This is a genomic window from Ruegeria sp. SCSIO 43209, assembly GCF_019904295.1.
GTDB lineage: Bacteria > Pseudomonadota > Alphaproteobacteria > Rhodobacterales > Rhodobacteraceae > Ruegeria.
Map to the genome: position 1 here is coordinate 168,116 of NZ_CP065359.1, position 55,743 is coordinate 223,858.

Genomic DNA, 55,743 nt, shown 5'->3' on the forward strand with positions numbered 1-55,743 from the left:
GGAATTCGTTAAGGATATCACTGCCCTTGAGGCTCTGTATGGCACGCCCGGAGCAGCCTCGATCCGCAAAGTGGCGCGGCGGCTAACACCGCTCTACCGCAAATGGATTATGGCCTCACGCTTGTGTATCCTCAGCACCGTCGGCTCCGAAGGTGTCGATGGCAGCCCGCGTGGAGATGAAGGGCCAGTTGTGTTGGAACTGGACCAAGGCACCCTGGCACTGCCGGATTGGCGGGGAAACAACCGCTTGGATTCCCTGCGAAATATCGTACTCGATCCACGCGTCTCATTGTTGTTCATGGCGCCCGGTTCGAACAATGTGGTTCGGGTAAATGGGAACGCTCAACTGACTGCTGATGAAGCCCTGCGCGCCCGGTTCGAAAAACACGGAAAACGCCCCGCAACCGTAATCGTAATCGAGATATCCGAGATTTACACACAATGCGCGCGCGCCCTGATCCGGGCCAGAACCTGGAGTGGCCACGATGAAAGCGAGGGCCTGCCGACGGCTGGCGAGATATTGTCGGAAATGACGTCAGGAGAGGAAGGCGGCGCGCAATATGATCAGGAATGGGGTGCCCGCGCCGCTAGAACCATGTGGTAGGCAAGGATGGCTCTGATTCAGCCGATCACCTCACCGATCAGCATCTGCGGTTTGACATTGGTGAAGTTTGGCAGATCGGCCAGGACAGGGCCTGCCTTTGACATAGCGTCGTTCATGGCGTCCTGATCTTCAAACATGATCGTTGCGATCGCGTAATGACCTGCTGGCGCTTCAGGGCCTCCCGCAATGCCTTTGGTTACGACCGTACGTTCGATATGTGACCCCATGTGCTCGCCGACAAGCGGAAGATGTGTGTCGACATAATAGTCGAAATCGAAATGTGTTTCTGTACCTATGGGATAGATCACCTGTAAACTGACGCTCATCTGACTTCCTTTCCAAAAGCAATGGAGTCAGTAAACCGCGTCTGATCACCTGCCGCAAATGGTTTTGAGCGACACGGGGTGCCGCTCAAGGAGACTAGGTAGAGGACCTGCTCAGGTTTGGTCAGCTATGAATTGGCCCGTCACCACAGGCGAGCGCCGCCTCGCGCACTGCTTCGGAATAGGTCGGGTGAGCGTGACAGGTCAGGGCCAGATCTTCGGCTGATGCGCCGAATTCCATGGCGACGCAAACCTCGTGGATCAGGTCTCCGGCCGCGGGGCCGATGATATGCGCGCCCAGAATGCGATCGGTTTCTTTGTCTGCCAGAATCTTGACGAACCCGTCGGCTGCGAAATTCGCCTTGGCCCGGCCATTGCCCATGAACATGAACTTGCCGACCTTGTAGGCGCGGCCCTGTTCTTTGAGTGTCGCTTCGGTCTCACCCACATTGGCCACCTCGGGCCAAGTGTAGATGACCCCAGGAATAACACCATAGTTCACATGACCATGCTTGCCTGCAACCTGCTCGGCTGCGGCCATGCCCTCGTCTTCAGCCTTGTGGGCCAGCATCGGGCCTTCGGTCACGTCGCCGATGGCGTAGATGCCCGGCACGTTGGTCTGCCAATCACTGCCGACCTTGATCTGGCCGCGCGGGGTCATCTCGACGCCCAAAGCGTCCAGCCCCAGCCCATCCGAATATGGCTTGCGCCCGGTGGCCACCAGCACAGTATCGGCATCGATGACATGCTCGCTGTCATCCTTGAGCAGCTTGTACGTTACCTTGGCTTTGGTCTTGGTGGCTTCGGTCTTTTGCACCGCAGCGCCCATGACGAACTTCAAACCCTGTTTCTTCAGGATACGCTGGAAAGTCTTCTGAACCTCGGGGTCCATACCCGGCGTGATTTCCTTGAGGAATTCGATCACCGTCACCTCTGCGCCCAAACGGCTGTAGACCGAGCCCAATTCAAGCCCGATCACACCGGCACCGATCACAATCATTTTCTTGGGAACTTTGCCCAGAGACAACGCGCCAGTCGAAGTCACCACGACCTTTTCGTCAACCTCGACGCCAGGCAGTGCCGATGGCTCAGAGCCCGAAGCGATAATGATGTTCTTGGTCTCATGGACCTCATCACCAACCTTGACCCTGCCCGCAGCAGGGATTGAGCCCCAGCCTTTCAGCCAATCGATCTTGTTCTTCTTGAACAGAAACTCGATGCCCTTGGTGTTGCCATCGATGACCTCGTCCTTGTAGGCCTGCATCTGCTTCCAATCGACCGAAGGTGACTTCCCCTTCAGACCCATCTTTGCAAAGTTGTGTTCGGCTTCGTGCAACTGATGGCTGGCATGCAACAATGCTTTCGAGGGGATGCAGCCCACGTTCAGGCAAGTCCCACCCAGCGTCTCGCGCCCCTCGACAACTGCGGTTTTAAGGCCCAGTTGGGCGCAACGGATGGCGCAGACATAGCCGCCGGGTCCGGCGCCGATTACGATGACGTCATAATTTGCCATTACATTCTCCTAAATCGACCGGGTGATCCGGCAGCGTTCCGATCCGGTATGGCGGGTCGGGTACCTATATTTCAAACGGGTTCCAGCAGCTTGATTGATATATGCGCAATGCCGCCGCGTTCATGGTGCATCGCCAGTTCTTCGGACCCAAAAAAGGCTTTGGCCTTATCCAGATTCATAACCTCGAACATCGCTATCGCATGATCCCGCTGATCTGGATCGCGCCAGACATGCAGGTCGCGGATACCCGCGGCCTTGCGCATCGGTTGATCCTCGCGGAACACCTTCAGCCAGGCATCGAAATCGGCCACATCGGCTTGCCACAGTACATGAGTCGCCATCTTACAGATCCATCAGCAGACGGCGCGGGTCTTCCAGCGCCTCTTTTACGCGGACAAGGAATGTCACAGCACCCTTGCCGTCCACAATACGGTGATCATAGGACAGCGCCAGATACATCATCGGGCGGATTTTGATCTCACCATTGATGACCATGGGACGATCCTGGATCTTGTGCATGCCCAGAATGCCCGATTGCGGCGGGTTCAGGATCGGTGAAGACATCAGCGAGCCGTAGACGCCTCCGTTCGAGATCGTGAAAGTGCCGCCCTGCATTTCCGCCATCGAGAGTTTACCGTCACGGGCGCGCTTGCCTTTTTCGGCGATGGCTTTCTCGATCGCTGCGAAAGACATCGAGTCCGCATCCCGGATGACTGGAACCACCAGCCCTTGCGGCGTACCTGCGGCCACACCCATATGCACGAAGTTCTTGTAGACGATGTCATTGCCGTCGATCTCGGCATTCACTTCGGGCACTTCTTTCAGCGCATGACAGCAGGCCTTGGTGAAAAAGGACATAAAGCCCAGACGTACGCCATGCTTCTTCTCGAACTGGTCCTTGTACTGGTTGCGCAAAGCCATCACCTCAGTCATGTCCACCTCGTTATAGGTGGTCAGGATCGCGGCGGTGTTCTGCGCGTCTTTCAGGCGCTTGGCGATGGTTTGGCGCAGACGGGTCATGCGCACGCGCTCTTCGCGGCTCGCATCCTCGGCAGCCACAGGCGCGCGCGGAGCTTGGGCAGCGGGGGCGGGCACAGCCGCCGCAGGCGCTGGGGCCGTAGCTGCTGCAACTGCCTTTGCCACGTCTTCTTTCATGATACGACCATCGCGTCCGGTGCCAGTGACCTGATCCGCAGACAGACCAGCTTCGGCCATCGCTTTCTCAGCCGATGGAGCGTTGGACACGTCTTTACCTGTGCTGGCTGCAGCCGGAGCGGCGACGGCCGCCACCGGAGCCGCTGCCGCACCTGCGGCTGCGCCCGAGATCACCGCCAATTTGGCAGAAGCATCGACCGTGCTGCCTTCAGGCGCAACGATTTCAGCCAGAACGCCTGCCGCCGGGGCAGGGACCTCGACCGAGACCTTGTCGGTTTCCAGTTCGCACAGCATTTCATCCTGTGCAACGCTGTCGCCGACCTGTTTGAACCATGTCGAGACTGTAGCCTCGGTGACGGATTCACCCAATGTCGGCACCATCACATCTACACTGCCGCCTGATGCTGCGGGTGCCGCTGCCGCCGGGGCCGGGGCCGGGGCCGCCGCTGCCGGAGCAGGCGCAGCCCCTTCGCCCGCCGCTATCGTGGCAAGCAGGGCATCGACGCCCACGGTCTCACCTTCGGCTGCAACGATCTCACCCATCACGCCAGCAGCGGGTGAGGGCACCTCAACCGTAACCTTGTCAGTCTCCAACTCGCACAGCATCTCATCTACGGCGACTGCATCGCCGGGTTTTTTGAACCAAGTCGCAACGGTGGCTTCGGTGACAGACTCGCCCAGCGTGGGAACACGAACTTCAATCGTCATCGTTTACTTTCCTTCAATGCTCAGCGCTTCGTTCACCAGCGCTTCTTGTTGGGCTTTGTGTTGGCTGGCCAGACCCGTCGCGGGCGAGGCCGAAGTTGCGCGACCGGCATAGACCGGACGGGTGTGTTTTGCGCCAATGCGGGTCAGAACCCATTCGATATTGGGCTCAATAAAGGTCCAAGCACCCTGGTTCTTGGGTTCTTCCTGACACCAGACCATCTCGGCCCCCTTGAAGCGCTCAAGCTCGTTGATCAGCGAATGCGCGGGGAAAGGATAGTATTGCTCGATCCGCATTAAGTAGATGTCGTCGATGCCGCGCGCATCGCGTTCCTCAAGCAGATCAAAATAGACCTTGCCCGAGCACATGACGACCCGCTTGATCTTGTCATCTGCCACCAGTTTAGTGTCCGAGTTGCCCTGTTGAGCATCATCCCACAGCACCCTATGGAAGCTCGAGCCTGTGGTGAATTCCTCGGCCTTGCTGACCGCCAGCTTATGGCGCAGCAGCGACTTCGGCGTCACCAGGATAAGCGGCTTGCGGAAGGTCCGGTGCAATTGACGGCGCAGGATGTGGAAATAGTTCGCAGGCGTTGTGCAGTTCGCCACGATCCAGTTGTCCTGACCGCACATTTGGAGAAACCGCTCAAGCCGTGCGGATGAGTGCTCTGGGCCTTGCCCTTCGAACCCATGCGGCAGCAGCGTGACCAGACCAGACATCCGCAGCCACTTCGATTCACCCGAACTAATGAACTGATCGAACATGATCTGCGCCCCGTTGGCGAAATCGCCAAACTGTGCCTCCCAGAGAACAAGCGCGTTGGGCTCGGCCAGTGAATAGCCATACTCGAACCCAAGCACCGCGTATTCGGACAGCATCGAGTCAATCACGTCATAATGTGATTGGCCCTTGCGGATATTGTTCAGCGGGTAATACCGTTCCTCGGTTTCCTGATGGACAAATCCAGAATGGCGTTGGCTGAATGTGCCACGCGTCGCGTCCTGTCCGGCCAAACGTACAGGGTAGCCTTCGGTCAGCAGAGAGCCAAACGCCAGAGCCTCGCCCGTTGCCCAGTCAAAGCCGGTTCCGTTTTCGAACATCTGTTTCTTGTGGTCCAGCAACCGGCCCACGGTTTTGTGCATCGCAAAACCTTCGGGGGCGCTGGTCAGAGCGGTGCCGATCTCGGCCAGCGTCTCTGGTGTAATTGCGGTTTCACCGCGCATGTATTCGTCTTTGTGCTTGTCCAGATGCGACCAGCGCCCATCCAGCCAGTCGGCTTTGTTTGGCTTGTAGTCTTTCCCGGCATCGAACTCTTCATTCAGATGTGCCTGAAAGGCCGCCTTCATGTCTTCAATCTCGCCTTCGGGGATAAGCCCGTCCCTGACAAGGCGCTCGGTATACAACGACAACGTGGTCTTATGCGTCTTGATCTTCTTGTACATGATCGGGTTGGTGAACATGGGCTCGTCGCCCTCGTTATGACCAAACCGGCGATAGCAGAAAATATCCAGCACCACGTCCTTGTGGAACTTCTGGCGGAACTCGGTCGCCACCTTGGCGGCATGCACCACCGCCTCGGGGTCGTCGCCATTCACGTGGAAGATGGGAGCTTCAACCATCAGCGCGATATCCGTGGGATAAGGGCTGGAACGGCTGAAATGTGGCGCGGTGGTAAAGCCGATCTGGTTGTTCACCACGATATGCATGGTGCCGCCGGTCTTGTGCCCCTTCAGGCCCGACAGGCCAAAGCCTTCGGCGACAACGCCCTGACCGGCAAAGGCCGCATCACCGTGCAAGAGGATGCCCATCACCTTGGTGCGGTCTTCGTCGTTCAACTGGTCCTGCTTGGCGCGGACCTTACCCAGAACCACCGGGTTCACCGCCTCAAGGTGCGAGGGGTTTGCGGTCAGCGACAGGTGAACGCTATTGCCATCGAACTCTCGGTCGCTTGACGCGCCGAGGTGATATTTCACGTCGCCTGATCCATCCACGTCTTCGGGCTTGAAGCTGCCGCCCTGAAACTCGTTGAAGATCGCGCGATAGGGCTTGCCCATCACATTGGCCAGAATGTTCAGACGACCCCGGTGTGGCATACCGATGACGATATCGCTGAGGCCCAAGGCGCCGCCGCGCTTGATGATTTGTTCCATCGCGGGGATCAGTGCCTCGCCACCATCCAGACCAAACCGCTTGGTGCCCATGTATTTCACATGCAGGAATTTCTCGAAACCCTCGGCCTCGACCATCTTGTTCAGGATCGCCTTGCGGCCTTCCTTGGTGAAGGCGATTTCCTTACCGAACCCCTCGATGCGTTCCTTCAGCCACGCGGCCTCTTCCGGGTTCGAGATATGCATGTATTGGAGCGCGAAGGTGCCGCAATAGGTCCTCTTCACGATCTCGACGATTTGGCGCATGCTGGCCATCTGCAGGCCCAGCACGTTGTCAATAAAGATCGGTCGATCCATGTCAGCATCGGTGAACCCGTAAGTCTTCGGGTCCAGCTCGGGATGCGTACTGGCGGCGCGCATGCCCAGCGGGTCCAGATCAGCTGCCAGATGTCCCCGGATACGATAGGCCCTGATCAGCATCAGCGCCCGCAGGCTGTCCAGCACCGCGCGCTTGATCTGGTCATCACTGACCTCAACACCCTTGGCCGCCGCCTTATCCTTGATTTTGTTGCCCGCTGCTTTGGCGTCGATCTCGGCCCACTCGCCAGTCAACGCACCCGTCAGATCATCGGCAGGCATCGGAGGCCAATCGCTGCGCGCCCACGAAGGGCCCTCGGCCTCGCGCTGCACATCCGGCGCGTCATCGCCCATGGCCTTGAAGAACTCGACCCAGGCTGCGTCGACCGCACCGGGGTTCTTGGTGTACTGGGCATAAAGCTGCTCCAGATATTCGGCATTATGCCCCTGCATGAAGCTTGAGGCATGAAAGGCGGTGTTGGGCGAGTGTTCGGTCATTGGGCTACCTCATATGGGTTGGGACCGTATTGGTTGGTGCCTGGTTCGCTGGGGCGGGTCAGCCACCACAGAACCAGGAGGGGCGACACAAACAGGACAAGAAGTGTCGGAATGACAATAAGAAGAGTTGCGCGGGTGAACAGGATATCCAACGTGCCGCCATGGAACTGGCTGGCAAGGCCGATGCCAAAGATCAGGACGGCAAGCGCACCAAGTATCAGCAGGATCGGCAGCAGAGCATAAAGCCCGCTGCGCCCGGTATCATGCATCCGCCGCCATGCAACGGCCAGATGCGGGAAGAAGACAATCAGGCTGACGATGCTTTGGACCGGGCCTGTTGAGGTGGCCGTGACGGATTTGGATGTTTCGGTTTCAGTCACTGCGACCTGAGTGAAGAACTGCCAGTCGATGATCCCGGCGATGATGCTCCAGATCACGATGAACAGGAAAAAAAACCAGTATTCGGGCCGCGAGGCACGGCCCGAAAAGGTGAAAAACTTGGAGAAACAGGTTTTAATGGCTTCGCCGAAAGTCATGTTTACCGCTCCTCCCAAAGCAGTCAAATTCTGGTCAACCGATGGCTTCCAGCACAGCCTCACCCAGCTGCGCCGGGCTTTCGGCCACGACGATACCAGCCGAGCGCATGGCTTCGATCTTGTCCTCGGCGCCGCCTTTGCCGCCGGCGACGATGGCGCCCGCGTGGCCCATGCGGCGGCCAGGAGGGGCCGTGCGGCCCGCGATGAACCCTGCCGTGGGCTTCTTGCGGCCTTTCTTGGCCTCATCCGCCAGGAACTGTGCAGCTTCTTCCTCGGCCGAGCCACCGATTTCACCGATCATGATGATCGACTCGGTTTCGTCATCCGCCAGGAACCATTCCAGCACGTCGATATGCTCGGTCCCTTTGATCGGGTCGCCGCCGATGCCCACGCAGGTGGACTGGCCCAGACCCACATCGGTGGTCTGTTTGACGGCCTCATAAGTCAGGGTACCCGAACGAGACACAACACCGACCGAGCCGCGCTTGTGGATGTGGCCGGGCATGATGCCGATCTTGCAGGCGTCGGGCGTGATGACACCGGGGCAGTTCGGGCCGATCAGGCGCGAGTTCGACCCTTCCAGCGCACGCTTCACCTTCATCATGTCCAGAACGGGGATGCCTTCAGTGATGCAGACGATCACTTCCATCTCGGCATCAATCGCCTCGAGGATCGAATCCGCTGCAAACGGCGGCGGCACGTAGATCACGCTGGCATTGGCTTCGGTCACATGCTTGGCCTCGTGGACCGAGTTGAACACGGGCAGGTCAAGATGTGTCATCCCGCCTTTGCCGGGGGTCACGCCGCCGACCATCTTGGTGCCATAGGCGATGGCCTGTTCGCTGTGGAATGTGCCCTGCGAGCCGGTAAAGCCCTGACAGATCACTTTGGTATTTTCGTCGATGAGGACTGCCATCTGGCGTTCTCCTTTATACGGCAGGCTTCTGCCCGCCAAAATCTTGGGAAAGGCGGGCTGAAGCCCACCCTACGGGATGACACTCAGCCTTTGACGGCCTTCACGATTTTCTCGGCACCGTCTTTCAGATTGTCCGCTGCGATCACATCGAGGCCCGAGGTGTTGATGATCTCTTTGCCCTTCTCGACATTCGTGCCTTCCAGACGCACGACCAGCGGGACCTGCAGGCCCACCTCTTTCACCGCGGCAACGACGCCCTCGGCAATCACATCACAGCGCATGATGCCGCCGAAGATGTTGACCAGAATGCCTTTGACGTTGGGGTCCGAGGTGATGATCTTGAACGCCTCGGTTACTTTCTCTTTGGTCGCGCCACCGCCCACATCCAGGAAGTTGGCAGGCTCGGCACCGTAAAGCTTGATGATGTCCATCGTGGCCATCGCAAGACCGGCACCGTTGACCATGCAGCCGATCTCACCGTCCAGCGCGATGTAGTTCAGGTCGTATTTGGACGCTTCCAGTTCCTTGGGGTCTTCCTCGGTCGTGTCGCGCAACTCGGCAATATCCGGGTGGCGGTATACCGCGTTACCATCAAAGCCGACTTTTGCGTCCAGTACTTTCAGGTCGCCCTTGTCCGAGACGATCAGCGGGTTGATCTCCAGCATCTCCATGTCCTTCTCGACGAAGGCATTGTAGAGCTGGTTCATCAGCTTGACGCATTGTTTGACCTGCGCGCCTTCCAGTCCCAACGAGAACGCGATGCGGCGGCCGTGATAGGGCTGATAACCAGTGGCGGGATCAACCGAGAAGGACAGGATTTTCTCAGGCGTCGCAGCGGCCACCTCTTCGATGTCCATGCCGCCTTCGGTCGAGCATACGAATGAGATACGGCTGGTCTGGCGGTCCACCAGCAGGGCCAGGTAAAGTTCACGTTCGATGCCCGAACCGGCTTCGATGTAGATGCGGTTCACCTGCTTGCCTGCAGGGCCGGTCTGATGGGTGACCAGCGTGCGGCCCAGCATCTTTTTGGCTTCTTCGGCGGCTTCTTCCACCGATTTGGTCAGACGGACACCGCCTTTTTCACCGGCGTCGGCCTCTTTAAAGGAACCCTTGCCGCGACCACCCGCGTGGATTTGCGCCTTGACGACCCAAAGCGGCCCGTCCAATTCACCGGCTGCGGTTTTGGCTTCCTCGGCGCGCAGAACTGCGCGACCATCGGAGACCGGAGCGCCATAGCTGCGAAGAAGCGCTTTGGCTTGATATTCGTGAATGTTCATCGAAATTGTCCCGTCTGACTACGATTACACCGTTATAGGGGTGTCTAAGCGCCAAAATTAAAGAGTTTTTTGACCGGTCACGGGAAATTGTCGAAGATTTTCAGTATTTGTGATCACAGTTTTTTGGGGTGTGATCACAAAAATTGCGGGGCGTGGAAATTGATTCGATGATCCGGGATCATGCCCACAAAACACATTCATAGATGAGTTTTGCGACGTTTGCGCGAACATCTTTTAGCCAGCTTGGCACCGTGTAAAAGAAAACCGGCCCTTGAAGAGGGCCGGTTCATTGGTTCTAGGGTTCGTGACTTAGGCCAGCGAGCTGTCGATGCCCTTGCATGCTTCGATCAGGCCCTTAACGGCATTGACCGAATTGTCGAAACCGGCCTGTTCTTCTTCGTTCAGCTTGATGTCGACGACGCGCTCGATGCCACCTGCACCGATTACGGTAGGCACGCCGACATACATGCCGTCGACACCCAGTTCGCCGTTGCAATAGGCAGCACAGGGCAGAACGCGTTTCTGGTCTTTCAGGTAGGCTTCGGCCATTTCGATCGCCGAAGTCGCCGGTGCATAGAAAGCCGAGCCGGTCTTCAGCAGGCCAACGATTTCTGCGCCGCCGTCACGGGTGCGCTGAACGATGGCGTCCAGTTTTTCCTGCGTGGTCCAGCCCATCTCTACCAGATCGGGCAGCGGGATACCGGCAACGGTCGAGTAGCGCACCGAAGGCACCATCGTGTCGCCATGGCCGCCCAGAACAAAGGCGGTGACGTCGCGCATGGACACATTGAACTCTACCGACAAGAAGTGTGCGAAACGGCCCGAGTCCAGAACGCCCGCCATGCCGCAGACCTTGTTGTGCGGCAGGCCCGAGAATTCACGCAGCGCCCAAACCATCGCGTCCAGCGGGTTGGTGATGCAGATGACGAACGCATCCGGAGCGTTTGCGGCGATGCCTTCACCGACCGATTTCATGACCTTCAGGTTGATGCCCAGCAGGTCGTCGCGGCTCATGCCCGGCTTGCGCGGCACGCCAGCGGTGACGATGCAGACGTCGGCACCGGCGATGTCCTCATAGGACTGGGTGCCCTTCAGTTTGGCGTCGAAGCCTTCCGAGGGGCCGGATTCGGCGATGTCCAGCGCCTTTCCTTCCGGGGTGCCTTCGGCGATGTCGAACAGCACGACGTCACCAAGTTCTTTCATTGCAGCGAGGTGGGCGAGCGTGCCGCCGATCTGACCTGCGCCGATCAGCGCGATCTTAGGTCTGGCCATTTGGAATATCTCCGGTCGGTTTTGAAATCGCGGTTGTGCTAGTCGCAAAAGCGGCGTCACGCAAGCCTTCTGCGGCGCGGCATGCCACCGCATACCGTTTGCACCCACCCCGCCGATTGCGCTAAACCGCCTGTGAATCATGCATATTTCCGGGGTGCCTGATGTTCGAGATGAACCTGATGTTTTTTGCAGTGGCGATCCCGGCGGTGATCTTCGCGGGCATCTCGAAAGGTGGGTTCGGCTCGGGAGTGGCGTTTGCATCTTCGTCGATTCTGGCTCTGATACTGACGCCAGGACAGGCGCTAGCGCTAATGCTGCCGATACTGATGGTGATCGATCTGGCGACGTTAAAGCCGTATTGGAAACGCTGGAGCTGGCCGGATTCGCGCCTTCTGATGTTGGGCGCAGTACCAGGTATCGCGCTGGGCGCGTGGCTATATCGTGCGACGGATGACGATCTGCTACGTCTGTTGATTGGCGGAATATCGGTCGGTTTCGTGATCTGGCACGTTGCCCAGACCAGAGGCTGGGTGCGGGGCTTTGCCAACCGGTTGCCTCCATCGGCGGGCCTGTTTGCCGGGCTGATCGCTGGATTCACCAGCTTTGTCAGCCATGCGGGCGGCCCACCCGCCGCCGTGTACCTGCTGTCACAACGCCTGACGAAAACCGAATTTCAAGCCTCGACCGTGCTGGTCTTCTGGGTAATCAACGCCGTCAAATTCGTGCCCTTCGCCTATCTGGGCCTCTTCACTTGGCACACAGCCTTGGCAGACCTGTTGCTGACCCCGTTTGCGATCCTCGGGGCCTGGCTGGGCGTCAGGGCGCATTTCATGCTCTCCGAACGATTGTTTTTCAACATTGCCTACGTCTTGCTGACCCTGACGGGAAGCAAACTTATTTGGGATGCGCTGGTTTAGGCGTTGGGCGGCAATGCTTCGGCCAGTGTTTCATAAGACTGGCCTGAGGCGATCAGGCAGGTCACACCTTCCGGCAAGGTCACAACAATGGTCCAGCTGCCGGTTTGGTCCGAGGCAAAAACCTCCATCACCGCTCCCCGACGCGCAATACCGATGCCTCGTCGGGTTTCGCCATATGACTTTGTCAATCGCTTGATCACGTCTTCGCGTGGCGCACAATTCTGTGCGCTGACTTGTTGCGCTGCCAGTACCATGATGCCCAAGCCAATCGTCATTTTCAGCATAATCGTTTTCATTGGTCACCCCTTTCAAGCTCTTCCTCAAAGCAGCGTGCCGTAGGCAAAAGGACATCGCGTTAAGGCAACGCACGTTGCGCAGCGCAGGAAATGCTGCGCTGCGGCGATTTTGTTCTTGAACTTTCCGTCAAAAAATGCCCCATTCCGCGCAACATTATTTCAATGGGAGAGTCCAGTGGACCCGCGCCAACGCCCCTATCGCTCGGTACTATACATCCCCGGCTCGCGTGAACGCGCGCTTGATAAGGCCCGCACATTGCCGGTGGACGCCATCATCTTTGATCTTGAAGACGCGGTTGCGGCTGATGAGAAAGAGAACGCGCGCGAGACCCTCAAGGCGGCTTTGGCCGCCGGAGGCTATGGCGCTCGGGTCAAGATCGTGCGGATCAACGGGCTTGATACCGAATGGGGGCGCGCGGATGCCGAAGCCGTGCGCGAGATGGATGCAGATGCCGTTCTGTTGCCAAAGGTGAGTTCTGCTGCGGATGTGGATGCGCTGACCTCAATCACCGGAGACCTGCCGATCTGGGCGATGATGGAGACGCCGCGCGGGATGCTGAACGCAGCTGAAATTGCCGCACATCCGCTGATGGCAGGCTTTGTCATGGGGACCAACGATCTTGCGAAAGAGCTGCAGACGCGCTTCCGCCCCGACCGTTTGCCGATGATGACCTCGCTTGGCCTGTGCCTGTTGGCGGCCAAGGCAGAGGGGCTGATCATCGTCGATGGCGTCTACAATGCCTTCAAGGACACCGACGGTCTGGCCGCCGAGTGTGCCCAGGGCCGCGACATGGGCTTTGATGGCAAAACCCTGATCCACCCGGCCCAGGTCGACATCGCAAACTCCGCCTTTGCCCCTTCCGAGGATGAGATTGATCTGGCTCGCCGTCAGATTGCCGCTTTCGAGGAAACCGAGTCGCAGGGGCAGGGGGTCGCCGTTGTCGATGGCAAGATTGTTGAAAACCTACACGTTGTAACTGCCCGCGAAACTCTGGCAAAAGCAGAGGCGATAGTAGCTTTGCAAGCGGGGTAAGCCAGTATGGGCTTTGTTCTTCTGATCCTTGGTGTGGCACTTTGGTGGGCCGCACATCTTTTTAAGCGCGCGATGCCGGAACCACGTGCCGCCATGGGCGACGCGGGCAAGGGCGTCGTGGCGCTCGCCTTGGTGGCCTCGGTATTGTTGATGATCTTCGGTTATCGCATGACCGATTTCATATATGTCTGGGCGCCGCCAACCTTTCTGATTCACGTCAACAACCTGCTGGTGTTGATCGCGTTCTATCTGGCCAGCCCTGCGGGAACCAAAGGTCGCCTGTTGAACAAGGTCCGTCACCCCATGCTGGGTGGCTTTAAACTCTGGGCCTTTGCGCACCTGTTGGTGAACGGTGATCTGGCGTCGATCATCCTGTTTGGTGGCTTGCTGGCCTGGGCGATTGTCGAAGTGATCGTGATCAACAAATCCGAACCAGACTGGGCGCCGGGCGAACCCGGCACATACGGCAAAGATGCCATGTTCTTTGTGGGCTCCATCGTGCTGCTGGGCGTTGTGGGCTATATTCACGGGCTGGTTGGTCCGTCTCCGTTTGGTGGTTAAGGGGCCTAATCAATGGCGAAACTTTATCGTTTGTTGACCGAGGAAGACACATCAGCCTTCTGCCACAAGGTCTCGGACGCGTTGGCAAAGGGATGGGAGCTTTATGGCGACCCGTCCTATGCCTTTGACGCCGCAAATAACGTGATGCGTTGCGCGCAGGCTGTGACCAAAGAGGTCGCCGCTGATTACACCCCCGACATGAAACTGGGACAGCAATAATGGCAAAAACCAATCCGGGTAACTTTTTCGAGGATTATTCAGTCGGGCAGATCCTGCATCACGCCGTGCCGCGCACGGTGACCGAAGGCGAGCGCGCGTTGTACCACGCGCTCTACCCTGCACGACATGCGCTCTATTCCTCGGATGAGTTCGCCCGGAATTGTGGCCTGCCGCAAAGCCCGATTGATGATCTGGCGGCGTTCCATGTGGTATTCGGCAAAACGGTTCCCGATATCTCGCTGAACGCGGTCGCCAATCTGGGCTATGCCGAGGGTCGCTGGCTGAAACCGGTCTATCCCGGCGATACCTTGCGCGCCGAATCCGAGGTGATCGGCCTCAAGCAAAACTCAAACGGCAAAACCGGCGTCGTCTGGGTCCGCACCCGCGGGCTGAACCAGCGCGACGAAGTGGTGATCGAGTATGTTCGCTGGGTCATGGTGCGCAAATCAAACCTCGACGCGCCTGCACCAGAGACGGTGGTGCCCAATCTGAAAAAGGCGCTTGATGTCAGCGATCTGGTGGTACCACCGGGGCTCGATTTCTCGAAATACAATTTTGTACAATCCGGCGAAAACCACCGCTGGGATGCGTACAACACGGAAGAAACGATTGATCACGTCGATGGCGCGACCGTCGAAGAGGCCGAGCACATGCTGGCCACCCGCCTGTGGCAGAACACCGCCAAAGTGCATTTCGACCTCACCTTCCGTCCAGAGGGACGGTTGATCTATGGCGGCCACGTTATCTCAATGGCGCGTGCCTTGTCGTTTAATGGCCTCGCGAATGCGCAGATGATCGTTGGTCTGAACGGAGGTGCCCACGCCAACCCTTGTTTCTCGGGCGATACGATCAAAGCCTGGTCCGAGGTTTTGGACAAGGCCGAGACCGGAACTCCCGGAATCGGTGCCATCCGCTTGCGCCTTGTTGCGACCAAAGGCGGCGAGCCCTTCGTTCTGCGCAATGACGAGGGGAGATATCTTCCTAACGTTCTGCTAGATTTGGATTATTGGGCTCTTATGCCGATGTAGCCAATGCCTTCTGGCGGCTGACATTCAAGTGATCACGGTCCGCGAAATCCATGCTACGCTTGGCGCATGATGATGTTTCGTGCGCTCGCCGCCAGCCTGTATCTGGCATCTCAGGCCTATGCTTGTGATTTGGCTCTGGCCTTGGCCGTAGACGTTTCAGGCTCGGTTGATTCCGAGGAATATCGTATCCAAATGGACGGTCTTGCCGCAGGTCTGCGGGACCCTATCGTATCCGAGGCCTTGGTGCGCGGACAGGCTCGGCTGATGCTCGTGCAATGGACAGGCAGTTCTCGCCAGAGGATCACGATCCCCTGGACCCGGATCGATAGTTTTAACACCTTGGACAGTTTTGCTGATCAGGTCGCAGCTGATCCTCGTGTCTGGCGTAACTTCTCAACTGCGATAGGTGAGGCGCTCGATATGACGGTTGCCAGCTTTGACGACGTGCCCGAATGCGAAAGGCATCTTATTGATCTTTCGGGCGACGGAATTTCGAATGAAGGAATCGAGCCGTCGACCATCCACGCCAAACTGCGGGATCGCGGCATCACCGTGAACGCGATCGCGATTGAAGAAAGTGAACCCGATCTGACAGCCTATTTCTTCGAGAACGTCATCGTTGGCGAGGGGGCCTTTGTCGTCTCTGCAGCAGGCTTCGCGGATTATCCCGAACGTATTCGCAAGAAGCTTTTACGCGAGGTGACACAGCAGACTGCAGGGCTGACGCCGCTCCAATAATAGATTCGTGATCACATTGCTTTTTCATTGAAAACGCTAACATTGGCGGTATCGAATGTGATTTGTGATCACGAGAATATTTTGTGTGATCACAAACGCGGCTTATCAGCGATTTTGTGTTAAATTTACTGGATTTTGCACCTGCAGCGCGTGACAGAGTCGTAAAAAACAGTAAAACGTTCGGTAGCCAACCGAAAAGGAGCCAACATGGCCGATGTAAATCGAGGCAACCGCCCGCTTTCTCCACATTTGACGATCTATCGTCCACAGATGACGTCCATATCTTCGATTATGGTGCGCATCACGGGTCTTGCGTCTTTTGGTTTGGCTTTGTTGGTCGTCTGGTGGTTACTTGCTGCGGCCACATCGGAAAGCGCCTTTGAGCTGATCAATGGATTGATGACCAGTTTCCTGGGTGATCTGATCATGTTCGGCGCGGCTTGGGCCATTTTCTATCACATGCTGGGCCGTTTGCGGCACGTCATCTGGGATCTGGGATATTGCGTGAATGTTGAAGTGTCCGAGAAGATGGGCATTGGCATGTTCGTGCTGGCAACTGTCCTGGCTCTGATCACAGCCGTAGCGCTTTAAGGGGAGGTTCGCGATGCAGTTTCTCACAGACCGTAAACGCGCGCAGGGCATGGGGGCCGGACGTGCAGGTACACATCACCACTGGCAAATGATGCTCAGCTCGGCGGCATTGGTCATCCTTGTTCCGCTGTTTGTATTTACCTTCGGGCACGCCCTAGGCGGAACCTACGAAGAGGCTCTGACCTATTACAGCCGCCCGTTCCCGGCGATTATCATGGGTCTGACACTGGTTGTTGTCGTCCCGCATTTGTTGCGCGAAGCCCAGGAAGCGATTGAGGACTACGTGCATGGCGTCGCGGAAAAGCTGGCGCTGATGGCCGCGCAAGCTTTTGCATACACACTCATTGCTGCGGGTCTCTTTGCGCTCGCGCGTCTGGCCCTCGGATATGCGCAGTAAGGAACAAGAACAATGACAGCAGCATATGAATACGAAACCCACGAATATGACGTGGTGGTTGTCGGTGCCGGTGGCGCGGGTCTGCGTGCAACATTGGGCATGGCCGAGCAGGGTTTGCGCACCGCTTGCGTAACGAAGGTATTCCCGACCCGTTCACACACAGTGGCCGCCCAAGGCGGCATTGCGGCGTCCTTGTCGAATATGGGGCCAGACCATTGGCAGTGGCACATGTATGACACCGTAAAGGGCTCGGACTGGCTGGGTGACACCGATGCGATGGAATACCTCGCGCGTGAAGCACCCAAAGCCGTATATGAGCTAGAACACTACGGAGTGCCATTCAGCCGGACCGAAGAAGGCAAGATCTATCAGCGCCCATTTGGTGGCCACACCACCGAATTTGGCGAAGGCCCCGCTGTGCAGCGGACCTGTGCGGCCGCCGACCGGACCGGTCATGCGATCCTGCACACGCTGTATGGTCAGTCGCTGAAGAACAACGCTGAGTTCTACATCGAGTATTTCGCCATTGATCTGATAATGTCTGAGGACGGACAGTGTCAGGGTGTCGTGTGCTGGAAGTTGGACGACGGCACGATGCACGTCTTCAACGCCAAGATGGTTGTTCTGGCGACCGGCGGCTATGGCCGCGCCTATTTCAGTGCAACCTCGGCACATACCTGCACCGGCGACGGTGGTGGTATGGTGGCCCGCGCGGGTCTTGCACTGCAGGATATGGAATTTGTTCAGTTCCACCCAACCGGCATCTACGGATCGGGGTGCCTGATCACTGAAGGTGCACGTGGTGAAGGCGGATACCTGACCAACTCGGAAGGCGAGCGGTTCATGGAGCGCTATGCGCCCCAGTACAAAGACCTCGCGCCGCGCGACTACGTTAGCCGTTCAATGACCATGGAAATTCGCGAAGGGCGTGGACATGGTGACAACGGCGACCACATCCACCTGAACCTCAGCCATTTGCCAGCCGAAGCTTTGGCGGAACGCCTACCGGGCATTTCAGAATCTGCGCGCGTTTTTGCAGGGGTTGATGTTACCAAAGAACCGATTCCGGTTCTGCCGACCGTGCACTATAACATGGGCGGTATCCCGACGAACTATTGGGGTGAAGTTCTGAACCCGACAGCCGACAACCCGACCGCCGTGGTCCCTGGCCTGATGGCTGTGGGCGAGGCCGGGTGTGCCTCGGTTCACGGGGCAAACCGTCTTGGTTCAAACTCGCTGATCGACCTCGTGGTCTTTGGCCGCGCTGCGGCGATCCGAGCGGGCAAAGTTGTGGATGCCGACGCGTCGAACCCGGTTCTGAACCAGGCCTCTGTCGATAAGGCGTTTGACAGGTTCGATGCGGCGCGCAACGCCAGCGGTGCAATTCCAACCGCAGATCTGCGGCTTGAGATGCAGCGCACCATGCAAGAGGACGCGGCGGTTTTCCGCACCTCGAAGACCATGGCTGAGGGCGTCGAGAAGATGACTGCGATCGCCGCCAAGATGGATGATCTGAAGGTTTCTGACAGATCGTTGGTCTGGAACAGCGATCTGATGGAGACGCTCGAGCTTACCAACCTGATGCCAAGCGCGCTCGCCACCATCGTTGGTGCCGAAGCTCGTAAGGAATCCCGCGGTGCGCACGCCCATGAAGATTTCACCGAGCGCGACGATGAGAACTGGCGCGTCCACACGGTCAGCCGTGTCGATGGCAATAAAGTAGAGCTTAGCTACCGTCCGGTTATCGTTGATCCGCTGACGACCGAAGACGAGGGCGGCATCAGCATGAAAAGAATCGCGCCCAAGGCGCGGACGTTCTAAGGAGAGGAACTTATGGTACAACTGACCCTCCCCAAGAATTCCCGGATCACCACCGGTAAAACCTGGCCCAAGCCCGACGGCGCGACCAATGTGCGCAAATTCCAGATCTATCGCTGGAACCCGGATGATGGCCAGAACCCGCGCGTCGATACTTATTTCGTCGATATGGATACTTGCGGCCCGATGGTTCTGGACGCTCTGATCAAGATCAAGAACGAGATTGACCCAACCCTGACTTTCCGCCGGTCCTGCCGCGAGGGCATCTGTGGTTCCTGCGCGATGAATATCGACGGGATCAACACGCTGGCCTGTATCTATGGCATGGATGAGATCAAGGGCGACGTGAAAATCTATCCGCTGCCTCATATGCCAGTGGTCAAGGACCTGATCCCTGATCTGACTCATTTCTACGCCCAACACGCCTCGATCATGCCGTGGCTGGAGACTAAGACCAATCGTCCGGCAAAAGAGTGGAAGCAATCCATCGAAGACCGCAAGAAATTGGATGGTCTCTATGAATGTGTGATGTGTGCCAGTTGTTCGACCTCGTGCCCCAGCTACTGGTGGAACGGCGACCGTTATCTCGGCCCTGCCGCGCTGCTGCATGCTTACCGCTGGATCATCGACAGTCGGGATGAGGCCACCGGTGAGCGCTTGGACGAGTTGGAAGATCCGTTCAAGCTGTATCGCTGCCACACCATCATGAACTGCGCCAAGACCTGCCCCAAGGGTCTGAATCCGGCCAAAGCGATTGCAGAAATCAAGAAGATGATGGTGGACCGCGCGGTCTGATCGTGCACTAAATCAACGCGCTTGCCGAGTTGCGGCAAGTGCATGCCGCCTCTGCAAAACTATGCGATGCGTTTATTCTCCTGCGGTTCTAAGTTTGCTGCAGGGAGGAGTGATGAGTTCGAAAAGAGGTCACTCCGATGAGCAGGCAAAACAAAAAACACGACGCGGCCAAAGCTCTGGAATTGCTGGAGCAAGCCTGGGCTTACTATACGCCCGAGCCCAAAGTTCCGGCCAAAGACGAAACACCAGAATTGTTTGAATATGCGAACGCTGCCTGACCGTGTCGGCTTGAAAAACTCGACACAATAGGCAATGCAGAGCTATGCCCGTTCTATTGCTTCTGCTCGCCGCTGGCGTTTTTGCCTATTTTTTCTGGCGGTCCCGCACGTCGTCTCTAACGCGCGACTGCAGGTGGCGGCAACATCGAAGCGAGGGCCAGTGGCGCTGTGCGTATTGTGGTGCGGTTTCAAAATCTGACGTCGAGCCCACGCAGTGTCTGAAAGGGCAATAGCTGTGGTTTGGGGTTCCCCACCGGGCCGAACTGCGCCACTCTCGGCCCATGTCAGAATCTCGGAACACGCCCCGCCCACCCGCTGATGCAGATGCACGCCGCACGATTGCGCCCGTTATTTGCTACCCCAATGACGGGCTGCCAAAGCCCGATCTCGGGCTTTATCAAACTGCGCGTGATGGAGCGATAAAGACGGGCGAGGTGCTGGTACCGCCACGAGATGCACGGTGTTTTGAAGTCCCTGCCGGGCATTTCTTTCGGATCACTTCTGTTGAAGGATCGCAGGTTGGCGACCTGAACCTGTGGAACCTCAACGACCTGACCGAGCGCTTCTATTCCGGCAAGACGCGCGCGTTGCATGGCACGCATATCTCCGTAGGTGAGCGCATGTGGTCGAGCTTTCCACATATGCGACCCATGGCGACAATCATTGCAGATACGCTGGGGTGGTACGGGATCGATGATTTCGGCGGGTCGGTTCACGATGTTATCGGCACGCGATGCGACCCCTATACCGGCAATTTACTGTCCGGGTCGCAGTACCATCACTGTTGCCATTCGAACCTGACGCGCGCGCTGGCGGATCATATGGGCATCTCTTTGGCCGAAGCCGAGCCTGCCGTGCATGATGTATTGAACGTATTCATGTGCACCGGCTTCACGCGTGATACCGGGCAGTATTTCATGAAAGCATCACCCGTTCGTCCGGGCGACTATCTTGAGTTCTTCGCCGAGATTGATCTGCTGGGAAATCTAAGCGCGTGCCCGGGTGGAGATTGTTCGTCCGAGCATTCATCGGATACAGCACCGTGTTATCCCCTGCTGGTAGAAACCTTTGCCCCGGCTGAAGGTGCGCTTGAGGGATGGCGCAGCCCCGCACGCAACGGATATGACCGCACGCACGGGCGCTAGAACTTGCGCAATTCAGCTGGCCGGAAACGCCGCCTGCAGCGCGATTTCGATCATGTCGCCAAAACTGCTTTCCCGGTCCGAAGAGGGCAGGGCTTCGCCGGTCAGCAGGTGGTCGGAGACAGTCAGCACCGCCAATGCGCGGCATTTGTGACGCGCGGCGAGGATGTAAAGCTCTGCCGCTTCCATCTCGACACCCAAAATACCGTGCCGAACCATTTGTTCGTTCAGATCCGGGCGCTCGTCATAGAAGACGTCGGATGAATAGATGCCGCCAACATGGGTTGGCGTGCCTTTGGCTTGTGCAGCCAATGCCGCAGCCTGCAAAAGCCCCCAATCCGCACAAGGGGCAAAGTTCATCTCTTTCATGATCCCGCGCGAAGGTGTGCTTAGCGTGGTCGATGTCATCGCCAGAATGACATCACGCACATTCACGCTGTCCTGCATCCCGCCACAAGACCCGATCCGGATCAAGGTCTTGGCACCGTAGTCCCGGATCAGCTCGTTCACGTAGATCGACAGCGAGGGCATGCCCATGCCGCTGCCCTGAATGGTAACGCGGTTCCCTTTCCAAGTGCCGGTGAACCCCAGCATACCGCGCACTTCGTTGACCAGCTTAACGTCTTCAAGAAACGTTTCAGCCGCCCATTTCGCACGATACGGGTCGCCGGGCAAAAGAACGGTTTCGGCAATCTCGCCTTTTTGGGCTCCAATATGGATAGTCATTTTGCCACTTGCCCCCGATCAGATTTCCAGATCAGTAATATCGGTACCGGCTTTTATGGCGTCATGAACCCACTGCGGTTTGCGGCCCCGCCCGGTCCAGGTTTGCGACGGATTGTTCGGATTTTGATACTTCGCTTTAGATGATTTTACCGATTTAGTGCTGTCTCCTGACAATTCAGACAACGAAAACCCATATTCCGCCGCCGCCTTTTCGGCGGCTTTCAACGCTTCTTTTCGCTCACGCACTTCGGCGGTTTTTAGCGCCTTTTCGACCCGATTGCGCAATTCGAGCAGTTCTTTGCGCGACATTTTTTCAAGATCGATTGCCATAATCTTCTCCATTTCGGCTATTCCCCTACTTATTGCAGGGGAAATTGAATAAACCCGAACCTATCTATTCCCATTTTACCGGAAATAGAAATGGAGATTTCTGTAATATGCTTTTCTATTCAGCCGCAATTTCCGTTGGGTCAACCAATGTGACGATATCGCCCATGATTGCATTCAATTCGAAATTTTTCGGCGTATAGATTTTCGATACACCCATGGAACGCAATTGATCCGCGTCCTCATCGGGGATGATCCCACCTACAATGACGGGAATATCGCTTAGCCCTGCTGCTTTCAGCCGCGTCATCACGTCCTTCACCAAAGGCAGGTGGCTGCCAGAGAGGATAGATAGACCAATCACATGCGCTTTGTCTTCTTGTGCCGCAGTTACGATTTCTTCGGGCGTAAGACGAATACCTTCGTAGCTGATATCCATGCCACAGTCGCGTGCGCGGAAGGCGATCTGTTCGGCTCCGTTCGAGTGTCCGTCCAGACCAGGTTTGCCAACAAGAAACTTCAGCCTTCGCCCCAGACGGTCGCTTACCGCATCTACGGCTGCGCGCAAGTCTTCCAGACCTTCGGTTTTGTTCGAAACAGATCCCGAGACGCCGGTTGGTCCACGATATGTACCGTAGGCCTTGCGCATTTCCTCGGCCCATTCGCCAGTTGTGACACCGGCCTTGGCCGCAGCGATTGAAGGTGCCATCACGTTGGCACCGGATCGCGCTGCTTCGCGCAATGCTTGCAGCGCCGCGGCCACTGCTGCGTCATCCCGATCCGCACGCCAGTCGTTCAAGCGCCCGATTTGTTCCTGTTCAACCGCCGGGTCGACGACCATGATGCCGCCATCCTCGGTCTGCAAAGGCGAGGCTTCGCCCTCGGTCCATTTGTTTACGCCAACGACGACGGTTTCATTGCGTTCAATACGGTTCAGGCGCTCGGCATTGGACTCGACCAGCCGCGATTTCATGTATTCGATCGAGGCTACTGCGCCGCCCATCGATTCGAGATTAGCCAATTCGGCTCGTGCGCCATTTTTAAGTTCTTCGACTTTGGCGTCGACAACCGGATTGCCGTCGAACAAATCGCCATATTCCAGCAGATCGGTTTCATAGGCGAGGATTTGTTGCATCCTCATCGACCATTGCTGATCCCAGGGACGAGGCAGGCCGAGCGCTTCGTTCCATGCAGGCAACTGCACCGCACGTGCGCGGGCACGTTTGGATAGCGTCACCGCAAGCATTTCAATCAGTATGCGATAAACGTTGTTTTCCGGCTGCTGTTCGGTCAGCCCCAGCGAGTTTACCTGAACGCCATAACGGAATCGGCGGAACTTGGGGTCTTCAATGCCATAGCGCTGCTGCAGAATTTCGTCCCAAAGATCCACAAAGGCGCGCATTTTGCACATTTCGGTGACAAACCGGATGCCCGCATTCACAAAAAACGAAATCCGCCCGCAGAGTGCCGGGAAGTCTTCAGCCGGAACGCGCGGGCGAAGTTCGTCCAGCACTGCAATGGCAGTCGCCAGAGCATAGGCCAGCTCTTGCTCAGGCGTCGCGCCTGCTTCTTGCAGGTGGTACGAACACACATTCATCGGGTTCCATTTGGGCACGTTATCGTAGCAATATTCGGCCACGTCCGCGATCATCTTCAGCGATGGCTTTGGTGGGCACACATAAGTGCCGCGGCTCAGGTATTCCTTGATCAGGTCGTTCTGGACGGTCCCCTGCAATTTCGAGACATCCGCGCCCTGTTCCTCGGCAACTGCGATATAAAGCGCCAAAAGCCAAGGAGCAGTCGCATTGATCGTCATCGAGGTATTCATCTGTTCCAGCGGAATTTGATCGAACAGAACCCGCATGTCCCCCAGATGGCAGATCGGAACCCCAACTTTTCCAACTTCGCCGCGCGCCAAAGTGTGATCGCTGTCATACCCTGTTTGGGTTGGCAGATCGAAGGCCACGGACAGGCCGGTCTGACCTTTGGCTAGGTTCGCACGATAAAGCGCATTTGACGCTTTGGCCGTTGAGTGACCGGCATATGTACGGATGAGCCAGGGGCGATCTTTCTGCAACTGCGTCATGGGTCGGGCCTCGCGGATCGGTGGGTAACAAAATTACGTTCTATGGTGGTAAATAGTAATTTTCAGTACATGTCAATTCGCTGCGTTGCGGCATCGACGGTTTCTGCAGATTGTGGGTGGTCGCGTTTGATGGCACTGTGCCCGAATGATGCAGACTGTGGAAATCCCGCTTTGGCTGTTTGTGCTGATCGTGCTGTTTGCCGCGGTCACATTTGCCTCGCATTTTTTGTTTCCGTCGGTGCGCTGGTTTTTCCGCCGCCGCCTTGAGCGCGCCGTCGCACGGTTGAACAAGCGCCTTCAGCGCCCGATCCAACCGTTCAAGTTGGCGGGGCGGCATGACATGATTCAACGGCTTATCTATGACCCGCAAGTAAGCCGGGCGGTGCAGCAGCATGCCAAAGAAGAAGGTGTGCCTGACGCTGTTGCCTCAGAATTGGCACGGCGTTATGCGCGCGAGATTGCGCCCTCATTCTCGACAGTGGCGTATTTCAGCATCGCGATCCGTTTTGCCCGCATGCTGAGCAACGCCTTTTACAAGGTGCAGTTGGGTTACGAGGACAAAGCCGCGCTGGACAATATCGATCCCGATGCGACGGTCGTTTATGTCATGAACCACCGCAGCAATATGGATTACGTGCTGGTCACCTATCTGGCGGCAGACCATTCGACCTTATCCTATGCTGTGGGCGAATGGGCCCGTGTCTGGCCTCTAAGTCGATTGATTCGCGCGATGGGGGCCTATTTCATTCGCCGCAAGTCGGGTAGCGACCTATATCGACAGGTCCTTGCAAGCTATGTAAGACACGCGACCGAAGCGGGCGTGACGCAGGCCATGTTCCCTGAGGGCGGGCTGAGTCTGACTGGCAAACTGGGGCGCCCCAAGCTGGGATTGTTGAAGTATATCCTTGACGGAGTCGAACCGCAGGGGCGGGATGTGGTGTTTGTTCCGGTTGCTTTGAACTATGATCGGGTGCTTGAAGATACCGTATTGACGGCAGCAGCGAAGGATAGTGAACGCCGCTTCCGCGCGCGGATCGGGGTTATCACCCGTTGGTCGCTCAAGCAGATCTGGCGCAGGCTAGTCGGGCGCTACAAGAGATTCGGGATTGCCTCGGTGCGGTATGCGACACCGATTTCTCTGAAGGAATTTCGAGTCGCGCACGAACGGGACCTAACGACCGATCTGGCCCGCGAGTTGATGCGCAGGATCGGCGCCGCAATTCCCTTTGTTCCAGTGCCTGCTGCGTGTCGGCTGGTTCAGGAAGAAGGTGAGATGTCAGAGCAGGACTTGAAGGCGCGTTTGCTGACGTTGGGCGGCGACGCGGTTGCCCAGGATGATGGAGAGGCTGTTGACGATGCCATCAATCAGTTGGTCGAGCGACGGATTCTGCGTCGTGAGGCTGGAGTGTTGCGCCCATCAGGCGAGCGATCAGAGCTGCTTGCTTATTACGCGGCAGCATCAGAACCCGTTGTTCGGGCTGAGAATGATGCAAGTGCAGAAAGTATTTCTGCAACTGCTGGGTCATAAAATTACAAAATAGATACCAAAAACGGTTGCAATATTACTCAGGGGCTAATATTTCGTCTTTGGAAAGCCGCGATTCTGCGGCGCGGCAACAGTTGGAAAAAGGAGGCCAGCATGGCTTTGGATGTCGACAGCGGTATCGCGTCGTATGAGGCGCCGGAAAAGGACCTCTACGAGATGGGTGAAATCCCCCCGATGGGGTACGTTCCCAAGCAAATGTATGCCTGGGCCATCCGGAAAGAGCGCCACGGTGAGCCAGACACAGCGATGCAGTTGGAAGTCGTTGATGTCCCGAAGCTGGACAGCCACGAAGTGCTGGTTCTCGTTATGGCGGCGGGTGTGAACTACAACGGCGTCTGGGCATCGCTTGGCAAGCCGATCAGCCCGTTTGATGGCCACGGCCAACCCTTTCACATCGCAGGTTCAGATGCGTCGGGCATCGTCTGGGCGGTTGGTGACAAAGTGAAGCGCTGGAAAGTCGGCGATGAAGTCGTGATTCACTGCAACCAGGACGATGGCGATGACGAACACTGCAATGGTGGTGATCCGATGTATTCGCCCAGCCAGCGCATCTGGGGATATGAGACACCTGATGGCTCGTTCGCGCAGTTTACAAATGTTCAGGCACAGCAGCTGATGCCGCGTCCCAAGCACCTGACCTGGGAAGAAAGCGCCTGCTACACGCTGACCTTGGCAACAGCCTATCGGATGCTTTTTGGGCACGAGCCGCACGATCTGAAGCCGGGCCAGAACGTCCTGGTTTGGGGCGCATCGGGCGGTCTGGGCTCTTACGCGATACAGTTGATCAACACTGCGGGTGCCAATGCGATCGGCGTGATATCGGATGAAAGCAAGCGTGAGTTTGTGATGGACCTTGGCGCCAAAGGCGTCATCAACCGCAAGGATTTCAACTGCTGGGGCCAGCTGCCCACGGTGAATACTCCGGAATATGCTGAATGGTTCAAAGAAGCCCGCAAGTTTGGCAAGGCCATCTGGGATATTACCGGCAAAGGTGTGAACGTCGACATGGTGTTCGAGCACCCCGGCGAAAGCACGTTCCCGGTGTCCACTTTTGTCGTGAAAAAGGGAGGTATGGTTGTGATCTGCGCCGGGACCACTGGCTACAACCTGACCTTCGACGTGCGTTACATGTGGATGCACCAGAAACGCTTGCAGGGCTCGCATTTTGCGCATCTCAAACAGGCCTCGGCTGCAAACCAGCTAATGGTCGAGCGCCGCTTGGATCCGTGCATGTCCGAAGTGTTCACTTGGCAGGATCTGCCTGAGGCGCACATGAAGATGATGCGCAACGAACACAAGCCGGGCAACATGTCGGTGCTGGTTCAGGCTCCGCATACAGGCATGCGCACCCTTGAAGAAGTATTGGCTGCCCGCGACTAACGGTCTCAGGCAAACAGCAGCTGCAACACCCGCAGGGCGCACACACGCCTTGCGGGTGTTCATCGTTTCTATCGATGATTATGCATTTTCAATGCTTTAAGAAATCGCACCCCACTATTTCTGGGGAGTAGAAAGCAGCGAGTAGGCCGAATTAGTCTGCACATGTTATGGTTGTGTTAACCCTTCGTTAACTATTTCGGGGACACCCTGATGGCGCAAAATGAGTGGATTTTGGACGTTCTGTCGGACCTCAACGCCTTTGCTGTGGCGAATGGGTTGAGCGCGCTGGCCGAGCAGCTTGACGACACAAGACTGATCGCCGCGGCCGAGATTGCGTCCTCAAAGGATGAGGCTTGCGCGCCCGCGAATGGGAAGAAAATTCGATTTGAGCCAGATCCTAGGGGATTTGGAAAGCACCAGCACGCTTGACGAGCTGACCAGCGTAGCAGTCCAGTTGCGGGACAAGCTGCAAATTGACCACATGACATATCATTGGGTTGATGGGGCCGGGGATCAATACGGGTTCACGACTTATTCGGATGCCTGGGATGATCGGTATCGAGACAGGAATTATCATCGTATTGATCCGGTTATTCTGGGTTGTTTTCAGCGATTTCACGCTGTGGACTGGAAACAGCTGAATTGGTCGGGCAAAGCAGTAAAGGCCTTCCTGCAGGACGCGCAGGAACATGGCGTCGGCAATCAGGGCTATTCGATCCCGCTGCGGGGGCCAGGCGGGCAATTCGCGCTGTTTACGGTCAACAACAGCTGTGATGACATCACATGGCAGGCATTTGTCGAAACGTATGGCCGCGATCTCATATTGGTGGCGCATTTCCTCAATCGAAAAGCGCTGGAATTTGCAAAAGAACGGCAGCCGGACAACATGCGGGGGCTCTCGCCCCGCGAAATCGATGCAATGACATTGCTGGCGCTGGGGTATAGCCGAGCGCAGGTGGCGCACTCTCTTTCCATTTCTGAGCATACGCTCAGGGCCTATATCGAAAGCGCACGCTCAAAACTCGGTGCGCAAAATACGACTCATGCAATCGCCACTGCACTCAGTAGAGGATTAATAGTCGTTTAACGACCGTACGGTGGTCTCACCTTAAATTAACCACGTGTTCGTACCCCCTTTGTTCCAACTATGGACGATAAGGGGAACACGTCATGTTGCGTTATTTGTATGCCGATGAGCTGCATAACTTTCCGGAATTGGCCAGGGGGATGTTCAGGGATCGCGCGGATCAGTTCAAAACCCGCCTTGGCTGGGATGTTAAGGTTAATGAAAAGGGGGAAGAGCGGGATCAGTATGATGACCTGAACCCGCTCTATGTGATTTGGGAAGAGGCAGATGGCAGCCATGGCGGGTCCATGCGGATCCTACCGACGACCGGTCCGGTCATGGTGAACGACATATTCGGACATCTCGCCGGGGGCAGTCCGATCCGAAGCCCACTAATCTGGGAGGTCACTCGCTTTTGCCTCTCGCGCAACGCCAGCGCTCATACTGCTGGGGCCATCATGCTGAGCGGCGGTGAGGTGATGGAAGGGTTTGGCCTGACCCACATAGCGGGCGTTTTTGATGCCCGCATGATCCGGATCTACCGTATGATCGGATCGTCTCCGGTGGTTTTGGGCACCGAAGGGAAAGGGCGCGATCAGATCTCGGTCGGCCTGTGGCCTTATTCAGCGGATGATTGCAACCGTGTAGCAGCCCGCGCAGGCATCCCGCGAGAGTTGTCGCGCCTGTGGTTCAAGACAGCATTTGGCCATGGCGCACAGCACCGGTTCGCTTTGTCGGCATAAGCATACGGAAAAACCAATCGGCATCTGGCAGCGCGCGGCGCGTCCCTGTAGGGTCGCGCCATGTCCTTGCCCCAAGTCACATTTTCCGAAGATCAGGCTGCCGCTTTTGACAACATTGCCGAGATGTTGCGAGGTGCCGGAGTAGACCTTGAAGACGACGCTCTGCTGAAACTGCCCGGCAACGGAAAGTCTGGTGTGATGGCTGTTATTGGCAAGGCTGGATCGGGCAAAACCCTGTTGCTGGCAGAGCTTTACAAAGCTTTGGCCGAGACGGGGGTCAACCTGATCTCGGGTGATTTCGAAAGCCGCAAATCCCGCGACAAGCGCAGCCTTGCGATCCTCGCGCCGACGAACAAGGCCGCCAGCGTATTGCGGCTGCGTGGGGTGCCCGCGACCACGATACACCGTATCCTCTATACGCCTGTTTACGACCCTGAATACGAGCGGATCGCCGAATGGCTAGCGGGCAATGACGAACGGCCCGAGATCGAAGGGCTGACAGACGAAGCGCTGGACCGCGCAGCCGCGTTCTATGCCAACAACAAATCCATCCCCGGTGCGCTGGCCGCTGCTGGGTTGCGCGGTTCGGATTTCATCACCGGCTGGAAACGTCGGGAAGAGCCGCTGGATATCGGTTTTGTGGACGAAGCCTCGATGCTAGACGACCGGCAATTCGAGGATCTAAAGGAAATCTTTCCAACCTTGTTGCTATTTGGTGACCCGGCGCAGTTGGCGCCGGTCAATCAATCGGGCTCGATGGTGTTCGACGGGTTGCCAGAGCCGCGCAAACAAATCCTGCATCGAGTGCATCGGCAAACTGCGGACAACCCGATCCTAGACCTCGCCCATGCTCTGTCCGATCCGGTCATGGGGTTTGAGGATTTCGAACGTCTGATCGAGGACACTGCCCGAAAGGATGACCGCGTTGTCTGGGGACAGCGGGTAGAAGTTGATCTGATGGCGCGCAGCCCGGTTCTTGTCTGGCGCAATGCGACCCGAATCCGGCTGATTCAGGCGTTCCGCACCGTACATGGCGCGCCGGAAACTGAACTACTGGAAGGGGAACCGTTGATTTGTGACGGCATTGAGCTGCCGTTGAAGCACCGCAAAAAGCGGCTGGACCTTGAGGCGCGCGGGCTGATTAAAGGCGCGCAGGTCATCTATCTTGGCCCTGGTCGCAAGCCGGGTTTTTCGCGGTTGCATGTGATGGGGGCCGAAGACCCTCAGGTCTCGGCGGCGTCGATCGTGCAGATTGAAAAGCCCGATGAGGAGGAGCCGTTCATTCCCTATGCTGCCCGTATGGGGGCAACGTTCCTGCATGGTGCCGCTGTGACGATCCATAAGGCGCAAGGGTCGCAATGGGACACGGTTCAGGTCTTTGCGCCAGACATCTACGCAGCCGCCCGCATGGGCCGTACTGAGGCCGGGCAACCGTTGTGGAAGCGCCTAGCTTATGTCGCCATAACCCGCGCACAGGAGAGGCTAATTTGGGTAGTGCGGAACCGCTTGTCGAAACCGACCCACCCATTGCGTGTGGATGACCTGCGTGCGGTTGCGGCACCATCCCTGACATTGGAGGCGGAAGAGACATGAAGACGATCATAGTGACCGGTGCAAGCTCGGGCATAGGCCGCGCCACCGCCGAGCTGTTTCTGTCAGAAGGATGGACTGTCGGGCTTCTGGCCCGCAGCGCTGACAAACTTCTTGCTATGGCACAGCATAACGCCTCGGCGATCCCGCTGGTTGCCGATGTGACTGACCCGGATGCCGTTGCAAACGCCTATACTGCATTCACCCGACAGACCGGGCGACTGGACGTGCTGTTCAACAATGCCGGGATTTTTGCCCCTGGTGGCACCATCGACGAGATCGCGCTTGAGGATTGGTACGGCTCGGTCAATGTGAACCTGAACGGCATGTTCCTGTGTGCACGGGCTGCATTTGCTGCGATGCGGGCTCAGGCGCCGCAGGGGGGGCGTATCATAAACAACGGTTCAATCGCTGCTCATGTGCCGCGCCCGAACTCGGTGCATTATTCTGCGACGAAACACGCGATTACCGGTCTGACGCGCAGCCTTTCTCTGGACGGGCGGAGTTTTGGAATTGCCTGTGGTCAGATCGACATCGGAAATGCGCGCACCCCGATGGTGCATGGGCTGGTCGATGAGGCGCTTGCTGAAGGCCGCGACCCTGATCCCACCATGGATGTCGGGGATGCCGCCCGCTCGGTACTGCATATGGCCGAACTGCCGCTTGAGGCGAATGTGCAGTTCATGACCGTTATGGCCACGACCATGCCCTATATCGGTCGCGGGTGACGATCAGTTCTCGCGCAGTAGGCGGAAGGCTGTCGAAGCGCCCCAACCGGCGGCAATCGCGATGGCCAGTGACATGAGCCCGTACCAAATGGGTTGTTCACGCGACATCGCGTACAAGAATCGCTCAAGCCCGACTTTGCGTACTCCGATCGAGGTTTCAAAGGTCGAGACCACCTTTCCGTCTCGTGTCAGGAAGATACGGGCGCTGTAGTCGCCTTCGGTCAGGTCCGACGGCATGTCGATTGATGTGCGGAACAACGTCTGTTCGTCCACAGCCACTGTGTTTTCCCGAATTGAGTACAGCCCTTCATCTTCGCGGATGCGGATGACCGCCTCGGAAAAATCCTGTGCGCCCTGAATGCTCATGTCCGCACCGACCGACCGGATGGCACGCTCGATCGAAACCTTATAGCGTAGGTCTTCGGTCTGGGTCAGAACCTCGGAAAACGGGGCGCTGGTGGCAACGGCGTAGAAGCTTGGAGCCAGATCAACAACAAGGCTATCGGTGTTCACCCAGATACCGAACCGTTTCTCTTTGCGGCGTACGGTGACCGGTTCGGATGGGCCGACCACCGATACGATGACCTCAAGCGGTGGACCGTCCGGGATTGGGGCTTCGCGCTTTACCGCGCCGAAAACCAGTATTTCGGACCCGTCAAAATTGGCGGTAATCGAGACGCGATCCTGACTTAGGCCCAGAACAACCTGTTCTTCGGCTGCGTAGGCTGGCAGACAGATCAGACAAAGAAGAGCAATCAGACGCAGCATCTTAGTGCCCTCCCGCATCGCCAAGCGAATACAACTCGGCGGGTTGAAGCAGAAGATCAAGCGCCAGCTTGCCGCAGACGACAAGTACAAGAGCCGCCAACAAAACGCGCAGTTGTTCAGCCGGCATTCGGGCACCGATGACTGTTCCGATTTGGGCACCAACTACCCCACCGACGAGCAGAAGAACCGCCAACACGACATCAACGGTATAGTTGGTAGTGGCGTGCAGCATAGTGGTAAAGGCGGTTACAAAGATGATCTGAAACAGCGAAGTTCCGACAACAACCTTGGTCGGCATACCCAATAGATAGATCATCGCGGGCACCATGATAAACCCGCCGCCGACACCCATGATAGCAGACAGGACACCGACAAACAGGCCTACGACAAGCGGTGGAATGACTGAGATGTACAGGCCCGACGTCCGAAACCGCATCTTGAACGGCATGGCGTGCACCCAACCGCGCTGGCGTCGTTTCGGAGGCGGCGTGCCGCCTTTCCGCGTTTTTCTAATCGCGTTCAGGCTTTCGACAAACATCAGACTGCCGATGATGCCCAGAAATACGACATAGCAAAGTTTGACCAGCAGATCGACTTGTCCGAGGCTCTTGAGATAGTTGAAGACAACAACACCCAACGCAGCGCCTGTCAGCCCTCCGACCAAAAGGACTGTACCCATTTTAAGGTCCACGGTTCGGCGCCTGAAATGCGCCAGCACCCCAGAAAATGATGAAGCAACAATCTGGTTTGCCTCGGTTGCAACCGCCACTGCAGGCGGAATGCCGATGAAGAACAGCAGTGGAGTCATCAAAAACCCACCGCCAACGCCAAACATTCCAGACAGAATGCCCACCATTCCACCCAGTCCAAACAGTAGAAACGCGTTTACGGATACTTCGGCAATCGGGAGGTAAATCTGCATGGCTTCTTCTAGACAGGAGAGGCCGTACCACGCGGTGTGGCAAAGCCATTGGTAACATAAATCTCAACAGACGAAGCGCGCGTGCCAGGTGGGGCCATCTAGTTGTTTCCGTGGCTCAACCTGAAAATAGTCGATAGCATGGCTGCGGAACTGATGCGGGACACGTCCATACCCCCTTAGAGCGGTTGCGGCATACAAAATCAACTCTGTATGCCGCTTTGCAGCAAACAGGACTGAGGGGCAGTCCTGAACTGGCTCTATCAGCGTTCCTTTACATATGGTTCGCCGCCTGCGCGTGGCGGTATGGCCTTGCCGACGAACCCGGCAAGAATCACCACGGTCAGGATATAGGGCAGGGCGTCCATGACCTGCACCGGGATCACGACCCCGCCCAAATCGATGTTCTGGAACCGCAAGGCAATGGCCTGCAACAGCCCGAACAAGAGGCATGCCCACATCGCGTGCCACGGACGCCATTTTGCAAAGATCAGAGCAGCCAGTGCGATAAATCCGCGCCCAGCGGTCATCTCTTTCACAAAGCCTGCTTGCAGCGCGGTGGCCAGGTAGGCACCTGCGATGCCGCAAAGTACGCCGCAAATCGCAACCGCTGCGTAGCGGAGACCTACAACCGAAACTCCAGCAGTATCCACCGCCGCAGGATTCTCTCCGACCGCGCGCAGACGCAGCCCGAACCGGGTGCGGAATAGAATCCACCAAGTCAGTGGCACCATAAGGAAAGCCACATACACCAGAATGGAATGGCCAGACAGAAGCTCGGAATAGGCCATATGCAGGGGATTGGTTTCAGACATTAGCTCGGAAACCGGACGGCCTGTCAGTTCGGCGTCAGCCGGACCGATCGCATAAGGGAATTCTGCAGATTCAAACCGCCCTTCACCGAACAATGATGGCGTACGACCACCCTGCTTGAACCAGCTTTGGGCGACAAGAACGGTCATACCTGAAGCGAGAAAGTTGATCGCAACCCCCGAGATAAGCTGATTGCCCCGGAACGTGATCGACGCAAACCCGTGTAGCGCCGAAAGGACCAGAGATGCCGCGATCCCGGCCAGCAATCCCAGCCACACCGAACCGGTTACGGCGGCGACGGCAGCCGAGAAGAATGCTGACATCAGCATCTTGCCTTCAAGGCCGATGTCGAAGATGCCCGCGCGCTCGGAGTATAGTCCGGCCAGGCAGGCAAGCAGCAAAGGCGTAGCCAGTCGGATGGTCGAATCCAGAACCTGGATGAGTGTCAGGAAGAAATCCATCAGGCCGACCCCTTCCGAAGCGCCATGAACAGCTTTTCAAGCGGCATGCGCACCATGTTGTCCAGTGCTCCGGTAAACAGAATGACCAGCGCTTGGATGACCACGATCAGTTCGCGCGGAATCGATGTCCAAAGCGCCAGTTCGGCCCCGCCCTGATACAAAAAACCAAACAGAATAGCGGCTAGAAATACCCCGAATGGATGCGACCGACCCATCAGTGCCACGGCAATTCCAATGAAACCCGCGCCTTCGGTTGCGTTCAGCACCAACCGCTCGGCTTCGCCCATCACGTTGTTGACTGCCATCAGGCCCGCCAGAGCGCCCGAGATCAGCATGGCAATAATCGTGATGCGTACAGGCGAGATACCGGCGTAGACGGCACCGGTTTCCGAATGGCCGTAGGCGCGGATTTCATAGCCCAACCGAGTTCGCCAGATCAGCGCCCAGACAACAAAACACGCAAGGATTGCGACGAAGAACGAGATGTTGGCAGGCGCACCTCGGAAAACGATGTTTTCGGCGCTCGAGAACATCGACTGGAAAGTCGGGAGATGCACTGCCTCGGGGAAACGAGCCGTTGCTGGATCTTGCGACCCTTGCGGGCGCATGACGTTGACCAGCATGTAATTCAGGAAAGCGGCAGCGATGAAATTGAACATGATCGTGGTGATCACGATATGGCTGCCCCGCTTCGCCTGCAGATAGGCCGGGATCGCGGCCCAGGCTGCACCGAAGATCATCGAAGCAGCACAGGCGGCCAGCAAAGCTATTGTCCAATGCGGCCAAGGAACCGATAGGCAGACGATGGCAACGCCCAGTCCGCCCAGCATGGCCTGACCCTCGCCGCCGATGTTGAACAAGCGCGCGTGAAAGGCAACTGCAACCGCGAGCCCGGTGAAGATGAAGTTCGTTGCGTAATAAAGTGTATAGCCCCAGCCGTAGGTTGACCCTAGGGCCCCAGTGACCATCAGATTTACCGCCTCAAGCGGATCTTCCCCGATGGCCAGGATCACGATTGCCGAAAGGATTGTGGCTAGAAGCAGACTGATTAGCGGGATCAGTACCACATCGGCCCATTTGGGCATTTTTTCCATGGTTCAGGCGGCCTCTCCTGCAACACCGGCCATCAGCAGGCCTAGTTCTTTTTCATCCGTCTCGGCGGGCAGACGCTCGCCCATGATATGTCCGTCAAACATGACCGCGATCCGGTCCGAGAGTGAGAAGATCTCTTCCAGCTCGACCGAGACCAGCAAGATTGCTTTGCCCTGATCCCTCAAGGCGACGATCTGTTTGTGAATGAACTCGATGGCACCGATATCCACGCCGCGTGTGGGCTGACCCACCAGCAGCAGGTCGGGATTGCGTTCGATTTCTCGTGCAACGACGATTTTCTGTTGATTGCCGCCCGAGAAGCTTTTTGCCGTCAGCCAGCCATTGGGCGGGCGCACATCGAACTTCTCGATCTTGGCTTCGGTGTCGGCACGCAGGGCAGCGTTGTCCATGAACAGCCCGCGTTTGTAAGCAGGGTCGCGGTGGTAGCCGAACGCCACGTTCTCCCACGCGTGAAAATCCATGATCAGGCCTTCGCGCTGCCGATCCTCGGGGACATGAGCGATATGTCGGGCGCGCCGCGCTTGCCCGTCCGATCCGGGGCCGTGCAACGCCAGAGGCTCGCCGTTCAGTTTGATCGAGCCTACCCCGGGTCGCATACCGCCCAAAACTTCAAGCAGCTCGGACTGCCCGTTGCCAGCAACGCCCGCGATGCCAACGATCTCACCCGCACGAACGGTTAGGTCGATGCCTTTGACACGCTCGACACCGGCCGAATCGGTGACACTGAGGTTTTCGATTTCCAGAACCGGTTTGCCCGGCTGTGCAGGCACCTTATCAACCTGTAGCAAGACCTTGCGGCCAACCATCAATTCGGCCAGTGCCTGCGGATTGGTGTCAGCTGTTTTGACGGTGGCGGTCATCTCACCACGGCGCATAACCGAAACCGTATCAGTGTTCTCCATGATTTCGCGCAGCTTGTGCGTGATCACGATGATTGTTTTACCCTCGGACCGCAGCCGGTCGAGAATGCGAAACAGCTGGTCCGCCTCGGCAGGGGTAAGAACGCCCGTGGGTTCGTCCAGAATCAGAATTTCGGCCTTGCGGTAGAGCGCCTTGAGAATCTCAACCCGCTGCTGCATGCCCACACCGATCTCATCGATGCGTTTGTCAGGGTCGACGAACAGTTCGTATTCTTCTTCTAGGTCTTTCAGCTCTTTCCGGGCTTTCGCCAGCGACGGAGCCAACAGCCCACCGTCTTCCGCACCCAGAACGATGTTTTCCAGAACGGTGAAATTCTCGACCAGTTTGAAATGCTGAAACACCATCCCGATGCCCGAGGCGATCGCCGCCTGGCTGTCAGGGATGTCGGTCTTGGTACCGTTGATCCAGATTTCGCCTTTGTCGGCTTTGTAAAATCCGTAGAGGATGCTCATCAGCGTGGATTTGCCCGCTCCGTTTTCACCGATGATCCCGTGGATCGCTCCGCGGGCGACGCTGATGGAAATATCTTTATTAGCCTGAACCGGCCCAAAGGCTTTGGAAATCCCTTTGAGTTCAATGGCGGGGACGGTCATATCTTGTCCTTGGGTTGCCGAAAGGGCCGCATGCGGCAGAGTGGTGCAGGGCGGAGGCCATGGCCCCCGCCCCCAGTTACATCAGAACTGCAGTGCAGGGCAGCTGTCGTTCTCGTAGTAGCTGACAACGCTTACGTTGCCATCGATGATGTCGCGACGGGCACTTTCAATGGCCGAGCTCATTTCTTCGCTCACCAGTTCCGCGTTGTTTTCATCCATCGCAACGCCAACGCCATCTTGTGCAAGACCCATGGTGTAAACACCGGTCTGGACGTCTTCGCCAGCTTTCATGGCGTCATATACAGCAACGTCCACACGCTTGAGCATCGAGGTCAGGACCTTGCCCGGGTGCAGGTGGTTCTGGTTGCTATCGACACCGATTGACAGGATGCCTTCGTCGGCTGCGGTTTGCAGAACGCCAACACCGGTACCGCCCGCAGCGGCGTAAATCACGTCAGCACCCTGGCTGATCTGTGCTTTGGTCAACTCCGAGCCCTTCACCGGGTCGTTCCATGCTGCAGGGGTGGTGCCTGTCATATTAGCAACAACGTTGATGTCCGGGTTTACGGACTTCGCGCCTTGTGCATAACCACAACCAAAGTGACGGATCAGAGGGATATCCATACCACCGATAAAGCCCACTGTGCCGGATTGGGACGCCATCGCCGCCATCATGCCGACCAGGTATGATCCTTCATGTTCGGCAAATCCGATCTGGCGAATGTTCGGGGCTTCCAGCCAGGTCACGTCGACCGCAACGAATTTGGTATCCGGATAGTCACCTGCCACTGCAGCCAATGGATCGGCCATGGCGAAGCCCATTGTGATAATCGGGTTTGCGCCCGCTTCGGCAAAGCGGCGAAGCGCTTGTTCGCGCTGCGCTTCCGACTGAAGCTCGATCTCGCGATAGCTTTTGCCGGTCTGTTCCGCCCAACGCTGAGCGCCATTATGCGCGGCTTCGTTGAACGATTTGTCGAACTTGCCACCCAGATCAAAGATAAGGGCCGGTTCTGCCATAGCAGCACCTGCTGTTAGTGCAACCGCAGCGGCTGCGCCCATCAAGGATTTCATAAATGTCATTTGTTACTCCCGTTGGCTGTTATCGGTCCGGGGCTTAATCGCCCGGTACCCACTCAGAGCGAGCATACCTGTTGTGATGGCGGGAATTGAAGCTGTTTGCAACAGCTTCGGTCAACACATTTTTGACCATATGGTCTAAAAAAGCGAATATTTTTCGCTCAGGGGGCGTTCCATGACGATCGCATCGGCGTTTGGGCCACTTTTGCGATGATAATAGGCTGCGCGATTGCCGCATGGCGTGTATCCGCAGGTTTGGTACAGAGAGATCGCCGAATGGTTATCTGAGGCAACGTCCAGAAATGCACGGATTGCACCGAGTTCTCGTGCCTTGGCGTGCCAGTCTGCCATGATGCGCCGCGCCAGCCCGCGTCTTTGATAGTCTGGACGTGTCGCGATCGTGAGCAGCTCGGCCTCTTCGCCGATCACTTGAATGAGAGCGAAAGACCGTTTGTCACCAACTACATGGGTAAAGCGATTGGCGATCAGATTGCTGAATTCTTCAGCGCTCCACGGGCGTGACTGTGTGAAGGCTGCGGCGTGGGTTTCTGCCATGTCCTGTGGTGTCATTCGTCCAAAAGCACCGGTGGTACATCGCTGGAGGGAGCCGCATCTGCAGGGCGGACATAAAGCGGAGCAGGTGGCGCTTGAACTGTCGTCCAACGACCAGCAGCCACCTGGGCGATCGCACGGGCCTGCTGTTCTGGGTCCTCGCAGAAATACAAGGGACCAATATCGTCAGCGGCATGACGTAAGGTCAGGTAAGGCGCGCGCCCCTTAGGCTGCACATAAACCTGATCGCGCGGTGCAGCTATCGCCGGGAGATGCCCGTCGGGCGCAATTTCCGCAACTGCATCAAACCCCGACACCCCAACCGCCGGCACACCAAGCCCAAGCGCCAACCCGCGCGCTGCGGATACCGAGATTCGGATGCCGGTGAAATTCCCGGGGCCGATTCCGACGGCGATCGCATCAAGGTGCCGCCATGTGCAATTGTTCCGGGTCAGGATTTCTTCAAGCAAGGGCATCAACCGTTCCGCCTGCCCACGAGTCATCGCCTCGGCGTGCGATGCGATAATCTTGCCCTCTCGCAGCAAAGCGGCCGCGCAATGCGCGGCCGATGTATCGAATGCTAAAATCGTCGGTTCAGACGGCAACAGGGCGAACCTCGGTCACTTCGGGGATATAGTGACGCAACAGGTTCTCGATCCCCATTTTCAGCGTTAGGGTCGAGGACGGACAGCCCGCGCAGGCTCCCTGCATGTGCAGATAAACAACGCCGCGGTCGAAGCCGTGGAAGGTGATGTCACCGCCGTCCTGAGCCACAGCAGGACGCACGCGGCTATCCAGCAGATCTTTGATCTGGTTGACAATCTCTGCATCTTCGCCGGTGTGTTCAGCGTGGCCCGAGGCGGTCTCTGCGCCTGCGCCCATAACCGGTTGGCCGGACTGGTAATGCTCCATCACAGCGCCGAGAATTGCGGGCTTGATGTGATCCCACTGCACGTCATCAGATTTGGTTACCGTGACAAAATCGTTGCCGAAGAACACGCCTGTTACGCCGTTTACACCGAATATGCGTTTGGCGAGCGGAGATTTTTCTGCAGCGTCGACGCTTGGAAAATCAGCGGTGCCTGCTTCCAGAACCGTCTGGCCGGGTAGGAATTTTAGTGTGGCCGGGTTGGGTGTGGATTCGGTTTGAATGAACATGGCGCGGCTCCGTCTAAGATGCACTTGATATGCGCGTCCGTGCGGGGGAAGTCAAGATTTGGAACCGTTCTAAATTGCGGCGGAGTAAGAAATCGCATCATCCAGACGATCATCACCCCAGAATAGCTCGTCCCCAATAACGAAACTCGGCGCACCAAAGATGTGTTTAGCCTTGGCCTGAGTAACTTGCTCGAACAAGGCAGCCTTGATCGCGGGGTCGCTTATCCGATCCATCAGATCAGTCGAAACGCCAGATTTGGTAAGGCACTCAACCAGAACCGCCGGATTCGATATATCACGACCGGAACCAAACTGCGCAGAATAGACAGTGCGTACAAAGGCTGCCCGTTGATCAGCTGGTTCGATCGCCAGCGCTAGCCTTGCTGCTTTCAAGCTGTTTTGCGGAAATGGCTCAGGCCGCCGAAAAGGTAAATCGCGCGCGGCGCAAAGCCGTTCCATGTCTCGCCACATGTACCGACCTTTTGCCGGGTAGAGGTTGAACGGCGAGTTGTTCCATCCCTGTTCAGCAAAGATCGGCCCCAGAAGGAATGGGTGCCATTCTATGGCAACTCCATATTCCGAAGCCGCCTGCTGGATACGCATCGCGCTGAGATAAGAATAGGTCGATGCGAAGTCGAACCAGAACTGCAGCTTCGCGGACATAAATTCACCTCAGGTGATGGCTTCCAGCTTCTCTTTGCTCAGATCGCCGGGCACGATAGTAATAGGAATGGGCAAACTTCCAGAGTTCCGGGTCAGTTGTGTCACCAACGGTCCGGGGCCTTTTTTGTCAGTACCTGCACCCAGAACCAATACGCCGATCTCGGGATCGGATTGGACATGTTCAATGATTTCGGCCACCGGATCGCCTTCACGGATTGCCAATTCGGGCTCGACACCCTGTTTGTCGCGCATCCATTTGGCGAACACCTCGAAATGGGCGTGAATACGTTCACGCGCTTCTTCGCGCATCACCTCGGCAACACCGATCCAGTGGTTGAATTCGTCCGGTGGAATTACCGAAAGAACCGTAACCCCGCCGCCAGTATGTGCCGCACGCATAGCGGCAAAGCGCATGGCGTTCAGGCATTCACGGCTGTCGTCCAGAACGACTAGGAACTTGCGCATGTTTGTCCTCGTTTGTTTTCGGGATCATGCCTCACAGGGTAAGCAGTGGCAACTGAAACAGAAAAGGAGCAGATCAGCAATTGCTTGCAGCCCAATCCCAGTACATCTCGCGTGTGCGACGGGCGATTGGGCCCACCTGATACTGGGTGTCATCCAGCGCGGTGATTGGCGTCACTTTGCTCATGTTACCGCTCATGAACACTTCGTCCGCGTCGTGAAAGTCATCGAAAGTCAGCACGGTTTCATGCACGGTTACCCCGTCGGCGCGCAGGTTTTTAATATGCCGCGCGCGTGTAATCCCGGCCAAGAATGTCCCATTGGGGATTGGAGTAAAAACCTCACCATCGCGCGCCATGAAGATATTTGCGGTCGCAGTCTCGGCTACATGCCCCATCGCGTCGGCCACAAGGGCGTTCGAAAAGCCCTTGCTGCGTGCCTCCTGCAACATCCGGGCATTGTTCGGATACAGGCACCCTGCCTTTGCATTGACCACAGCGGATTCCAGGACAGGGCGGCGGAACCGAGTGGTTGTCAGCGTCGCCGAGGCGGTTTCGGGTGCCATTGGGATTTCTTCAAGACAGATGGCAAAGCCAGTGCTGTTTTCCTGAGGGACGATGGCGGTGTGATCCCCGTCGATGCCCCAATACATGGGGCGAATGTAAACGGCGGTGTCAGGTGCGTAACTCTGTAACCCTTCGTGAACCAGATCGACCATCTGTTCGGTTGTTACAGAAGGTGTCAGCATCAGCGCCTCGGCTGAACGGTTCACGCGGGCACAATGGGCATCCAGATCCGGGGTCATTCCATCAAAGTACCGGGCACCGTCAAACACCGATGAGCCCAGCCATGCGCCATGGTCAGCAGCGCGCATGATCGGTGCGTCCCCGTCATGCCATTGGCCGTTGAAATAGGTGCGGATGTTTTTGCCGACTGCCATTGCGCCCTCCCTCAAGCTTCGGGGAAACCTAGGTTGGGGCTGACGCAAGGTCCAGCAGATTATCCGTGGTGCTGAGGCAGCGCTTCGCGTTTGACCATGGTGCGCAAAGCGAAGTTTGATCGTAGGTTTCGAATGCCCGAAATTTTCATAAGCCGGTTTTCCAGAAATGCATCAAACGCATTGAGGTCTTTGGCAACCACGCGCAGCAGAATGTCGCGTGATCCGGTCATAAGGTAGCATTCCATCACCTCGTCGCAGCGACGAATCGCCTTTTCGAAGGAATCGATGGCGTTGCGATCCTGTTTCTCCAACTCGACTGACACAAAGATTGTAACGCCGAATCCAAGCCGCTCGGGGTCGACCTGTGCGGCGTAGCCGGTGATAATCCCGTCCCGTTGCAGCCGATCCAAACGCCGTGCGCAGGGTGTCGGGGACAGCCCGACATGCTCCGCCAAATCGATGACAGTCATACGGCCATCGTTTTGAAGGGCGCGGATTATCTTGGAATCGATATCATCCATGGCGAAAAACTCCACAAAAGTTTTCAATTTTAGATGTTAGCACCAAAAATTTCCCTGATATAGTGACAAAAGGGTGAAAATCACTCGATGATAGGTGGCAAACTCTCGGAAGCACTCCGGAGGAGAAGAATGGACATCACCATCGTAGACGCGCCAGAGCACGAGCGCGTGGTCGAATTCAAAGATAACTCACTTGGTCTATTGGGCTACATCGCGATCCACTCAACGCAACGTGGCCCCGCTGCGGGCGGTGTGCGTATGCGCCCTTTCGGCCACCCAGCCGAGGCCCTGGACGATGCTTTGCGACTGGCAAGGGGCATGACGTTCAAGAACGCCGCGGCTGATCTGCCGCTCGGGGGAGGCAAGGCTGTCATTATCGGGGATCCTCATGAGGATAAATCACCTGAACTTTTGCAGGCCTTTGGGCGCGTGATTCAAGGTTTGAACGGTCTGTACTGGACGGCAGAAGATATGGGTATGACGCCTGCAGATATGGCGCATATCGGGTCTGAAACCGAATTTGTGGCTGGGCTGGCGGAAGGTGAGTTCGCCAGCGGTGATCCGTCTCCGATAACGGCGCGCGGGATATTCAATGCTATCCGGGTGACAGCGCAGCACCGGTTCAGGCTTTCTGGCCTTAAAGGCCTGACGGTATCGGTTCAGGGTCTTGGCCATGTAGGCGAGCATTTGTGCCAGTTGTTGCACGATTCTGGTGCGCAGTTAATCGTAACTGACATCGACACCCGGCAAGCGGCCCGCGTGGCCGAACGGTTTGCGGCACGGGTCGTTGCACCCGATGCGATCTACGGCGTTGAAGCGGATATCTTTGCGCCTTGTGCGATCGGCGGCATCCTGAACGAAACGAGTATTCCATTACTGAAAGTCGGCGCTGTGGCCGGAGGGGCAAATAATCAGTTGTCCAGAGATCGGGACGCGCAGTTGCTCCACGAGCGTGGCATTCTTTACGCCCCTGACTTCGTCGCCAATGGCGGTGGTATCGTGAATGTGGCGACGGAAATCCTGCGTGTCGCAGAGCGTGAAGCCTGGGTCGCCGGTAGGTTGCAGGCGCTGGAGCAGACGATGGATCGCATCCTGACACGGGCCAAAGCCGAGGCGGTCAGCCCGCACGAAGTTGCGGAATCCATCGTGCACGAGATGCTGAGCCTGCAGGCGGCATAAGGGCCGACGGAACGAAACGCCGCCCGAGAAAGGGCGGCGTTCTTTTTCGATTGCGATCGCGTGGTCAGGACTTGCCCGCGCCGACCATCCCTACAATCTCGTAGGTCTGCTGCAGAATCGGGGCCGCGATTGCACGTGCCCGTTCAGCACCTCGGGCGAGAATCTGATCAATCTCGGCCTCTTCGCCCATCAGGCGCGCCATTTCGGTTGAAATGGGTGAGAGTTTCGAGACCGCAAGCTCTGCCAACATTGGCTTGAACTCACCGAATTGCTTCCCGCCAACTTCAGCCAGCACTTGTGCGGCCGTCTGGTCGCTAAGCGCGGCATAGATATTCACCAGATTGCGCGCCTCAGGACGGTCTTCAAGGCCATCGACCTCCGACGGCAAAGCGTCCGGATCGGTCTTGGCTTTACGGATCTTCTTGGCGATGGCATCGGCATCATCAGTCATGTTGATCCGCGTCATATCAGACGGGTCTGACGACGACATCTTCCGGGACCCGTCACGCAGGTTCATCACACGGGGCGCAGGCCCACCGATGACCGGTTCGGTCACCGGAAAGAAATCGACGCCATAGTCATGGTTGAACTTGATTGCGATGTCGCGCGTCAGTTCCAGATGTTGCTTCTGGTCTTCACCAACAGGCACATGGGTCGCGTGATAGACCAGAATGTCTGCCGCCATCAGGGCAGGATAGGCGAACAGACCCAGCGAAGCATTCTGCGCATTCTTACCGGCCTTGTCCTTGAACTGTGTCATTCGCTGCATCCAGCCGATACGGGCGATGCAGTTGAAGATCCATGCCAGCTGTGTGTGCTCGGGCACCTGGCTCTGATTGAACAGGATGGATTTCTCGGGATCCAGACCAGCGGCAATGAACCCCGCGCAAACTTCGCGGGTCTTTTCACGCAGACGATCCGGATCTTGCCAGACAGTAATCGCGTGGAGGTCGACCATGCAGTAGACGGTCTCGTATTCCGGTCCCTGCATATCCACGAAACGTTTGAGTGCACCCAGGTAATTACCCAAGTGCAGGTTTCCTGAAGGCTGGATGCCGGAAAACACGCGCGGCGTGAATTGGGTCTCGGTCATCGAAGGAAACTCCTGTCTGGAAAAATCAGCCCCCGTCGCTTACCCATGAGGCCAAGGGACGTCAACAGCCGCGAAAGGCCAGCCCAATGAGCAGTGAGCATTATACACCGCCCGTGAACCCTCTGCCGCCGGTCGTGGTGGCGCTGGTTCTGTTCATCATCGGGATTGAACTGATCTTCTTGCTTGGCAGCAGGGGCTTGGTCGGAGGGCCGACTGCTGTTGGTTGGCGCTTGGATGCGTTGCAGCAATATACGTTTTCGCCCGATATATTCGATTGGATGGTCCAGAACGGGCGCTGGCCGTTCGAACACGTGATCCGCTTTGTCACATATCCCTTTGTTCAGGCCAATTTCACACAAGCTGTGTTCGTCTGCGTGTTTGTTCTGGCGATGGGGAAGATGGTGGCTGAGGTCTTTGGCAGCGTCGCCATGCTGATCATATTCGTCTTGTCCGGTGTCGGCGGAGCGTTGGCCTATGCAGTGCTGTTGAACCCGCCATATCCACTGGTTGGCGGGTTTCCTCCGGTCTACGGGCTAATCGGTGCGTTCACGTGGTTGCTATGGCGCAAGCTTTCTCTGGTGGGTGAAAACCAATCGCGCGCATTCAGCCTGATCGCGGTTCTTATGGGCATTCAGTTGCTGTTCGGTCTGATCTTCGGTGGGACCTCGGATTGGGTCGCCGATCTGGGCGGTTTTGCCACCGGGTTTGGTTTGTCTTTCTTTCTGGCTCCGGGTGGATGGGCGCGTATCCTTAGCAAAACCCGGCGGGATTGATGCGCTTTAGCTACGGCGCAGCGCTGTTCGGAATTCCGAAATCCTGAAGGCCCCCAAGAGGTGCCCCAAAAGGAAGTAGGCCACCGCCGCAGTTACAATGAGCACGATCAGCGCAAGGTAACGCCAGCCTGGTACGCCGAACGTCCAGCCGAAGAGGTTAATGGCCGTAAACAACACCACCCCCATGCCAGCCGATGCCGCCACGACCCGCCAGATCCGCTGTTTGAACCGGTCATCAAATCGGGCTTCGTCGCCCATTCTGCGCGCGCCGATTGCAAGCAGCGCAACCATGGCCCAGCCAGCAGTCGACGCTGCGATTGCGGGCGCAATCCACCCGACAATGGGATAAAGCCCAAAGGCAAGTCCGGCATTCACCACCATCGCAACCACTGCGTATCGAAACGGTGATTTGGTATCTTCGCGGGCGAAGAACAACGGTTGCAGCAGCTTTTGCAGCATGAATGCGGGCAGCCCGATACCATAGATGGCCACGGCCAAGGCGGTCGCCGCTGTATCTTCGGCGCTGAACTGGCCGCGTTGGAACAGGACCGAGACCAACGGGCCGGGGATGATCATAAAGGCAACTGTCGAAGGCAAGGTCAGCAGCAGAGTAAACTCTCCGGCTCTTGAAAAGGCGTTGCGTGCTCCATCTTTGTCGTCTGCGCGCAGGCGGCGCGACAGGTCGGGTAACAGCACGATGCCGACGGCAATGCCAACCACTCCGAGCGGCAGTTGATACAAACGATCTGCGGCAAACAGCCAACTGACTGCCTTTTCGGTTTTTGATGCCACAAGCTGTCCGACTACAAGATTGACTTGCGTTACGCCCATGGCCAACGCCGCAGGAACCGCGATCCGCACCATGCGGCGCATTTCCGGGCTGAGCTTTGGCCGACCGAGCCGAATGCGAATTCCGGCGCGTTCAGTCGCAATCCAGACAAGCGCCAATTGCGCGATGCCTGCGACTGGGATGACCGCGATGAGCCAGCGTATGATTTCTCCACCAGATATCGCGCCAGAGATTAACGCGGAGCAGGCGAATATGTTCAGCAGCACAGGAGCGGCGGCTGCAGCGGCGAAGCGTCCGGTTGCGTTCAATACTCCGGAAAACAGCGCAGCGAGGGACATAAACAGGATGTAGGGGAACACGACGTAACCATAATCCACCGCCAGATCGAAGCGTTCATCGCCATAGAATCCTTCGGCGGTTATCCAAACCAACGCGGGCATGAAGACCATCGCCAGACCGACTAGCGCCAACACCGCCACCGCCAACAGGTTAAACGCATCCTGTGCGAAACCTTCGGCGTCTTCACCGCCTTCAAGGCGTTTTGAAAACATTGGAACAAAGGCTGCGTTGAATGCGCCCTCGGCAAAGAAGCGGCGGAACATATTGGGTAGTCGGAAGGCTGCGACGAAAGCGTCCATCACCGGTCCGGGCCCGATATAAGCGGTCAGCAGGATTTCCCGCAAAAAGCCCAGAATGCGGCTTGCCAAGGTCCAGAACCCAACGGTGAAAAAGCCCGAAATCAGGCGGATCGGCTTCATGATGCGGCCCGCTCGGCACCTTCGGTGATGGCCGCGCGCAGCTTGGCTTCCAACCCGCGTTGCTTGGCCTCAGAGTGGTATTTCAGGCCGAACATATCCTTGACATAGAACGTGTCGACCACCTGTTCGCCATAGGTGGCGATCACTGCGTTCGCGATATAGACATTGGCGGCTGCCATCGTGCGCGTCAAATCATATAGCAGTCCGGGCCGGTCGCGGGTGTCGACTTCGATGATCGTGTAAATCTCTGAACCTTCGTTGTCGAAGGTGATATGGGTCGGGACGTTGAAGGCGCGTTCGCGCTTCTTGATCTTGTCGCGGGATTTCAATGCGTCCCGTGCGACAACCTCACCCCTGAGTGTCTTGTGAATCATCTGGGTCAGCCGAGGCAGGCGCGTAGCCTCGAAGGGATGGCCCTCGGCGTCCTGAACCCAGAACGCATCAGTTACATATCCGTCTTTCGTCGTATAGCTGCGGGCATCAACCACGTTGGCTCCTACAAGGGCAAGTGCCCCCGCTATGCGAGAAAAAATACCCGGATGATCACCCATGGCAAAGCACGCGCGGGTGGCGTCGCGATCCTCATCCGGATGCAGTCGGATTTCTACGGCACCCGGATCGCCGCTGTCCTCCAGCGATTTCAACATTTCCGCGAATTCGACATGTGTCGAAAGGTTCAGTCCCTGCCAATACGGATCATAATGCCGCCCGGTTTCGCTTTTCAGTTCAGATTTGGACCAGTTTTCCAATTCGGCCCGCAACCGCTTTTTCGCCCCATCTCCACGATTGGCTCGGTTAAGCGCCTCCATCCCGGATTCCAGTGCGTGTTTGGTGTCAGCATGCAAAGCGCGCAGCAATGTAGCCTTCCAGTTGTTCCAGGTCGTTGGTCCGACACCGCGGATGTCACAGACTGTCAGCACCGTCAGCAAGTCCAGCCGTTTGACGGTTGCAACAGCTTTCGCGAAATCGCGGATTGTGCGCGGGTCTGAGATGTCGCGTTTTTGCGCCATATCGGACATCAGCAAGTGATAGCGTACAAGCCATTCGACGGTTTCCGAATCCGCCTTGCTCAGCCCTAATCGTGGCGCCACTTTGCGCGCGATTTGCGCACCCAGAATTGAATGATCTTCGGGGCGTCCTTTGCCGATGTCGTGCAGCAACAGAGCCACGTATAGAACCTTTCGGCTAACACCACCCTCCAGGATGGATGACGCCAAGGGCAGTTCCTCGATTAACTCTCCTCGCTCGATCTGCGCCAAATTGACGATGCACTGGATCGTATGCTCGTCCACCGTATAGCTGTGATACATATTGAACTGCATCATCGCCACGATGTGCTCAAACTCGGGCAAAAAGGCTGACAGAACCCCCAACTCGTTCATGCGTCGCAGGGCACGTTCGGGGTTGCCGTGTTTCAGCATTAGATCAAGAAAGATGCGCCGCGCCTCTTTGTCGTTGCGCATCTCATCGTCGATCAGGTTCAGGTTGGCCGTTACCAACCGCATTGCGTCGGGATGGATCAGCATACCCGTGCGCAAACCCTCTTCGAACAACCGTAACAGGTTGACCTTGTCTGACAGGAACGTGTCAGGGTCCGCGATATCCAGACGGCCATGGACCACGCGGTAACCGGCCTTGACGCGGGGGCGACGGCGGAAAATACGTTCCAGCAAGGCCGCGCCCTTCATGTGCGAGGCTTCCAGTTTGGTCAGGAAAATCCGTGTCAATTCGCCCACACGGGTGGCTTCGCGGAAATAGCGTTGCATGAACACCTCGACGGCGCGCCGACCGGCGCGGTCTTGATATCCCATACGATCGGCCACCTCGACCTGCAGATCGAAGGTCAGTTGTTCCGTCGCGCGGCCCGTCACCAGATGCAAATGAGACCTGACGGCCCAGAGGAATTCTTCGGCTTGCGCGAACTCGTCAAACTCTTCGGGCGTAAAGAGGCCCATAGGGACCAGTTCGGCCACGTCCGTTACGCCATAGATGTATTTTGCGATCCAGTAGAGCGATTGCAGGTCGCGTAAGCCGCCCTTGCCCTCTTTGACATTGGGTTCGACCATATAGCGTTCACCCTGCTTCAGGTGCCGCTCATCGCGCTCTTTCAGCTTGGCTTCGATAAATTCCCGCTCGGTGCCTTTGAAAAGATCGGTCTTCAGGCGCGCTTCAAGTTCTTGCGCAAGGGGCTGATCCCCGACGAGATACCGTTGTTCCAGCATGGCGGTACGGATGGTGAAATCATCGGCCCCCAGACGCAGGCAATCTTTGATCGTGCGTGAAGAGTGACCGACCTTCAGCCGCAGATCCCAGAGAATATAGAGCATGGATTCGATCACGCTCTCGGCCCAGGCGGTGATTTTGTACGGCGTCAGAAAAAGCAGATCTACATCGGATGACGGGGCCATCTCACCCCGGCCATAACCTCCCACTGCCAGCACAGCGATTTTCTCGCCTTGCGTTGGATTTGCCAGCGGATGCAGATGCTCGCTGGCGATGCGCATCGCTGTGCCGACCATCTGGTCCGTCAGATAGGTATAGGAATGCGTCAGCGGCAGTGCATCAAATGGGCGCTCGGCAAAGGCGTCCGCAATCGCCTTGCGGCCTGTCTTTTGCGCCTCTCGCAGTATGCGCACCGTCTCGGCGCGCAAGGCTGCGTTGTCCGAACTGTTTTCAACAGCGGCGGACAGGTTGGCATTGACCTCGGCGTTGTTAAAAATCTCGTCAGCCGCGCAGATCAGATTGACATCGGGCGCAGAGCCCTGCGCCGGTAGATTAGAATCCGGCGCCAGAGAAGCTTTGTGGGGCAGGGTCAATCACAACCACCTGTTTGTTCTGGATCGTGGCAACAGCCAGACCGCGTTCGTTCGTACCGTTCGGCCGCAGGCGGAAAATACCGCCGACACCCTGAAAACCGGCGTTCTGGGTTAATGCTGCACCTGTCAACGCGTTCGATTTGCCCTGGCTGACCAAGGCTCCGATCGCAGCGATTCCGTCATAGGCAAGCCCGCTGATCGGGTGTGGTGCCTCACCGTAGGTGTTGTTGTAACGCTGGCGATAAGCCTGTGCCTTTGCCGGATCGGGAAGTGCGAACCAGCCACCTTGTACGCCAGGCAATTCCAGCGTTTGGGCCGGAATGTCCCAGCGTGTCAGGCCGATATACTGAGTTGTCGCAGGAGATACACCAGCCTCGGGCAACAACTGGCTGTAAAGCGGCAGCGCGCCTGCGGTTGTCGCGGTCAGGAAAATTGAATCCGCGCCGGTCGAATCGACCGTTGCTTTGATCGCCGAAACCGAATCGATCACGCCCTGCTGTGACCGGTCATATCCAACTGTGCCCGCATTGTTGACGCGGCTGTTGCTGAGCGCGGCAGCGATGGCAGACTGGCCTAGCTGGCCCGCTGAGTCATTGCTGTGCACAATGACAGTACTGTTTTTACCCTGCTGTCCGGCGTAGTTCACCAGCCTGTTGGCCGTGTTCTGGAAAGTGGGGCCAAGCACATAGACATTGCCGCCCGCAATGCTGGTGTTGTTCGAGAAGGACAGCACGTTCACATTGTTGTTTAGCACCGCAAGTCCTGCCGCGTTTGCGGCTTGTGCGTACACTGGCCCAAGAATGATCTTGGCCCCGTCCGCTACAGCTTGCTGTGCAACCGCCGAGGCCGTTCCGGCATTTCCGGCCGTGTCGTAGACGCGCAGATCAATCTTGACGTTCGGCAAATCCGCTATAGCCAGCCGCGCTGCGTTCTCAAGGCTACGGGCAAGGGCCGCATCGCCAGACTGAGGTGATCCGCTTGGGACCAACAGGGCCACCGGAACCGGGTCAGAGGTGTCGATCGAGGGGCCTCCGCTGATGCCGCCGACTTCACAGGCGGCCAGAAAAGCGGCCGTGGCCAGTACAATGGCGGATTTCGCCAGTTTGCGTGCGGGCTTGCAAACGGTAAACATCTAAAAGAAAACTCCCTGATCCGGCGTCTGAGGGCACCTTGGTCTATTGAACCGCGATAATAAACGTCACGCTGTGAGGGTCCAGCTTTGAATTTCCAAAAGATCAGATTGGCCACTGGGCTGTACTTTATTGCCACCCCAATCGGGACGGCACGCGATATTACGCTCAGGGCGCTCGATGTTTTGGCCTCGGCAGACATGATTGCTGCCGAAGATACGCGCAGCTTGCGACGTTTGATGGAAATCCACGGCGTGCCGCTCGAAGGGCGCCGCATATTGGCCTACCACGATCACAGCGGCGCGGGCGCGCGGGGCAAAATACTTGAGGCGCTGGAACAAGGGCAATCGGTGGCTTACGCGTCCGAGGCGGGAATGCCGCTGATCGCCGATCCCGGCTATGATTTAGGCCGCCAGGCGGCTGAGGCTGGGCACAACGTGACATGTGCACCGGGACCGTCTGCTGTTTTGACGGCGCTGACGTTGGCGGGGCTTCCCACGGATGCATTTTTCTTTGCCGGGTTCTTGCCCAATGCCTCTGGCGCACGGCGTTCACGAATCGAATCCCTGCGCAGCGTCCCCGGAACGCTTGTCTTCTATGAATCGCCGAAGCGTGTGGCTGCCTGCCTCTCTGATCTCGCGGATATTTTGGGTGGAGACCGACAGGCGGCCCTGTGCCGTGAACTCACCAAAAAGTTCGAAGAAACGCGTCGTGGCACGCTCGCTGATCTGGCAGCAGAGTACGAGGGCGCATCGGTTAAGGGCGAGGTGGTTCTGCTTGTGGATCGCGCCCATTCGCAATCTGTTAAGGACTCTGACGTAGAAGAGGCATTGATAAAAGCATTGCAAACGCATTCGGTGCGGGATGCGGCAGATTTGGTGTCAGAGATGTTCAGCCTGCCGCGCCGCCCGATCTATCAGATGGCTCTGAAGCTGGGAAAGGGATGATATGGCACAGAGATCCGTTCGGGGTTCTGTATCTTATCACGCTGGACAATCCGCCGAACTTTGCGTGGCCGCCGAATACGTGCGACGGGGTTATTCAATCGCAAGACGCAGGTGGTGCGGTGCTGGCGGTGAAATAGATCTGATCGCGCGCAACGCAGATGGGTTGGTCTTCATTGAGGTTAAGAAAAGCCGTAGTTTTGACCGTGCAGCCGCTCGGATTAGTCGCCGACAGATGGATCGAATTTGCGCATCCGCTGCCCAGTTTCTTGAACAGGAGCCTGCTGGTCAGCTGACGAATACTCGGTTTGATGCGGCACTGGTTGATGACACTGGAACTGTTCAAATCATCGAAAACGCCTTTGGTTTGGACTGACCCCCATTGAACCCGTCAAGCCTCTGCGCCATGTATCGAGCGTGGAATTGAGGGATACACCATGAAGATCGCCTTTCAGATGGACCCAATCGGGGCCGTGGATATCAACGCCGACAGCTCTTTCCGTCTGGCAGAAGAGGCTCAGGCGCGCGGCCACCAGCTGTTTTTTTATGGCCCGGATCAACTCGCTTACCAGGAAGGCAAGATCACGGCGCGCGGCCATGACATGACGGTGCAACGAGTCGCTGGCAACCCGGCAGTGTTGGGCCCTGAGTGTGAAGTGGACCTTGCTGAATTTGATGTCGTCTGGCTGCGCCAAGACCCCCCGTTTGACATGCACTACATCACCTCGACCCATTTGCTTGACCGGCTAAAGGGGCAGGCCCTGGTGGTTAACGATCCGTTTTGGGTGCGAAACTATCCCGAAAAGCTGCTGGTTCTGGATTTCCCAGAACTGACTCCGCCCACCGCGATTGCGCGGGATTTGCGAACCATCAAGGCGTTCAAGGAAAAGCATGGCGATATCATCCTCAAGCCGCTTTACGGCAACGGAGGTGCTGGCGTATTCCGTCTTGATGCGAATGACCGCAACCTGACATCGCTACATGAGCTGTTCACCGGCTTTTCTCGTGAGCCTCTGATCGCGCAGAAATTCCTGCCCGATGTGCGCAATGGCGACAAGCGGGTCATACTTGTCGATGGTGAGCCGGTGGGCGCCATCAACCGGGTTCCAGCTGAGGGCGAGACCCGCTCGAACATGCATGTGGGCGGGCGCCCCGAGAAAATCGGCCTGTCCGAGCGAGATATGGAAATCTGCGCTGCGATTGGACCGTTATTGAAGGAACGTGGTCAGATCTTTGTGGGGATCGATGTAATTGGCGACTACCTGACCGAGATCAACGTGACCTCACCCACTGGTATTCAGGAGCTTGAGCGATTCAATGGCGTGAACATCGCCGAGAAAATCTGGCAAGCGATTGAGGCGAAACTTTAAGCTCCTGCTTTGGCGCTGATGCGAAAGCTCAGCGCCTCGGCGACATGGGGGCGGCGCACATCCGGCTCACCTTCGAGGTCGGCAATGGTGCGGGCCACGCGTAGGATGCGGTGAAAGGCGCGGGCCGACAGGCCAAAGCGTTCCGCGGCTTTCAGTAATAGTTCTTTGCCCTGGGCATCAGGGGCGGCGATTTCTTCCAGCACATTGCCTTCCACATCTGCGTTTTGACGGGTATTTGGCGTGTCGCGAAAGCGATCTGCTTGTATGGCGCGCGCCGCTTCGACCCGCTCTGCGACGGTCGCAGAGCTGTCGCCGGTAGGCGGCAGATCGAGATCGGTAAATCCGACCGGAGGGACTTCGATGCGCAAATCGAACCGGTCCATCAACGGCCCTGAGATACGCCCCAAGTAATCCTCACCACAGACCGGCGCGCGTGAACAGGCGCGGGATGGGTCCGTCAGGTATCCGCATTTGCACGGGTTCGCGGCGGCTACCAGCATAAAGCGGCATGGGTATTTCAAATGGGCGTTGGCGCGGGCGACCATTACCTCTCCGGTTTCAATAGGTTGGCGCAGGGTTTCCAAAACTGTGCGCGGAAATTCGGGAAACTCGTCCATGAACAGGACGCCGTTATGCGCCAGTGAAATCTCACCGGGTTTAGCGCCTTTGCCACCGCCCACGATCGCGGCCATCGAAGCGGTATGGTGCGGCTCGCGAAACGGTCTGGCGCGGCTGATGCCACCTTCGTCCAGTAAGCCGCAAAGCGACTGGATCATCGATGTCTCTAAAGCTTCGACCGGGCTCAGAGGCGGCAAAATACTCGGCAGACGCGCCGCCAGCATGGATTTGCCGGAACCCGGTGTCCCGATCATGATCAAATGATGCCGCCCGGCTGCGGCGATTTCCAAGGCGCGTTTGGCGCGCTCTTGCCCCTTCACGTCCCGCAGGTCCCGTGCGTTGGGTGATAGTTTCACTTCGCCCGGTGTCGCAGCGGGCAGCGCAGACTGACCGGTAAAGTGCCGCACCACATCCCCCAACGAGCCCGCTCCGATTACCTGCGTGGCATCCACCCACGCGGCTTCGGCGCTAGAGGCGCTGGGACAAAGCAAGCTGCGATCATCGGCGGCTGCTGTCATGGCTGCGGGCAGCGCGCCGACGACGGGTACCAGAGAACCATCCAAAGACAACTCGCCCAACGCGACAGCGCCCTCGGCAGCATCCGCTGGAATGATTTCCAACGCAGTCAACAAAGCGACGGCGATAGGCAGGTCGAAATGGCTGCCCTCTTTGGGCAGATCTGCAGGCGAAAGGTTAATCGTGATCCGTTTCGACGGCAGCGCGATCGCCATCGAACTTAGCGCACTACGAACACGGTCCCGTGCTTCGGAGACTGCCTTGTCCGGCAATCCCACGATGGAAAAGGCCGGAAGGCCCGGTGAGACGGCGCATTGCACCTCGACCGGGCGGGCATCGACCCCTTGAAAGGCAACGGTGTGGGCGCGGGCGACCATGGCAATCCTGTTCTTGGTTAACAGGACGTTGCTGCCATGGCTGCAGTTTAAGAATCGTTAACGTCAGCAACCATCGCCGTAAATTTCGGCCACGCCTCAGGGTCGGCAATGGTCTTGTCTCGGCAAAACGGATTACAAAAGCCCCAAATCTTGCCATCGAGTTCCAGATAGTCTTGTACAGGCTTGCCGGAATAGGGGCAGGCTGTGTTGACCGAGGGGCCTGTGCTGACTGCCAATGCCCCTGAACCCCCGCCAATTGGCCAACTGTGTGCGGGAAGGTCTTGCGGATACGGGAAGGGCTCATACGCGACCGTCATGCCCATGGCGCGCCATTGCCGAACTGCGATATCAGAGAGCAGGTGCATGCAGTATGCACGATTGACCTCGGACACGGGCAGGCCATAGCCGACAATCCGCGCAGCGACCGGCGTGTAGAAAATATCAGCCAGAGAATAGGCACCAAACAGCGGGCCCGACGCGGCGCCAGAGACCTTCCGTGCATGGGCCCAGAGGGTTTCGATCCGCTGCAAATCAGTCATCGTTTCAGGTGAAGGTTTGAACCCTTCCCAGCAACGTTTCAACTGCATGGGGCATTGCCCCCGCAGCGCTGTGAAACCGGCAACCATTTCAGCACAAAGCCACCGGGCTGTGGCGCGCGCGGCGGGGTCTGGCGGCCAAAGCCCTGCTTCGGGGTGGCGTTCGGCCAATGTCTCTGCCATCGCGAGGCTTTCGCCGACCACGGTTCCATCTGGTAGACGCAGCGCAGGAACAAGGCGCGCCGGGGCCAGTGGTTCCATATCCGCCGCCATTGTGCCGGAATAAAGGCCAATCATGTGGGTGCGGTATGGCAGGCCGAATTTCTCAAGCATCAGCCATCCGCGCATGGACCAGCTCGAGAACAACCGGTCACCGATAAAGAGATCATATGTCATGCGGCAACGATGTCGGACAGAGACGCGTCGGTAAATCAGAGATTTGTGCGCAACCTTATCACGGTCGGTGATTAATCCGACCTACAGTCCAACCATCGTTATGGCGCGTGATCTCGGTGACGGACAGGTTGTCGATGCGGTGACCAAACGCGTGTTGGGCGTCCACGTCCAGAGCGCGTTGGACCTGAGTCAGGATCACTCCGAAATGGGCGACTA

General features: G+C 57.3%; 59 protein-coding genes (3 of these 59 cut by a window edge). 26 read left to right on the forward strand and 33 right to left on the reverse strand.

The features are described from left to right. Nucleotides 1-12, forward strand: partial view of a 1-acyl-sn-glycerol-3-phosphate acyltransferase gene (locus tag I5192_RS00875; protein WP_170395772.1) — the end only. Its footprint begins 729 nt before the window's first position; the window shows 12 of its 741 coding nt (coding positions 730-741); the start codon falls outside the window, past its left edge; the stop codon is at nt 10-12. After that, nucleotides 1-604, forward strand: the 3' portion of a protein-coding gene (locus tag I5192_RS00880; RefSeq protein WP_223117539.1) for a pyridoxamine 5'-phosphate oxidase family protein. Its footprint begins 2 nt before the window's first position; only the last 604 of its 606 coding nucleotides appear in the window; only part of the start codon is in view: it crosses the left edge, with 1 base visible at nt 1; the stop codon is at nt 602-604. Before I5192_RS00875 ends, I5192_RS00880 begins: the two co-directional genes overlap by 14 nt. Before the next feature lie 17 nt (nt 605-621). Here the strand turns inward: I5192_RS00880 and I5192_RS00885 are convergent, their stop codons facing one another. From I5192_RS00885 to mdh, 9 genes are all read right to left on the reverse strand, one after another. Beyond that, nucleotides 622-930, reverse strand: coding sequence for an EthD family reductase (locus I5192_RS00885; protein ID WP_170513910.1), 309 nt, complete (start codon nt 928-930; stop codon nt 622-624). A 121-nt stretch (nt 931-1,051) separates the two neighbouring features. Beyond that, nucleotides 1,052-2,440, reverse strand: coding sequence for a dihydrolipoyl dehydrogenase (lpdA, locus tag I5192_RS00890; RefSeq protein WP_223117540.1), 1,389 nt, complete (start codon nt 2,438-2,440; stop codon nt 1,052-1,054). A gap of 71 nt (nt 2,441-2,511) precedes the next feature. Next, nucleotides 2,512-2,781, reverse strand: a complete 270-nt coding sequence (locus I5192_RS00895; RefSeq protein WP_170395780.1) for a hypothetical protein — start codon at nt 2,779-2,781, stop codon at nt 2,512-2,514. Nucleotide 2,782: 1 nt separating this feature from the next. Continuing rightward, on the reverse strand, nt 2,783-4,303 hold the full coding sequence (gene odhB, locus I5192_RS00900; protein ID WP_223117541.1) for a 2-oxoglutarate dehydrogenase complex dihydrolipoyllysine-residue succinyltransferase: 1,521 nt from the start codon (nt 4,301-4,303) through the stop codon (nt 2,783-2,785). A 3-nt stretch (nt 4,304-4,306) separates the two neighbouring features. Continuing rightward, a complete protein-coding gene (locus I5192_RS00905; protein WP_170513076.1) occupies nt 4,307-7,264 on the reverse strand; it encodes a 2-oxoglutarate dehydrogenase E1 component in 2,958 nt (985 codons plus the stop codon). Next, complete coding sequence (locus I5192_RS00910) at nt 7,261-7,800, reverse strand: DUF805 domain-containing protein (RefSeq protein WP_170408341.1); 540 nt, start codon at nt 7,798-7,800, stop codon at nt 7,261-7,263. The genes I5192_RS00905 and I5192_RS00910 overlap by 4 nt, the downstream gene beginning before the upstream one ends. Nucleotides 7,801-7,834: 34 nt before the next feature. Further along, the gene (gene sucD / locus I5192_RS00915) at nt 7,835-8,716 is read right to left on the reverse strand and encodes a succinate--CoA ligase subunit alpha (RefSeq protein ID WP_010443702.1); all 882 of its coding nucleotides are present in this window, start codon (nt 8,714-8,716) and stop codon (nt 7,835-7,837) included. An 83-nt stretch (nt 8,717-8,799) separates the two neighbouring features. Then, nucleotides 8,800-9,993: an ADP-forming succinate--CoA ligase subunit beta gene (gene sucC, locus I5192_RS00920; protein ID WP_170395786.1), complete on the reverse strand. Its 1,194-nt coding sequence runs from the start codon at nt 9,991-9,993 to the stop codon at nt 8,800-8,802. Nucleotides 9,994-10,302: 309 nt separating this feature from the next. Beyond that, nucleotides 10,303-11,265 (reverse strand): malate dehydrogenase, encoded by a 963-nt coding sequence (gene mdh, locus I5192_RS00925; protein WP_223117542.1) that lies wholly within the window; start codon nt 11,263-11,265, stop codon nt 10,303-10,305. A 161-nt stretch (nt 11,266-11,426) separates the two neighbouring features. Here mdh and I5192_RS00930 point away from each other — a divergent pair, with 161 nt between their 5' ends. Further along, a complete protein-coding gene (locus I5192_RS00930; protein WP_170395788.1) occupies nt 11,427-12,182 on the forward strand; it encodes a sulfite exporter TauE/SafE family protein in 756 nt (251 codons plus the stop codon). Here the strand turns inward: I5192_RS00930 and I5192_RS00935 are convergent. Next, nucleotides 12,179-12,478 (reverse strand): hypothetical protein, encoded by a 300-nt coding sequence (locus I5192_RS00935; RefSeq protein WP_170408338.1) that lies wholly within the window; start codon nt 12,476-12,478, stop codon nt 12,179-12,181. The genes I5192_RS00930 and I5192_RS00935 overlap by 4 nt on opposite strands. A gap of 175 nt (nt 12,479-12,653) precedes the next feature. Here I5192_RS00935 and I5192_RS00940 point away from each other — a divergent pair, with 175 nt between their 5' ends. From I5192_RS00940 to I5192_RS00990, 11 genes are all read left to right on the forward strand, one after another. Next, nucleotides 12,654-13,511, forward strand: coding sequence for a CoA ester lyase (locus tag I5192_RS00940; RefSeq protein ID WP_170395792.1), 858 nt, complete (start codon nt 12,654-12,656; stop codon nt 13,509-13,511). 6 nt (nt 13,512-13,517) lie between these two features. Further along, nucleotides 13,518-14,072, forward strand: coding sequence for an NnrU family protein (locus tag I5192_RS00945; RefSeq protein WP_223117543.1), 555 nt, complete (start codon nt 13,518-13,520; stop codon nt 14,070-14,072). Between the two features lie 12 nt (nt 14,073-14,084). After that, nucleotides 14,085-14,291, forward strand: coding sequence for a DUF1737 domain-containing protein (locus I5192_RS00950; RefSeq protein ID WP_170408336.1), 207 nt, complete (start codon nt 14,085-14,087; stop codon nt 14,289-14,291). Then, a complete protein-coding gene (locus I5192_RS00955; RefSeq protein ID WP_223117544.1) occupies nt 14,291-15,319 on the forward strand; it encodes a MaoC family dehydratase in 1,029 nt (342 codons plus the stop codon). Before I5192_RS00950 ends, I5192_RS00955 begins: the two co-directional genes overlap by 1 nt. A gap of 66 nt (nt 15,320-15,385) precedes the next feature. Further along, nucleotides 15,386-16,057 (forward strand): DUF1194 domain-containing protein, encoded by a 672-nt coding sequence (locus I5192_RS00960; protein WP_370644346.1) that lies wholly within the window; start codon nt 15,386-15,388, stop codon nt 16,055-16,057. Nucleotides 16,058-16,264: 207 nt separating this feature from the next. Beyond that, nucleotides 16,265-16,648, forward strand: a complete 384-nt coding sequence (gene sdhC / locus I5192_RS00965; RefSeq protein ID WP_170395798.1) for a succinate dehydrogenase, cytochrome b556 subunit — start codon at nt 16,265-16,267, stop codon at nt 16,646-16,648. 13 nt (nt 16,649-16,661) lie between these two features. Beyond that, a complete protein-coding gene (locus tag I5192_RS00970; protein ID WP_223117545.1) occupies nt 16,662-17,045 on the forward strand; it encodes a succinate dehydrogenase, hydrophobic membrane anchor protein in 384 nt (127 codons plus the stop codon). A 12-nt stretch (nt 17,046-17,057) separates the two neighbouring features. Next, on the forward strand, nt 17,058-18,866 hold the full coding sequence (sdhA, locus tag I5192_RS00975; RefSeq protein ID WP_170395802.1) for a succinate dehydrogenase flavoprotein subunit: 1,809 nt from the start codon (nt 17,058-17,060) through the stop codon (nt 18,864-18,866). 12 nt (nt 18,867-18,878) lie between these two features. Further along, nucleotides 18,879-19,658, forward strand: a complete 780-nt coding sequence (locus I5192_RS00980; RefSeq protein WP_170408332.1) for a succinate dehydrogenase iron-sulfur subunit — start codon at nt 18,879-18,881, stop codon at nt 19,656-19,658. A 137-nt stretch (nt 19,659-19,795) separates the two neighbouring features. After that, a complete protein-coding gene (locus I5192_RS00985; protein ID WP_223117546.1) occupies nt 19,796-19,936 on the forward strand; it encodes a hypothetical protein in 141 nt (46 codons plus the stop codon). A gap of 281 nt (nt 19,937-20,217) precedes the next feature. Then, nucleotides 20,218-21,081 carry a DUF1989 domain-containing protein gene (locus tag I5192_RS00990; protein WP_223117547.1) on the forward strand — a complete coding sequence of 288 codons (864 nt, stop codon included), beginning with the start codon at nt 20,218-20,220 and terminating at the stop codon, nt 21,079-21,081. A gap of 12 nt (nt 21,082-21,093) precedes the next feature. Here I5192_RS00990 and deoD read toward each other — a convergent pair whose 3' ends face one another. From deoD to I5192_RS01005, 3 genes are all read right to left on the reverse strand, one after another. Continuing rightward, the gene (gene deoD, locus I5192_RS00995; protein WP_223117548.1) at nt 21,094-21,804 is read right to left on the reverse strand and encodes a purine-nucleoside phosphorylase; all 711 of its coding nucleotides are present in this window, start codon (nt 21,802-21,804) and stop codon (nt 21,094-21,096) included. An 18-nt stretch (nt 21,805-21,822) separates the two neighbouring features. Next, nucleotides 21,823-22,134 (reverse strand): H-NS family nucleoid-associated regulatory protein, encoded by a 312-nt coding sequence (locus I5192_RS01000; protein WP_223117549.1) that lies wholly within the window; start codon nt 22,132-22,134, stop codon nt 21,823-21,825. A 115-nt stretch (nt 22,135-22,249) separates the two neighbouring features. Next, nucleotides 22,250-24,217 (reverse strand): protein meaA, encoded by a 1,968-nt coding sequence (locus I5192_RS01005; RefSeq protein WP_170626168.1) that lies wholly within the window; start codon nt 24,215-24,217, stop codon nt 22,250-22,252. Nucleotides 24,218-24,362: 145 nt separating this feature from the next. Between I5192_RS01005 and I5192_RS01010 the strand changes: the two genes are divergently transcribed. The 7 genes from I5192_RS01010 to I5192_RS01040 all read left to right on the forward strand — a co-directional run bounded on the left by I5192_RS01010 (nt 24,363) and on the right by I5192_RS01040 (nt 31,270). Further along, nucleotides 24,363-25,745 (forward strand): 1-acyl-sn-glycerol-3-phosphate acyltransferase, encoded by a 1,383-nt coding sequence (locus I5192_RS01010; RefSeq protein WP_223117550.1) that lies wholly within the window; start codon nt 24,363-24,365, stop codon nt 25,743-25,745. A gap of 111 nt (nt 25,746-25,856) precedes the next feature. Next, nucleotides 25,857-27,143, forward strand: coding sequence for a crotonyl-CoA carboxylase/reductase (gene ccrA / locus I5192_RS01015; protein WP_170395824.1), 1,287 nt, complete (start codon nt 25,857-25,859; stop codon nt 27,141-27,143). A gap of 210 nt (nt 27,144-27,353) precedes the next feature. Beyond that, nucleotides 27,354-27,572 carry a hypothetical protein gene (locus tag I5192_RS01020; RefSeq protein ID WP_152610760.1) on the forward strand — a complete coding sequence of 73 codons (219 nt, stop codon included), beginning with the start codon at nt 27,354-27,356 and terminating at the stop codon, nt 27,570-27,572. Continuing rightward, nucleotides 27,511-28,230 (forward strand): autoinducer binding domain-containing protein, encoded by a 720-nt coding sequence (locus tag I5192_RS01025; RefSeq protein WP_170647112.1) that lies wholly within the window; start codon nt 27,511-27,513, stop codon nt 28,228-28,230. Before I5192_RS01020 ends, I5192_RS01025 begins: the two co-directional genes overlap by 62 nt. An 83-nt stretch (nt 28,231-28,313) precedes the next feature. Beyond that, entirely contained in the window at nt 28,314-28,952 is a 639-nt protein-coding gene (locus I5192_RS01030; RefSeq protein ID WP_223117551.1) for an acyl-homoserine-lactone synthase, read from the forward strand. A gap of 60 nt (nt 28,953-29,012) precedes the next feature. Beyond that, complete coding sequence (locus tag I5192_RS01035; RefSeq protein WP_170597280.1) at nt 29,013-30,545, forward strand: ATP-dependent RecD-like DNA helicase; 1,533 nt, start codon at nt 29,013-29,015, stop codon at nt 30,543-30,545. After that, on the forward strand, nt 30,542-31,270 hold the full coding sequence (locus I5192_RS01040; RefSeq protein WP_223117552.1) for an SDR family oxidoreductase: 729 nt from the start codon (nt 30,542-30,544) through the stop codon (nt 31,268-31,270). The genes I5192_RS01035 and I5192_RS01040 overlap by 4 nt, the downstream gene beginning before the upstream one ends. 3 nt (nt 31,271-31,273) lie before the next feature. On the opposite strand, the gene I5192_RS01045 is transcribed toward I5192_RS01040, so the two are convergent. From I5192_RS01045 to I5192_RS01105, 13 genes are all read right to left on the reverse strand, one after another. Beyond that, on the reverse strand, nt 31,274-32,038 hold the full coding sequence (locus I5192_RS01045) for a TIGR02186 family protein (RefSeq protein WP_170395832.1): 765 nt from the start codon (nt 32,036-32,038) through the stop codon (nt 31,274-31,276). 1 nt (nt 32,039) lies between these two features. Next, the gene (locus tag I5192_RS01050; RefSeq protein ID WP_170395834.1) at nt 32,040-32,960 is read right to left on the reverse strand and encodes a sulfite exporter TauE/SafE family protein; all 921 of its coding nucleotides are present in this window, start codon (nt 32,958-32,960) and stop codon (nt 32,040-32,042) included. A 260-nt stretch (nt 32,961-33,220) separates the two neighbouring features. After that, the gene (locus I5192_RS01055; RefSeq protein WP_170408321.1) at nt 33,221-34,231 is read right to left on the reverse strand and encodes an ABC transporter permease; all 1,011 of its coding nucleotides are present in this window, start codon (nt 34,229-34,231) and stop codon (nt 33,221-33,223) included. Continuing rightward, a complete protein-coding gene (locus tag I5192_RS01060; RefSeq protein ID WP_170513031.1) occupies nt 34,231-35,325 on the reverse strand; it encodes an ABC transporter permease in 1,095 nt (364 codons plus the stop codon). The genes I5192_RS01055 and I5192_RS01060 overlap by 1 nt, the downstream gene beginning before the upstream one ends. A gap of 3 nt (nt 35,326-35,328) precedes the next feature. Beyond that, nucleotides 35,329-36,858 (reverse strand): ABC transporter ATP-binding protein, encoded by a 1,530-nt coding sequence (locus I5192_RS01065; protein ID WP_170395839.1) that lies wholly within the window; start codon nt 36,856-36,858, stop codon nt 35,329-35,331. A gap of 81 nt (nt 36,859-36,939) precedes the next feature. Then, nucleotides 36,940-37,938, reverse strand: a complete 999-nt coding sequence (locus I5192_RS01070) for a BMP family protein (RefSeq protein ID WP_170395841.1) — start codon at nt 37,936-37,938, stop codon at nt 36,940-36,942. A 135-nt stretch (nt 37,939-38,073) separates the two neighbouring features. Next, nucleotides 38,074-38,490, reverse strand: a complete 417-nt coding sequence (locus tag I5192_RS01075) for an N-acetyltransferase (protein WP_255612006.1) — start codon at nt 38,488-38,490, stop codon at nt 38,074-38,076. Between the two features lie 11 nt (nt 38,491-38,501). After that, nucleotides 38,502-39,092: a tRNA (adenosine(37)-N6)-threonylcarbamoyltransferase complex dimerization subunit type 1 TsaB gene (tsaB, locus tag I5192_RS01080; RefSeq protein WP_170423745.1), complete on the reverse strand. Its 591-nt coding sequence runs from the start codon at nt 39,090-39,092 to the stop codon at nt 38,502-38,504. Then, nucleotides 39,082-39,645, reverse strand: coding sequence for a NifU family protein (locus I5192_RS01085; protein WP_170733587.1), 564 nt, complete (start codon nt 39,643-39,645; stop codon nt 39,082-39,084). Before I5192_RS01085 ends, tsaB begins: the two co-directional genes overlap by 11 nt. Before the next feature lie 69 nt (nt 39,646-39,714). Further along, the gene (locus I5192_RS01090) at nt 39,715-40,308 is read right to left on the reverse strand and encodes a 2-hydroxychromene-2-carboxylate isomerase (RefSeq protein WP_223117553.1); all 594 of its coding nucleotides are present in this window, start codon (nt 40,306-40,308) and stop codon (nt 39,715-39,717) included. A gap of 9 nt (nt 40,309-40,317) precedes the next feature. Next, complete coding sequence (locus tag I5192_RS01095; protein WP_074736907.1) at nt 40,318-40,773, reverse strand: universal stress protein; 456 nt, start codon at nt 40,771-40,773, stop codon at nt 40,318-40,320. Nucleotides 40,774-40,846: 73 nt separating this feature from the next. After that, entirely contained in the window at nt 40,847-41,710 is an 864-nt protein-coding gene (locus tag I5192_RS01100) for a branched-chain amino acid aminotransferase (RefSeq protein ID WP_223117554.1), read from the reverse strand. Between the two features lie 59 nt (nt 41,711-41,769). Further along, entirely contained in the window at nt 41,770-42,231 is a 462-nt protein-coding gene (locus I5192_RS01105) for an Lrp/AsnC family transcriptional regulator (RefSeq protein ID WP_170423751.1), read from the reverse strand. A gap of 129 nt (nt 42,232-42,360) precedes the next feature. On the opposite strand from I5192_RS01105, the gene I5192_RS01110 reads away from it, so the two are divergent. Beyond that, nucleotides 42,361-43,410, forward strand: coding sequence for a Glu/Leu/Phe/Val dehydrogenase (locus tag I5192_RS01110; RefSeq protein WP_223117555.1), 1,050 nt, complete (start codon nt 42,361-42,363; stop codon nt 43,408-43,410). Between the two features lie 64 nt (nt 43,411-43,474). Here I5192_RS01110 and trpS read toward each other — a convergent pair whose 3' ends face one another. Then, a complete protein-coding gene (trpS, locus tag I5192_RS01115; protein WP_170423755.1) occupies nt 43,475-44,503 on the reverse strand; it encodes a tryptophan--tRNA ligase in 1,029 nt (342 codons plus the stop codon). 86 nt (nt 44,504-44,589) lie between these two features. Between trpS and I5192_RS01120 the strand changes: the two genes are divergently transcribed. Beyond that, complete coding sequence (locus I5192_RS01120; protein ID WP_170423757.1) at nt 44,590-45,276, forward strand: rhomboid family intramembrane serine protease; 687 nt, start codon at nt 44,590-44,592, stop codon at nt 45,274-45,276. A gap of 6 nt (nt 45,277-45,282) precedes the next feature. Here I5192_RS01120 and murJ read toward each other — a convergent pair whose 3' ends face one another. The 3 genes from murJ to I5192_RS01135 are packed head-to-tail and all read right to left on the reverse strand — an operon-like array spanning nt 45,283 to nt 50,772. Continuing rightward, nucleotides 45,283-46,824 (reverse strand): murein biosynthesis integral membrane protein MurJ, encoded by a 1,542-nt coding sequence (gene murJ / locus I5192_RS01125; RefSeq protein WP_223117556.1) that lies wholly within the window; start codon nt 46,822-46,824, stop codon nt 45,283-45,285. Further along, complete coding sequence (locus I5192_RS01130; protein WP_223117557.1) at nt 46,821-49,640, reverse strand: [protein-PII] uridylyltransferase; 2,820 nt, start codon at nt 49,638-49,640, stop codon at nt 46,821-46,823. The genes murJ and I5192_RS01130 overlap by 4 nt, the downstream gene beginning before the upstream one ends. Further along, entirely contained in the window at nt 49,600-50,772 is a 1,173-nt protein-coding gene (locus I5192_RS01135) for a penicillin-binding protein activator (protein ID WP_170395865.1), read from the reverse strand. The genes I5192_RS01130 and I5192_RS01135 overlap by 41 nt, the downstream gene beginning before the upstream one ends. Nucleotides 50,773-50,859: 87 nt before the next feature. Between I5192_RS01135 and rsmI the strand changes: the two genes are divergently transcribed. The 3 genes from rsmI (at nt 50,860) to gshB (ending at nt 53,084) form a co-directional block, all read left to right on the forward strand. Further along, entirely contained in the window at nt 50,860-51,717 is an 858-nt protein-coding gene (gene rsmI, locus I5192_RS01140) for a 16S rRNA (cytidine(1402)-2'-O)-methyltransferase (RefSeq protein ID WP_170513969.1), read from the forward strand. A 1-nt stretch (nt 51,718) separates the two neighbouring features. Next, on the forward strand, nt 51,719-52,090 hold the full coding sequence (locus tag I5192_RS01145; RefSeq protein ID WP_223117558.1) for a YraN family protein: 372 nt from the start codon (nt 51,719-51,721) through the stop codon (nt 52,088-52,090). A 61-nt stretch (nt 52,091-52,151) separates the two neighbouring features. After that, nucleotides 52,152-53,084: a glutathione synthase gene (gshB, locus tag I5192_RS01150; protein WP_170513002.1), complete on the forward strand. Its 933-nt coding sequence runs from the start codon at nt 52,152-52,154 to the stop codon at nt 53,082-53,084. Here the strand turns inward: gshB and I5192_RS01155 are convergent. The 3 genes in view from I5192_RS01155 to I5192_RS01165 are tightly spaced (at most 58 nt apart) and all read right to left on the reverse strand, a layout consistent with a single transcriptional unit that may run on beyond the window. Next, a complete protein-coding gene (locus tag I5192_RS01155) occupies nt 53,081-54,595 on the reverse strand; it encodes a YifB family Mg chelatase-like AAA ATPase (protein WP_170408308.1) in 1,515 nt (504 codons plus the stop codon). The two genes, gshB and I5192_RS01155, sit on opposite strands and share 4 nt — an antisense overlap. 47 nt (nt 54,596-54,642) lie before the next feature. Then, a complete protein-coding gene (locus tag I5192_RS01160; RefSeq protein ID WP_223117559.1) occupies nt 54,643-55,527 on the reverse strand; it encodes a glutathione S-transferase in 885 nt (294 codons plus the stop codon). Between the two features lie 58 nt (nt 55,528-55,585). After that, on the reverse strand, nt 55,586-55,743 hold the final stretch of the coding sequence (locus tag I5192_RS01165; RefSeq protein ID WP_223117560.1) for a histidine phosphatase family protein. Its footprint extends 421 nt past the window's final position; only the last 158 of its 579 coding nucleotides appear in the window; the start codon falls outside the window, past its right edge; the stop codon is at nt 55,586-55,588.

Excerpts from the sequence above, each read along its gene's own strand:
- I5192_RS00885 (WP_170513910.1), bottom strand. The coding sequence starts at position 930 with ATGAGCGTCAGTTTACAGGTGATCTATCCCATAGGTACAGAAACACAT.
- lpdA (WP_223117540.1), bottom strand. The coding sequence starts at position 2,440 with ATGGCAAATTATGACGTCATCGTAATCGGCGCCGGACCCGGCGGCTAT.
- I5192_RS00895 (WP_170395780.1), bottom strand. The coding sequence starts at position 2,781 with ATGGCGACTCATGTACTGTGGCAAGCCGATGTGGCCGATTTCGATGCC.
- odhB (WP_223117541.1), bottom strand. The coding sequence starts at position 4,303 with ATGACGATTGAAGTTCGTGTTCCCACGCTGGGCGAGTCTGTCACCGAA.
- I5192_RS00905 (WP_170513076.1), bottom strand. The coding sequence starts at position 7,264 with ATGACCGAACACTCGCCCAACACCGCCTTTCATGCCTCAAGCTTCATG.
- I5192_RS00910 (WP_170408341.1), bottom strand. The coding sequence starts at position 7,800 with ATGACTTTCGGCGAAGCCATTAAAACCTGTTTCTCCAAGTTTTTCACC.
- sucD (WP_010443702.1), bottom strand. The coding sequence starts at position 8,716 with ATGGCAGTCCTCATCGACGAAAATACCAAAGTGATCTGTCAGGGCTTT.
- sucC (WP_170395786.1), bottom strand. The coding sequence starts at position 9,993 with ATGAACATTCACGAATATCAAGCCAAAGCGCTTCTTCGCAGCTATGGC.
- mdh (WP_223117542.1), bottom strand. The coding sequence starts at position 11,265 with ATGGCCAGACCTAAGATCGCGCTGATCGGCGCAGGTCAGATCGGCGGC.
- I5192_RS00930 (WP_170395788.1), top strand. The coding sequence starts at position 11,427 with ATGTTCGAGATGAACCTGATGTTTTTTGCAGTGGCGATCCCGGCGGTG.
- I5192_RS00935 (WP_170408338.1), bottom strand. The coding sequence starts at position 12,478 with ATGAAAACGATTATGCTGAAAATGACGATTGGCTTGGGCATCATGGTA.
- I5192_RS00945 (WP_223117543.1), top strand. The coding sequence starts at position 13,518 with ATGGGCTTTGTTCTTCTGATCCTTGGTGTGGCACTTTGGTGGGCCGCA.
- I5192_RS00950 (WP_170408336.1), top strand. The coding sequence starts at position 14,085 with ATGGCGAAACTTTATCGTTTGTTGACCGAGGAAGACACATCAGCCTTC.
- I5192_RS00955 (WP_223117544.1), top strand. The coding sequence starts at position 14,291 with ATGGCAAAAACCAATCCGGGTAACTTTTTCGAGGATTATTCAGTCGGG.
- I5192_RS00960 (WP_370644346.1), top strand. The coding sequence starts at position 15,386 with ATGATGATGTTTCGTGCGCTCGCCGCCAGCCTGTATCTGGCATCTCAG.
- sdhC (WP_170395798.1), top strand. The coding sequence starts at position 16,265 with ATGGCCGATGTAAATCGAGGCAACCGCCCGCTTTCTCCACATTTGACG.
- I5192_RS00970 (WP_223117545.1), top strand. The coding sequence starts at position 16,662 with ATGCAGTTTCTCACAGACCGTAAACGCGCGCAGGGCATGGGGGCCGGA.
- sdhA (WP_170395802.1), top strand. The coding sequence starts at position 17,058 with ATGACAGCAGCATATGAATACGAAACCCACGAATATGACGTGGTGGTT.
- I5192_RS00980 (WP_170408332.1), top strand. The coding sequence starts at position 18,879 with ATGGTACAACTGACCCTCCCCAAGAATTCCCGGATCACCACCGGTAAA.
- I5192_RS00985 (WP_223117546.1), top strand. The coding sequence starts at position 19,796 with ATGAGCAGGCAAAACAAAAAACACGACGCGGCCAAAGCTCTGGAATTG.
- I5192_RS00990 (WP_223117547.1), top strand. The coding sequence starts at position 20,218 with ATGTCAGAATCTCGGAACACGCCCCGCCCACCCGCTGATGCAGATGCA.
- deoD (WP_223117548.1), bottom strand. The coding sequence starts at position 21,804 with ATGACTATCCATATTGGAGCCCAAAAAGGCGAGATTGCCGAAACCGTT.
- I5192_RS01000 (WP_223117549.1), bottom strand. The coding sequence starts at position 22,134 with ATGGCAATCGATCTTGAAAAAATGTCGCGCAAAGAACTGCTCGAATTG.
- I5192_RS01005 (WP_170626168.1), bottom strand. The coding sequence starts at position 24,217 with ATGACGCAGTTGCAGAAAGATCGCCCCTGGCTCATCCGTACATATGCC.
- I5192_RS01010 (WP_223117550.1), top strand. The coding sequence starts at position 24,363 with ATGATGCAGACTGTGGAAATCCCGCTTTGGCTGTTTGTGCTGATCGTG.
- ccrA (WP_170395824.1), top strand. The coding sequence starts at position 25,857 with ATGGCTTTGGATGTCGACAGCGGTATCGCGTCGTATGAGGCGCCGGAA.
- I5192_RS01020 (WP_152610760.1), top strand. The coding sequence starts at position 27,354 with ATGGCGCAAAATGAGTGGATTTTGGACGTTCTGTCGGACCTCAACGCC.
- I5192_RS01025 (WP_170647112.1), top strand. The coding sequence starts at position 27,511 with ATGGGAAGAAAATTCGATTTGAGCCAGATCCTAGGGGATTTGGAAAGC.
- I5192_RS01030 (WP_223117551.1), top strand. The coding sequence starts at position 28,314 with ATGTTGCGTTATTTGTATGCCGATGAGCTGCATAACTTTCCGGAATTG.
- I5192_RS01035 (WP_170597280.1), top strand. The coding sequence starts at position 29,013 with ATGTCCTTGCCCCAAGTCACATTTTCCGAAGATCAGGCTGCCGCTTTT.
- I5192_RS01040 (WP_223117552.1), top strand. The coding sequence starts at position 30,542 with ATGAAGACGATCATAGTGACCGGTGCAAGCTCGGGCATAGGCCGCGCC.
- I5192_RS01045 (WP_170395832.1), bottom strand. The coding sequence starts at position 32,038 with ATGCTGCGTCTGATTGCTCTTCTTTGTCTGATCTGTCTGCCAGCCTAC.
- I5192_RS01050 (WP_170395834.1), bottom strand. The coding sequence starts at position 32,960 with ATGCAGATTTACCTCCCGATTGCCGAAGTATCCGTAAACGCGTTTCTA.
- I5192_RS01055 (WP_170408321.1), bottom strand. The coding sequence starts at position 34,231 with ATGGATTTCTTCCTGACACTCATCCAGGTTCTGGATTCGACCATCCGA.
- I5192_RS01060 (WP_170513031.1), bottom strand. The coding sequence starts at position 35,325 with ATGGAAAAAATGCCCAAATGGGCCGATGTGGTACTGATCCCGCTAATC.
- I5192_RS01065 (WP_170395839.1), bottom strand. The coding sequence starts at position 36,858 with ATGACCGTCCCCGCCATTGAACTCAAAGGGATTTCCAAAGCCTTTGGG.
- I5192_RS01070 (WP_170395841.1), bottom strand. The coding sequence starts at position 37,938 with ATGACATTTATGAAATCCTTGATGGGCGCAGCCGCTGCGGTTGCACTA.
- I5192_RS01075 (WP_255612006.1), bottom strand. The coding sequence starts at position 38,490 with ATGGCAGAAACCCACGCCGCAGCCTTCACACAGTCACGCCCGTGGAGC.
- I5192_RS01085 (WP_170733587.1), bottom strand. The coding sequence starts at position 39,645 with ATGTTCATTCAAACCGAATCCACACCCAACCCGGCCACACTAAAATTC.
- I5192_RS01090 (WP_223117553.1), bottom strand. The coding sequence starts at position 40,308 with ATGTCCGCGAAGCTGCAGTTCTGGTTCGACTTCGCATCGACCTATTCT.
- I5192_RS01095 (WP_074736907.1), bottom strand. The coding sequence starts at position 40,773 with ATGCGCAAGTTCCTAGTCGTTCTGGACGACAGCCGTGAATGCCTGAAC.
- I5192_RS01100 (WP_223117554.1), bottom strand. The coding sequence starts at position 41,710 with ATGGCAGTCGGCAAAAACATCCGCACCTATTTCAACGGCCAATGGCAT.
- I5192_RS01105 (WP_170423751.1), bottom strand. The coding sequence starts at position 42,231 with ATGGATGATATCGATTCCAAGATAATCCGCGCCCTTCAAAACGATGGC.
- I5192_RS01110 (WP_223117555.1), top strand. The coding sequence starts at position 42,361 with ATGGACATCACCATCGTAGACGCGCCAGAGCACGAGCGCGTGGTCGAA.
- trpS (WP_170423755.1), bottom strand. The coding sequence starts at position 44,503 with ATGACCGAGACCCAATTCACGCCGCGCGTGTTTTCCGGCATCCAGCCT.
- I5192_RS01120 (WP_170423757.1), top strand. The coding sequence starts at position 44,590 with ATGAGCAGTGAGCATTATACACCGCCCGTGAACCCTCTGCCGCCGGTC.
- murJ (WP_223117556.1), bottom strand. The coding sequence starts at position 46,824 with ATGAAGCCGATCCGCCTGATTTCGGGCTTTTTCACCGTTGGGTTCTGG.
- I5192_RS01135 (WP_170395865.1), bottom strand. The coding sequence starts at position 50,772 with ATGTTTACCGTTTGCAAGCCCGCACGCAAACTGGCGAAATCCGCCATT.
- I5192_RS01145 (WP_223117558.1), top strand. The coding sequence starts at position 51,719 with ATGGCACAGAGATCCGTTCGGGGTTCTGTATCTTATCACGCTGGACAA.
- gshB (WP_170513002.1), top strand. The coding sequence starts at position 52,152 with ATGAAGATCGCCTTTCAGATGGACCCAATCGGGGCCGTGGATATCAAC.
- I5192_RS01155 (WP_170408308.1), bottom strand. The coding sequence starts at position 54,595 with ATGGTCGCCCGCGCCCACACCGTTGCCTTTCAAGGGGTCGATGCCCGC.
- I5192_RS01160 (WP_223117559.1), bottom strand. The coding sequence starts at position 55,527 with ATGACATATGATCTCTTTATCGGTGACCGGTTGTTCTCGAGCTGGTCC.